The sequence below is a fragment of the Georgenia daeguensis genome, assembly GCF_039537705.1.
Taxonomy (GTDB): Bacteria; Actinomycetota; Actinomycetes; order Actinomycetales; family Actinomycetaceae; genus Georgenia; species Georgenia daeguensis.
In genome coordinates this window covers 1-57,671 of sequence record NZ_BAABBA010000005.1, presented here as the reverse complement: position 1 = coordinate 57,671, position 57,671 = coordinate 1, and the positions used below count along the sequence as shown (strand labels likewise).

The window sequence follows — 57,671 nt, the reverse complement described above, 5'->3', positions numbered from 1 at the left end:
AGGCCAGCGCGTGACCCGGGCTGCTCGCGTACAAGACGCGTGGGCCGGGCTGCTCGCGTACAAGACGCGTGGGCCGGCGCACACACGCGCGCCGGCCCACCACCACGAGCACTCAGCCGATGAACAGCGACAGCAGCATGACCATCGCCAGGCCCACCAGGGAGTTGCACAGCTGCAGCAGGCCCCAGGTCTTGAGCGTGTCCTTCACCGACAGGTCGAAGTAGCCCTTGAACAGCCAGAACGAGGCGTCGTTGACGTGGGTCAGGGTGTTCGACCCGGCGGCGGTCGCCATCACGAGCAGCGCGGGGTTCACGCCCGCGAGCTCGCCGGTGGCCGGGTCCATGAGCGCGGCGGCGATGATGCCCGCGGCGGTCATGGCGGAGACCACACCCTGGCCGGTCGCGAGGCGGATGAGCACCGTGATGAGCCACGCCATGATGTACGGCGAGATCGAGCTCGCGGTCATGAGCGAGCCGATGTAGTCGCCGATGCCGGTGTCGATGATGATCTGCTTCAGCGCACCGCCGGCGCCGATGATCATGACGACCATCGCGATGTCCTTCACGGCGCTGGCGAACCCGTTCATGGTCCACTCGACGCCACGCTTGGGGCGGATGCCGAAGAAGTAGAACGCGGCCAGCATCGCGATGGTCACGGCCACGGGGGAGGACCCGAGGAAGTTGACCCACTGGTAGGCGGTGCTGCCCTCGGTGAGCCAGACGTTCGCGATCGTCGCGCCGATCATGATGAACGCGGGGATCAGCGGCACGAACAGGGACACCGCGAAGGACGGCATCTCGTCCTCGCGCACGGGGTTCTCGGCCTGCATGAGCTTGGGGATGGGCCGGTCGAGGTTCCCGAGGAACTTGGGCAGCACCCAGCCGGTGATCGCCACGGTCGGGATCGCCACGATCAGGCCGAGGATGTAGACCATGCCGGTGTCGGCGCCGTAGGCGTCAACCAGCGCCACGGGGCCGGGCTGGGGCGGGAAGAGGGAGTGCGCCGTCGTCGTCGCGGCAACGGCCGGGATGGCGATCTTGAGGAACGGCATCTTCGCCTCGACGGCCACCGAGATGATCAGCGGTGCCAGGATGATGAACGCGACCTCGTAGAACATCGCCAGGCCGAAGACGGTGCCGGCGATGACCATCGCGATCTTGACGAACCGGATGCCGAACTTGTCGAGCAGCGTCTTTGCGATCTGGTGCGCCGCTCCCGACTCCACCATGAGTTTCCCGATGACCGCGCCGAAGACGACGATGATCGCCAGCGACCCGAGCGTCGAGCCGAACCCGCTCTGGATGGTGGCGAGCACGTCGAGCGGCGGGAAGCCCTCGAGGAAGCCGATGAACAGCGCTGCGAGCAGCAGTGCGAGCATCGCGTTGACGTTCCACCTGATGTTGAGCAGGAGCATCAGTCCGATGCCCAGCACAACCCACAGGATGTGCAACCACTCCATGCTTCGACCTCCCGACGGCGTAGGAACGCCCCCGGGCATGTGCCGCCGCGGGGGCTTCCTCCATCGTGCTACCGGGGCGTTCCGGGCCCTGGGACGAATAGGACGGTTGCCGCAAGTTGTTCGGAGGCGCGCGTCACACCCCTGCGGGCCGTGCCGGGACCCGGCGCAGCGCGCGGACCAGCAGCGCGAGAGCGACGGCGACCGCGACGAAGTAGCCCGCGATCATGGGGCCGATGTACATGCCGAGGTCGCAGAACAGCTGGCGGCAGTCCTGGCGGGACAGCTCGAGCCCTCCCAGAAACATCCAGAGGCCGTACCCGACCCCGACGACGGCGATCGCCAGGGCTGGTACGGCCAGTTTCCAGGACTGGCGGAACCAGGCGATCAGCGGCAGGGCGGCGAGCACCAGCCAGAGCAGACCCGCGGCGATCGGCGCCATGTCGAGGCCGGGCGCGGTGCTTATCCCCATCACGGACACCAGCAGGGGCAGAAGCACGAGCACCGGCAGGGCCAGCAGAACGGTGCACGTGACGGCCGCGGCGGTGCCTCGGCGTGCGGCTGTCTGCATCGGTGCTCCGTCGGTCGGTGGCGTCGGCCGTTTCTGGTGACGCTAGCCGTGCGTGACCAGCTCCTGGAGGCGTCCCGACGATCCTGGCCGATCCGCGGCGACGGCGGAGCGCTTTCGTCCGGAAAGTACTGGAAGTCCGGCGCGGACTCGTGCAGAGCGTGCCGACGGCGGAGGGCATGCGCGGCGCGCCGAGCGTGCTCAGCGGCGGGGCGAGATCGGCGGCGGGGCGGCGCTCTTACGAGATCGGCGCGCAGCACGGGTGCACGCGTGCGCCGTCGGACATAAAGCCGTCGGACATAAAAAGGCCCCCGGAGACAGACGACGCGTCTGGGGGAAAGCCGCGCCGGTGCCCCCGGGGGTACCTAGTAAAACACCTCGGGCCCCGGTCTAGTTCCCTCTCGAACGACGAAGTTTTGCTGGCTGCCTCACACCACCGCCGAGGCGGTGCCATTCAGCCCAGGCGCGCGAGCTGGCTCTCGACCGAGGTGCCCACGGCTCCCGTCCCGCCGAGGACGACGACGCGCCCCGGGTCGAGCCGGCGCAGCTCGGCGAGCACTGACGTGGGCAGCGCACCCGGCTGGGTGAGGAGCACCGGAGCGCCGTTCATCCCCGCCACCGGCGCGGCGGACAGCGCGTCCACCGAGGTGAGGCCGTTCGCCACGTAGACCACCGGCGCACCGGCCGAGAAGGTGCCCTTCGACACCGCCGCGGAGACGGCGTACCGGTCGGCGCCGGACCAGCGGCTCACCGACCCCGCGTAGGACGCGAGCTGACGCTCCACCCCCGAGCTGACCGCCCCAATCCCACCCAGCACGACGATCCGGCGCGGCGCGAGCCGCTTCAGCTCCTGGGCGACGGCGCCGGGTAGCGTGCCCGCCTGGGTGAGCAGCACCGGGGCGCCCTGCATGCCGGCCACCGGCGCGGCGGAGAGGGCGTCCACCGACGTCTGCCCGTTGGCCACGTACACCACCGGCTCGCCCGCGGAGAAGTTCGCCCGCGAGACGGCGGCCGACACCTCGTAGCGGTCCGCGCCGGACCAGCGGTCGACCGTGCCCGAGTAGGAGCGCAGCTGGCTCTGCACGCCGGAGCTCACCGCACCGGTCCCGCCCAGGATCACGATCCGCTGCGGCCGGAGGCGCTTCAGCTCGGCCGCGACCTCGGCCGGCAGCGAGCCCGGCCGCGTAAGCAGCACCGGCGCGTCGTTCATGCCCGCCACCGGCGCCGCGGAGAGGGCGTCCACGGAGGTCAGGCCGTTGGCGACGTACGCCACCCGCACGCCGGGGTCGAAGTTCGCCGCCGAGACCTTCGCCGAGACCGCGTACCGGTCGGCGCCGGACCAGCGCTCCACGGGCGTTGTCGGCGCCGAGGTCAGGGTCGGCTGCGTCGGGGTGAGCGTCACCGACGTGGGGTACTGCGCGAAGTTCTGAGTCGCGTACGTGCGGTCGCCCTTGGTGGCGACGCCCACCCCGACGTGGGTGAAGTTGGGGTTGAGGATGTTCGCGCGGTGCCCGGGGGAGTTCATCCAGAGCTCGTGGAACCTGTCGCCCGAGGGGGTCGTCCCGCCCGTGTAGGCGACGTTCTCCGCCGCGTACCGCCAGCCGCTCGGGTACTGCTCGGAGTAGTACGGGTTGTGGTACATCCTCGACTCGGCGGCCTGCTGCTGGCTCCACGCCTGCGCGACCGAGTCCAGCTCGACGACCCGCTTCAGCGGCGGGAGCCCGTTGTCGGCGCGGGCCTTGTTCAGCAGCGTGAAGATCCGGTCGGCCACGGTGGCGTCCGAGGCGCTCGCCGTCGGGACGAGCCCGAACGAGACCGTCATGGCGACGACGGCGGCGAGCAGCACCGTGACCAGCCGACGGCCGGCCGGGCGGGCCGGAGAGGCGGTGGGCGCGGGCGTGAGCGCAGGTGCAGACATGGCGTTGTTCCCCCCGGTTGATGCCACTGCCGGCCGCTACCTCAACCGCGCGTGGCGCGGCCGAGCGTTAACGGTCTGAGAAAAAGGTTAACCGGCGACGGTTTCGGCGCGCGGTGATCTCGGCCGCACCGCCAGTCGTCACATCACCCGGCCGCCGAAGGGCAGGAGGCGGTTGTTGTAGACAGCGACTTCCTCGACGAACTTGCCCGTCGACGGCGCGTGCAGGCGCATGCCGTTCCCGGTGTAGATCGCCACGTGGTAGATGCCGTCCGGCTGCCCGTTGCTGGACCAGAACAGGAGGTCCCCGGGGCGCAGGTCGTCGAGGGACACCCGGGTGGTGGCCTTCCACTGGTCGCGAGTGACACGCGGGAGCTGCCGGCCCGCCTGCTCGAACGCCCGCATCGTCAGGCCGGAGCAGTCGTAGGCCTCGGGACCCTCCTCGCCCCAGCCGTACGGCTTGCCGAGCTGGGTGCGCGCCCACGTGATCGCCTTCGTGCCGGTCGTGCTGGCGGCCGGGGTCCGGTAGGACGCGGCGATCTTGGCGATCTCGTCCGTCGCCGCCGGCGCGGTGGTCACCGGCTTGTCGGCCAGGATCGGGTCCTCCACCTTGCCCGCCGCCAGGTTCAGGACAGCGTCGCTGACCACGCCGGGCCCGCCCAGGGCGACCACGCGGCTCGCGCCGAGACGTGCCAGCTCCAGGGCCACCGTCGGATCGATGCTGCCCGGCCGGACCAGCAGCACCGGGCCGCGCTCGCGGCCGGCCAGCGGGGCGCCGGAGAGCGCGTCGGGGAAGTCGTAGCCGTTGGCCAGGTACACCACGTCCGCGCCGTCGGGGTAGGCGTCCGCCGAGATCGCGGCGGCGGTGGAGAACCGGTCGCTCCCGCCGATCCGGGTCACCGAGCCGGCCGTGTACCCGCGCAGCTCGGCGGCGATGCCCTCGCTCACGGCCCCGGCGCCGCCGAGGATGACGATCCACTGGGGTCGCAGCTGTCGGAGCGTCGCGGCCACCGGGGAGTCGAGGCGGTCGCCGCGCACGAGGAGCACCGGGTCCTTGCCGGAGCCGGCCACCGGCGCGCCCGCCAGCGCGTCGGGGTAGGTCAGCCCGGAGGCGACGTAGGCGACGTCGACGTCGGAGCCGAAGGTGGAGGCGATTGCTGCCGCCGTCGCGTAGCGGTTGGCGCCCGAGATCCGGGAGACCGCCCCGCTCGTGTAGGCGTCGAGCTCGGCGGCGACGGCGTCGCTCACCACGCCCGAGCCGCCGAGGATGACGATGCGGCCGGGCCTGAGCCGGCCGAGCTCCGTCTTCACGACGGCGGGGACCGCACCCTGCTGCACCAGCAGGATGGGGGCGCCGTCCGCCCCGGCGCGCGGCGCGCCGGCGAGCGCGTCCGGGTAGTCCAGCCCGTTGGCCACGTACACGGTGCCGACGCCGGGGGCGTAGTTGGCCCGCGAGACCGCGGCGGCGGTGGAGTACCGGTCGTCGCCCGCCAGCCGCTCGGTAGTGGCCGGGGCGGCCAGCGCGGGCGGCGCCACGAGCGCGAGGAGCGCGGTCAGGGCGGCGGCCAGCAGGAGGCCGAGGGTTCGGGCGGCGGCGGGGTGCGTCATGGTGCTCATTTCCAGCGGCGGACAGGCCTGGCCCACCCGCCGGATGAGACGTGCGACACGCCGGAGCGAATACGGACGGGGAGCCGTTACCGATGGTAACGGAGTGAAAGGTGTGTCCGGTGTGACTTCAGCGTCACAATGAGATCCGGGCGCCCGTATTCGTCAACCGTGCCGACCTCAGCGGCGGCATGCCGACCTCAGCGGTGCTGACGTCAGCGGTGCCGACGTCAGCGGTGCCGACGTCAGCGGTGCCGACATAACCAGCGGCGGAAGGGAACCCGCCGCTACCGCCGCTCCCGCCGCGCCGCCCGGTACTCGTGCACGTAGCCCCAGCACACGGCGAGGACGCCCATCCCCAGGCCCGCGAAGCAGACGTCGAGGTACTTGTCCGGGACGCGTCCCATGAAGGTGAGCGCCCCGATGATCACCGTGGCGAGGATCCAGAGCGTCGTGAACGTGACGGTCAGCGTGATGGCGTTGACCTTCGCGGGTGGGGGATCCGCGCGACGTTCGAAGAAGTGCAGCTCCGGCATGGACGCAAGGCTATCGGCCCGTCCGGAGCCGGGTGTTTCCTTGGCGAGGGACTGATCTGCTGATGACGCCGATCACAGTCCAGAACCGAGGACGCGGGCAGTCGGTTGACGCCACAATTCGTCCGTAGCACACAGCTGCGGATCCCCGCAGCCACCGGGACACGGCCGTCCACCGCCTCCCGACCCGAGGGCCTGACTCCGTCCGGCCGTAGCTAGGAAGGAGTCGGGCGGCGGACCGGCCCACACCTGCACATGAAGAGAAGCCCTCTCGTGGCCGTGGCGGTCCTCGCCGCCGTCGCCACCGGTACCCTGGCCGCGCCGGCGTCCGCGGCGGATCAGATCGACCCGGGTGTCGAGACCAGGGCTCTGCTGGACGCCCGCGACGACGCCGGCAGGCTCAACGTCAACGTCTACGGCCCGAACCAGTGCGTCAAGCTCGGCCAGGTCACCTCCCCGCTCGGTGCGGCGGGCATCCTCGCCGACCCGGCGCTGAGTGGCCTCCTCCTGCAGGCGGCGGCAGGGACGGTTACCGCGGGACGTGTCGAGACCGTCGGCGGCGCGTCGGCCTACGTCGCCGACGTCCTATCCTGCGACCTCGTGGCGCGCCCGCCGATCCGTGTCATCGGCGGGGTCGACCTGGAGGTGGCCCCCGGGGTCTCCTGGTCGATCGACGGCGAGCCTCTCGAAAGCTTCGAGGGCTGGGCGAGCGCCGACATGCAGGTGTCGGGCACCTACGTCGTCCGCGCGCACCCGACGACGGATGTCCCGCTCGGCGGTCAGACCGAGTGGACGTACGTGCACGACGACCGCGCCATCCGAACGTACGTCGAGGTCGTCGACCCCGTTCCGGTGGACGGCCCCGGGACCGCGGACACGATCACGATCCCCAACGACGTCTGGGGAGTCACGTTCGAGATCAACGGGCAGACCGCCGCGGCCGGCGTGCACGAGGTCACCGCCGCGCGCGACGCCGCCGGCAGGGCGACGGTGCGGGTGACCACTCGCGTGCAGCCCGGCTACTACCCGGTCGACATCGACAAGTTCGGCCCGTGGGACCTGCGGTTCACCACCGGCACCGTCCAGGCGGGCGGGACGGCCCCCGCCGCGGTCAGACCCACGCAGATCTCCGGCGACGGGCCGGAGGACTACTTCACCCTGGCCGACCTCGAGGGCATCGACTACGTCATCGACGGTGCTGTCCGTCTGCCCGGCACCTACAGAATGATTGACCTGCGAAAGCGGGACGGCCGACCGCAGGTCGACATCGAGGTCCACGCCGAGGACGGCTACCACCTCGGCCAGCTCCCGCAGAGCCTCACACTCTCGTCCGATCCGCGGTACCTCGCTGACAGCCTCCGCGTGCCCACGCACGTGGACGCGGACGGTCGGGTGGACGACACCTTTACCCTCCCTGAGGTCCGCGGCGTGAGGTACCTGGTGGATCTGGCCGGCATCCTCACCCCTATCGAGCCCGGCACGCACCATGCCTGGGAGTACAACAGCGACCCCAACGACCCCTACGTGTACATCTTCCCGAGGGCGGAGGACGGCTTCTACCTGCGCTACGAGCAGTCCGCCATGTCCTTCAACATGGGGTTCACCGGTGAGGGGATCCCGACGGAGGATCCCGGCTACGCCGTCTACAACGACGAGCTCGGGTTCGAGAACGACACCTTCACCTTCACGGTGGTCGAAGGCCTGCGCTACCTCTACCGCGACGGCGACGACTGGGTGCAGTTCGACCCCGGCTCGGGCACCGTGAGCGTCCTGGACCTGGGCGCGAGCCTGGAGAACCCCCAGGTGGAGTACAAGATCAGGCCTGAGCTGGGCTACGAGTGGCCACGCAACGAACAGGGCTGGCTCTACGAGCCCGCCGCCCTGCACCAGCTCAACGTCTCCGAGACCACGGAGCCGGACAACCGCGAGCCGGGCAGGCCGGAGCCACCGGTCTACACGGACGAGCCGGGACTGGACGGGGACACCGTCATTATCCCGGACGTCGAGGGCATCGGCTACTACTTCTTCTCACTCGTGCCCGAGGCGCACTGGGAGTACCTCTGGCCCGGCATCTACAGCGTGACCGACATCGTCCTCGACGACGCGAACCTCGAGATCGTCATCGGGGCGGCCCCGCAGCCGGGGTACTTGTGGCCCTCGGACACCGAGGGCCTCCCGGAGGACCTGACCTGGGTGCTGGAGGTCAATGCCGAGGGGACGCCCGAACCGGAGGAGCCGGACACCCCCACGACGCCGACCGAGCCGACCGCACCCACCGCGCCGGCCCCGGAGCCCGAGTTCGGGTTCTTCCTCAACGACGCCTGGTCGGCCAAGGCCAACCACGTGTTCAGCTACGGGCGCCACACGGACCGGGTCCTCGTCGGCGACTGGGACGGCGACGGCGTCGACACGATCATGGTGCGCCGCGGAAACCTCTACTACGTCAACAACGTGCTCGGCGGCGGGCAGGCCGAGCACGTCTTCGCCTACGGCCGCGCCGACGACACCGTGCTCGTCGGCGACTGGGACGGCGACGGCATCGACACCCTGGCGGTTCGCCGTGGGAGCGTCTATCACCTCAAGAACGACACGAGCACCGGCGTCGCGGATGCCGTCGTCGTCTACGGCCGCATCGACGACACCGTCCTCGTGGGCGACTGGGACGCCGACCGGGTGGACACCCTGGCGGTGCGCCGGGGGAGCGTCTACCACGTCAAGAACACCCTCTCCTCGGGTGTGGCCGACCAGGTCGTCATGTACGGCCGTGCCGAGGACCAGGTGATCGTCGGGGACTGGGACGGCGACCACGAGGACACGCTGACCGTGCGGCGCGGGAACGTCTACCACGTGAAGAACTCGCTCTCGGGCGGCCCTGCGGACCTGGTGCTCGCCTACGGGCGTGCGACCGATGTCGTCCTGGTCGGCGACTGGAACGACGACGGGACCGACACCCTGGGCGTCCGCCGCCTGCCCTGACCGGCGCCGGGTCCGCGGCCCCGAGCCGCGGACCCGACCTCGAATTCCTCAGTCGGCGACTCGCACCACGTCGTCCGCGACAGCCGGCACGGCGGCCGGGACCGCCGGCGTCAGCACCGAGGCGTAGTCGTGCTCGCTGGAGTAGCGCAGGAAGGACAGGTGCGCCTCGTACCGGTCGAGGACGTCGTTGATGACCTGCTGCTGGGTCAGGCCCATCAGGTCGTAGCCCTCGGTGCCGGTCTGGGTGAAGACCTCCACCTTGTAGTAGATGTCGTCGCCCTTGGACATGGGCCGGCCGCCGATGCGGGGCACCGGGGCCTCGACCGCGGCCACCTGGTAGTGGAAGTCGCGGTGGTCGTCCATGTTGACCACCAGCGTGTGCTCGTCGACGCCGGTCTCGGCGTTCGGGGCGGTGGACAGCGTCGCCTCGTAGCCGAGCTCGCGGAACTCCGCGGCGACGGCGGTCAGCGCCGGCTGCACCGTCCGCGCCATGAACTGGGCGACGGACTTCTTCGACGGGTAGGACCGCAGCTGCGCGAGGCGCTGCTTCCACGTCTTCTCCGGCACCTGCCCGCCGTGGGCGGCCGCCGAGCGGCGGCGGATGATCTGGCCCTCGCGCTCGGCCCGCTCCATGCGGAGCACCTTCCAGAACGAGGCCATGACCAGGTAGGCGATGATCGTCACCGGGAAGGCGAAGATCAGCGTGGCGTACTCCATGGTGGTGACCCCGCCGGCGATCAGCATGGCGATCGTGAGCAGCGCGGTGACCACGGCCCAGAAGATGCGCAGCCACTTGGCGCCGTCCTCGGCGGGGTCGGGGATCGTGGAGGAGAAGTTCGCCATCACCATGGCGCCGGAGTTGGCGCTGGTGAGGTAGAAAAGCATGCCGGACAGGGTCGCCAGGCCGATGAGGAACGCCGCGCCGGGGAACATCTCGAGGAGGGCGTACCAGCCCTGCTCGGGCTGGTCGATGGCCAGCTGGGCGAACTCGAAGTTGCCGTCCATGACGACCGACAGGGCGGAGTTGCCGAAGATCGAGACGATGACGAAGTCGCACAGCACCGGGGCGGTGATCGCGGCGATGACGAACTCGCGCAGCGTGCGGCCGCGGGAGATGCGGGCGAGGAACAGCCCGACGAACGGGCCCCACGCCAGCCAGAACGCCCAGAAGAACAGCGTCCAGCTGCCCATCCAGTCGGCGCCGCCGGACTCGTAGGCGAAGGTCTCCAGCGTGCGCTCGGGCAGCGTGCCGATGAACCGGCCGATGTTGGTGACGAGGGCGTTGAGCAGGAACGCCGTCTGGCCGGTGACCAGGATGTAGAGCATCATCGCGGCCGCGATCCAGATGTTCAGCTCGGAGACCAGGCGGATGCCCTTGTCGACGCCCGAGAGGCAGCCGGCGACCGTCATGACGACGGCGACCAGCACCAGCGCGATCTGCAGGCCCAGGCCCTGGGGCAGGCCGAACAGGTAGGAGAAGCCGACGTTGAGCAGGACCACGCCGATGCCCATGGAGGTGGCGACGCCGAAGACGGTGCCGATGAGGGCGAAGATGTCGATGGCGTCGCCGGCGGCGCCGCGCACGCGCTTGCCGAGCAGCGGGTACAGGGCCGCGCGGATCGACAGCGGCATGCCCCACCGGTAGGCGAAGTAGCCCATCGCCATGCCCAACAGGGAGTACATCGCCCAGCCGGAGATGCCGTAGTGGAACATCGTCCAGACGACGGCGTCCTGGGCGGCCTGGGCCGACTGAGGGTCGCCGGTCGGCGGCATCATGTACTGCGCGATCGGGCCGGTCACCGAGTAGAAGAGCATGTCGATGCCGACGCCGGCGCCGAACAGCATGGCGACCCAGGTGAAGAGCTTGTACTGGGGGCGGGAGTGGTCGGGGCCGAGGCGGACCGTGCCCTCTTTCGAGAACGCGACCCAGAGCACGAAGAGGATCACGGCCACGACGGTGACGACATAGAACCAGCCGAGGTTCGTCGCGATGTCCAGGACGAACTCGCGCATGACGTTCGCGGCGCTGGTCGGGGCGAGCATCGCCCACAGCGAGAAGGCGACGATCACGACGGCGGAGACGATGAAGACCCGCCAGTTGACCCGGGCGCCGCGGTCCTCTGCGAGCTCGGTGGGGCCCTTGCTGAGCTCGGCGCTGGAGATCGGCGCGCGGTACTCGTCGTCGATCCGGGGCTTCCGCCGCTCCGTCACGCCGAACCGACCGCGGTCGATCGTTGACTCGGACGCTTCCTTGGGTGTCACTTCGTGGTCGCGCGCCACTCGTTCTCCTTCGCCTCGGACCTGATCCGCGGGCGGCCAGGCGCGCGCCCGCAGCCATCTCAGATCCACAGGGGAGAGAACGAGTCGGCGGTGCCGTCACCTAGCCGTGCAACCGCCGTGGGAACACTAGCTCGACATCCACCATACGTTTGGAGAGCCGTTGGTCAAGGCTTTGTCGGGTATGTCATAAGTGCCCCGATTCACACCGCTCTTGGCAAAGCGGCCCCCTCCCGCACCAGGGAGCGGGCCGGTCCGCCTCCGTCGGGCGTGCCGGCGGGCCGGGGCTCAGTGCTCCTCGCCGGTCGAGGCGATCACGTGGTTCCGCATCGCGATCCAGTGGAAGAGGGCGCCGAGGATGGCGCCGATGACCCACGCGAAACCGCCGAGCTGGGTCAGGGCAGGCACCCACACCGCGGCCATGGAGAAGACCGCGGCCAGCGCACCGGCGGCCAGGGCCCGCGTGTTCCATCCGTTGGTGAAGTAGTAGATGCCCTCGGGAGAGGTCGAGTACATGTGCTGGAGGTCGAGGCGTCGCCTGCGCAGGACGTAGTAGTCGCACACGAGGATGCCGTACAGCGGCGCCAGGATGGCGCCGAGCGTGTCGACGAACTTCGGCAGGCCCATCTCACCGATGGCGGCCACCCACAGGGCGCCGATGACGAAGCCGATCGCCGCGGTGATCAGGCCGCCGGTGCGGAACGAGATCCGCGAGGGCAGCAGGTTCGCGAGGTCGTAGGCGGGCGGGATGAAGTTGGCGACGAGGTTGATGCCGACGGTGGCGAGGAAGAACGTGATCGCCGCGATGATCGTCAGCCAGGGGTTGCCGACCTGCCCGACGATGTCCGCGGGGTTGACCAGCGGGTCGCCCTGCCCGTCCTGGTACACGATGTACGCCCCCGCCGTGATGAACAGCGAGAGGAAGGTGAAGAGCGTCAGGCTGACCGGCAGGCCCAGGAGGTTGCCGCGGCGCATCTGCCGCGTGGACCGCGTGAAGCGGGCGAAGTCGCCGAAGTTGACGACGACGGCGGCGAAGTAGGCGATCATCGTCCCGGCCACGCCGAAGAAGGCGAGGACCGCCGCACCGCCGGTCTTCTCACCCTGGAAGAGCGTGCCGACCGCCCCGAGGAGCTCGCCGCCCGCCTGGGCCCAGATCGCGATCAGCAGCAGGATCATCACCACGTAGACGGCCGGCCCGGCGAAGTTGAGGAACCGCGCGATCCAGTCCATGCCTCGCATGAACAGGGCCACCTGGAAGATCGTGACGACGATGTAGGAGATCCAGCCGACGCCGTTCATCCCGAGGAAGGTGGCGCTGGGCGGGTCGGTCAGGACGGCGTTGATCGCGAGCGCGACGGCGGTCGAGGCGAAGTAGGTCTGCGCGCCGTACCAGAACATGCCGACGATGCCGCGCAGCAGCGCGGGGAACCTCGCGCCGAACACCCCCATGCTGGTGCGGGCGATGACGGCGTAGGGGACGCCGTAGTGCACGCTCGGCCGGCCGGAGAGGTTGACCAGCAGCATGATGAAGAAGCCGGCGAGGATGATCGCCGCGAACACCCACCAGCCGCTGATGCCGGCGGTGATGAAGAGACTGGCGGCGAGCGTGTAGCCGGCGAGGGACTGCACGTCGTTGGTCCAGACGTTGAAGATCTCGAACCACCCCCAGCGGCGCCGGCCGGCGGGGACGGGGGCGAGGTCGTCGTTGTAGAGCTCGCCCTCCTTGGTGCGGATCGTGTACGCGTAGTCGTGGAGGAGCTGGTGCGCGGGGAGCTCCTCGCGGGTGCTGCCTGCGGTCTCGGGGTGGTCCATGGCTCGAATCTCCGGTGAGTGGCGGAAGGTGCGTGCCGGGTGAGGGCACGGCGTCTGTGGGTGCGACGGCGGTGTCGCCTGGTGACGCGATTCGGCTGAGCTACAGGTCCGGTCAAGTTAGCAGGTGCCCGACCCCGGAGCGGCTGAAGTCGGGGCACGAGCGTGAGGCACGCACGGCAGAGGTCGCCGTGCTCGGCGATTCGAGCACGGCGACCTCTGACCTACCGGGTGGGGCGTCGGGCGACGCGCCCGGCTACTCCTCGTAGCTCAGGCCGAAGCCGAACTCGTAGGTGTCACCCGCGGCGTTGGTGTACGCGTAGTCGAACGTCTCGGCGTAGCCGGGGACGTCGGACGCGTTCGCCTCGACCGCGGCCTGGTCCGCCGGCAGCGTGACCGGCAGCTGGCCCGTGGGGTTGAACTCCCCGCGGACGGCGCCCCAGAGCGCCTCGGTCTTGACGTCGAAGGTGGCGATGACCGACGCCGCGCCGGGCTCGATCTCCTCGATGACCCAGGGCAGGACGGCGTTGACGGCGAGGATGGTCGGGACCGTGGCCTCGATCTTTTTGATCCGGTCCACGTTCACGCCGGTGTTGGCGTCGAGCTCGACCGACTTCGCCGAGCCGTCCGGCAGCTCGTAGCTGTTCGGGCGGACGAGGACCAGCGCGTCGGTGGCCTCCTCGGGGGTGTCGACGATCTGCACCGAGGGGTCGGCCGCACGGATGACGTTCTTCAGTGCCGCCGTCTGGTTCGCCGCGTTCGTCCGGGTGAAGACCTCGACGTACAGCCGCGTCCCCGCCAGGGCGTCGTCGTCCAGCGGCAGCTGGCCGGCGTCGTTGCGCAGGAGCGTCACGGACTTGCGGTGCGCCTCGTCGGCCACCGCCTGGGACTCCGCCGAGTCGGCGATCTCCTGGGCGCGGGCCGGGTCGACGTACGGGTCCTCGAACAGGCCGAGGGTGAAGATCTCCTCGAGGAGGGACTGCACGTGCGGGTCCAGGTCGGACTCGGCGAGCAGCCCCTGGTTGACGGCGTTGATCAGGCCGGTCGGGTCGTTGTAGTCGGAGAACAGGGCGATGCCCGCGTCCACCGCCTTGGCGTACCGCTGCTCGAGGGTCATGGCCTGGATGGCCTCGCCCCAGGCCGTGGTGGTGAGGATGCCGCTGTCGCTGTTGACGTAGCCGGTGAAGCCCAGCTCGCCCTTGAGCAGGCCGTCGATGATGGCCTTGTTGTACGCGCCCGCGACCTCCTCGAACTGCTGGTCCTCGGAGTACCAGAGGTGCTTGGGCAGCTGGTCGGCGCTGAGCTCGTTGTTGGGGACGTTGTAGTAGGACATCACCGAGCTCGCGCCGGCGTCGATCGCGGCCTGGAACGGGGGCAGCTGGTAGTCGTACAGGCTGCCCTCGGTCGGGTAGATCGCCCACTGGCCCTGCTCGTTGTGCGGGTCGAGCCCGCGCAGCACGGCGCCGTCGCCGGGGAAGTGCTTGATGGTCTGGGCCACGGAGTCGCGGCCCAGCTCCTCGCCCTGGAAACCGAGCACGAGCTCGCGGGCGATGTCGGCGTTGAGCTCGGGGCTCTCCCCGAACGTGCCGGAGACCCGGTTCCAGCGGGGCTCGGTCGCCGTCTCGATCTGGTAGCCGTAGATCTTGTGGATGCCGGCGGCGCGCCACTCCTCCCGGGCGATCTCGGCGAAGCCGCGCACGACCTCGGGGTCGTGGCTCGCGGCCAGCCCGAGGCTGCCGGGCCAGAGCGAGAACTGCCCGGTGGCCTCGCTGATCCCGAACTGCTGGTCGGGGTTGACGTGGTTGCGCGGGTTGGAGGTGAAGACCACCGGGATGCCGAGCCGGGAGGCCTCGGCGAGCTCCTGGTAGTCGTTCGCCCGGTCGGCGAGCTGGGCGGCGGTGGGGTTGTCGCGGATGACGAGGTACCGGATGTTCCGGTCCTCGACGTAGCCGACCGTGGGTGCGTACGGGTCGTCCACCACCGTGCCGGCCGGCGCCCCCCGCCGCTCGGAGGTGATGTGCATGAGGCCGGCCTTCTCCTCGAGCGTCATCCGGGACACGAGGTCCGCGGCGCGCTCCGACGGCGACTCGCGCCAGTCCTCGTAGGTGTCGACCTGGCCGTTGGCGTTGAGGTCGCGGAACTCGCGCTGGCCCTTCTTGAGGACGGGCTTGACGCGGGCCTCGACCTCCGGCGCGTTCTTCCCGCCGGCGTTGGAGTGGGCGGGCGGGTTGCCGCCGGCACCGGAGTGGTCCGGTGTCGCGGCGAGTGCCCCGCCCGCGAGCGCGAGCGAGAGCGGGATGGCGACGGCGGCAGCTGCTGCTGCGCGTCCGTTCGCCCGGGTGCGGTGCTTACCCATGTGATGGTTCCCCCTTGAAACATCGACGAGCCGGCCGAGCGTCGATGCTCCACCGGTTGCCCCGGACTCTGGCGGTCGGATACCGCCGTGGCAACGAGTTGCCATCTCTTGCATTTCCCGGTTTCTCACCGTGCCACCACGACGACGCCGGAGGGGTGCGCCCGCCAGGCGGGCGCACCCCAACTCACGCCACCGCGGCGTTCCCGGCGTGCACCAGGGCGTCGATGCGCCGCTCGATCGCGTTGAACTCCGGCGAGGTCGGGTCGCGGTCGCCCTCGAGGTCGACGTCGACGATCTCGCGCACGTGGCCGGCGTTCCCGTGCGCGGAGCCGCCGGCCATGACGACCACTCGGTCGGCGAGGTAGACGGCCTCCTCGATGCTGTGCGTCACGAACACGACCGTGACCCCGGCGTCGCGGTGGATCCGGCGCAGCTCGTGCTGCATGTCGCTGCGGGTCAGGGCGTCCAGCGCCCCGAACGGCTCGTCCATCAGGAGCACCGCGGGCTTGTTGGCCAGCACGCGGGCGATCGCCACCCGCTGCTGCATGCCGCCGGAGAGCTGGTGCGGGAACGAGCCCGCCACCCGGGTCAGCCCCACGGCCTCCACCGCCTCCGCGGTGCGGGCGGCCACGAACGAGCGCGGGAGCCGGGCCTGGCGCGGCCCGTAGGCGACGTTCTCCCGCACCGTCAGCCACGGGAAGAGGCCGTAGTCCTGGAACACGACGCCGCGGTCCGGCCCGGGCCCGGTGACCGGCTCGCCGTCGACCAGCACGTCTCCCGCGGTGGCGCTCTCGAAGCCGGCGACCATGCGCAGCACGGTGGACTTGCCGCACCCGCTGGCGCCGACGACGCAGACGAACTCTCCCTCCCGGATGTCGATGGTGACCCCGGCGACGGCGGGCAGCGGGGCGCCGGGGAAGTGCTTGCCGAGGTCGCGCAGGACGATGCCGGCGGGACGGTTCTCGCGGACGGGTCCGATCTTCATGGGGTTCTCCTGCTACTTCACGAGGGGCCGACGGCCGGCGAGGACACGGACGAGGAGGGTGAGGAGGCGGTCGGCGACGAAGCCGGCCAGGCCGATGACGACCATGCCGACGATGATCAGGTCGGTGCGGGACTGCTCCCGGGCCTGCGTGATCATGGCGCCGAGACCGACGTTGATGCCCACGGTCTCGCCGACCACGAGGATCACCCACGCCAGCCCGAGCGCGATCCGCATCCCGCCCACCACGCTCGGCGCCGCGGCGGGGAGGACGATCTTGTACAGCGCCTGGCCCGGCGGCGTGCCGAGCATCGCGGCGGCCTCGAGCAGCCGCTCGGGCACCTGCCGCACCCCGGCGATGGTGTTGAGCAGGATCGGGAAGAACGCGGCGACGAACACCAGGAACACCGTCGAGCGGTCGCCGAACCCGATGATGAGCAGGGTCAGCGGCGCCCAGGCGGTCACCGGGATCGGCCGGATCAGGTTGATCGTCGGCTCGAGCATGCGGAACACGAGCCGGGACCGCCCCATGACCACGCCCAGCGGCACGGCGACGACGGCCGCGAGGGCGAAGCCCTGCAGCACGCGCGCCGTCGAGGCCCACAGGTGCACCCAGAGCGTGCCGCTGAAGGCGTCGTCCATGATCCCGCCGACGGCGACGTCCACCAGCCGCGCGCCCACCTCCGCCGGCGTGGGCAGGAACTCCATCTTGATGTCGAACGGCAGGGTCCACGCCCCGTGCACGCCGCGGTCCCACAGCAGCAGGAGCAGCAGCGGCACGGGCAGCGCGAGCGCCCAGCCGAAGCGGCTGCGGCGCTGGCCGGCGGCGGGGCCGCCCGTCTCGCGGGGGCGCCTGGCCTTCCCGGGCCGCCCGGTACCGGCGGGGACGACGACGGAGCGTGCCGCCGTCGCCGGGCCGGCCTGGGCGGGGGTCCTGTCCCCGAGGCGGCGTGCGGCCCGGGCGGCGGTCTCCTCGTCGGCGGGGCGTCCCGCGTCGGCGGGTGTCTCGGTCACGGCGGGTGACCCGGGGGAGCGGGTCTGGTCGGTGGTGGTCATGGTTCCTCCAGCTCAGGTCGGGGAACGGGTCGGGAACGGTCAGTCCGCGTAGGTGCTGGCCTCGACGAAGGTCGTGTCGAAGATCTGGGAGGTGTCCGGCGCGCCGTCGAGCTGGTCGAAGGCGACCATCTCGTCGGCGAGGGCGAAGACCTGCGCCTGGTAGGCGTCGTCGAGCGCCCACCGCGGCCACACGTTGGTGATGGCCCGCTCGACCACGGCCGGGTCCAGGCCGAACTCCTCCACCAGGCCGGTGGCCCACTCCTCCGGGCTGGCGGCCAGGTGCTCGCTGGCCTGGACGTGCGCGTCGACCACCTGCTGCACGAGCTCGGGATCGGACTCGATGAGCTCCTCGCTGGTGGCGAGGACGATGTTGACCCTGCCCACCGGGGTCTCGTACGGGGAGACGATCTCGACGGCGCCGGCCTCCATGGCGATGGAGGGCCCCATCTCCGCCGAGGACATCGCGTCGATCTGGCCGGACTCGTAGGCGCCGGCCATCTCCGCGAAGGGCAGGTTGACCAGCTCGACGTCGGCCGGGTCGATGCCCTGGGCGGCGAGGGTCAGCTTGAGCAGGATCTCCTGCGAGGAGCCCATCGGGTAGCCGATGGACCGGCCCACGAGGTCCTGGGGGCCCGCGATGTCCGGGGACCCGACGATCCGGGTCCCGCCGTCGGCCGAGGAGGCGACGATGCGCACCCCCTGGTCCGCGGCCACGCCGGCGAGGACCGACGGCGCCCCGGTGACCCCGAAGTCCACGGAGCCGGAGACCACGGCGTTCTTGATGTCGGTGGAGGTGTCGAACAGGACGATCTCGAACTCGGTGCCCTCGGGGGCGAAGTCGTCGTAGAAGAACGGCGTGAACAGGTGCGGCTGGGCGCGCAGGGTGCCGACCGTGACGGTGTCGCCGGAGGCCGCGGAGTCGGCCGGGGTGCAGGCGGCGAGGGAAGCCGCGAGCAGCCCGGCGACGGTGAGGGCGGCGGCGGGGCGGAGGGGACGGCGGTTCATGAGGGCTCCTCGTGGGTGGGACGGGCGGGGAAAGCGGAAGAGGTGGTCAGCCGGCGACGGCGAAGGCCGTGGCGCGGTAGGCGCGCCAGCCGCCGGGGGCGGTGATGTCGGTCTCGGTGCCGTCGAGGCGGCCGGTGAACCCGGTGACGGTGCGGCCGTCGGCGAGCCGGACCGGGCCCAGCGCCATGGGGGCGGGAAGGCTGGTCAGGAGCGTGGCGACGGCGGCGGCCGGCAGCCGCCACAGCTCGCCCGGGATCTCGATGCCGAAGGTGGCCTCGGCGACCACGGGCCGCGGGACGTCGCCGGGCACGAGGTACATCCGGTGCCCGGGCGCGGTGGCGATCTCGCCGGCGAAGCGGGCGCCGAGCGCCTCGAGGTCGCCGTTGAGGGGCTCGCCGCGCAGGTGGGCGCCGAAGACCGCGACGTCCACGCCGCCGGAGGGGACCGGCGGGGTCGGCTCGCCGAGGAGACGCGCGGCGAGGTCGAGCCCGACCTGGTCCGCGAACGCCCGCGTGACCACGGTGACGCCGAAGGCGCCCTCGCCGGGCACGCGCCCGGCCGGCACGGCGACGGCGGCGAGGTCCATGAGGTTGACGAAGTTCGTGTACGTGCCCAGCCGGCTGTTGATGGCGCCGGCGCGGTCGCCGAGCACGTCGGCGGTGCGGGGGTGCTCCGGCGCCGTGGGCAGCAGCAGCGCGTGGGCGCCGTCGAGCAGGGCCAGGCCGCGGGCGGTGAGCCGGGCGAGGAGCTGCTGGTCGCGGACCACCTGGGTGCCGCGCACGCGCGCCGCACGGTCGGCGACCGCCGCGACGGCCGGGTCCGCGCCGTCCGGGTGGGCGGCGAGGAACTCCCCGAAGGAGGCGGCCCGCTCGGCCACGAGTCCGCCGTCGTAGAGCAGGCGCGCGGCCTCGAGGAAGGGCGTGAGGTCGATCTCGCGGACGGCGGCGCCGGTGGCCTCGAGCCGGGCGACGGCGTCGGCGAACAGCCCCCGCATGGCCGGGGAGAGCGGCGCCAGGTCCGTCTCCCGCGGGACCGCCACGACGGGCCGGGCCGGCGCGGCGAGCGGGGCGTCGGCCGGCCGCGGCCTGCTGTGCGGGTAGGCGGCGGCGGGGCCGGCGAGCACGTCGAGCACCCGGGCGGCCAGCGCGACGTCGGGGGCGAAGACGGAGACGCAGTCGTAGGACGGGCAGGCGGGGACCACGCCGTCGGCCGGGACGAGCCCGTGCGTGGGCTTGAGGCCGACGACGCCGTTGAAGGCCGCCGGCACGCGGCCGGACCCGGCGGTGTCGGTCCCCAGGGCGAAGTCCACCAGGCCGAGGCCGACGGCGACGCCGGAGCCGGAGCTGGAGCCGCCGGAGACCCGGTCCGGGTCGAGGGCGCTGGCCACCCGCCCGTACGGGCTGCGGGTGCCGACCAGGCCGGTGGCGAACTGGTCGAGGTTCGTCTTGCCCACCAGCACGGCGCCGGCCGCGCGCAGGCGCTCGACCGCCGTCGCGGTGCTCGCCGGGACCCGCCGGAAGGCGGGGTGGGCCGCCGTCGTCGGCAGCCCCGCGACGTCGATGTTGTCCTTGACGGCGAAGGTGAGCCCGGCCAGGGGCAGGTCCGCCCCGGCCGCGAGCCGCGCCTCGACGTCGACGGCCTCGTCCAGGGCTGCGGCGCGGTCCTGGAGCCGGATCCAGATGTCCTGCCGGTGCGCGGCATCGATGCGGTCGAACGCGGCGGCGACGGCGGCGGTGGGGGCGGTCATCGGGGTACCTCCGTGGGGTGGGGGAGCGAGCTGAGGTGCAGGGCCCGGGCGGCGCGGGCCTCGACGACCGCGTGGGAGCGGCCCACGTGGGTCTCGAGCGCCTCCAGCGCCTCGGGGAGGTGGCCGCCGAGGACGAGCTCGCCGATCGCGACGTGCTCCGCGACGGTGGCATCCACGCGGTCCTGGGTGAGGTAGTCGTGCATGCGCACGGCGCGGATGCGGCGGTTGACGGCGATCAGGGCGGCGGCGAGCTCGGCGTTGCCGGCCGCGCGGAGCAGGGTGACGTGGAACTGCTCGTCGGCGGTGACGAACCCGGCGTCGGGGGCGACGCCGTCGCGCCGACGGCGGCGCCAGAGGTCCACCTCGGCCTCGAGGGCGGCCCGGTCGTGCCCGGCGCCGGGAACCTGGGCGGCGCGCTCGATGCCGCGCCGCTCCAGCGTCAGGCGCAGCTCGTATTGCTCGGTGAGCTCGTGGAGGCTCGGCAGGTAGCGGTAGAGGACGCCGTCGCGCCGGACCAGCAGCCCGTCGCTGAGCAGCCGGCCGAGGGCGGCCCGCACGGGCGTGCGCGAGACGCCGAAGCGGTCGGCGACCCGCTCCTCGGTGACCCGGTCGAAGGGGGAGACAGCACCGCTGAGGAGCTCGTCGCGGAGCGCCTCGTACACGCGCTCCTGCGCCGGCCGGCGCGGTGCGAGGGCGCCCCGCGGTGCGCGTGGGGTCCGGGGGAGGAGCGATGTGTCCATGGACGGACACTGTTATGGACCCATGTTTCCGCCCCGTCACCTCCGGTAAAGCCGGTGTAACGGTTCTGGGTCGGGCGTGTTAGCGCCGGCGGAGCGTCAGCTCAGGTCGACCTCCACCCCGGTCCCACACTGATCTCACCCCTGCCGTTTCGGCCCCGGCTTCGTCTCCGTATCCGTCCATGCAGGCCGGGCGGCTGGTTCGCTGTCTCCTCCCGGTGCATGTGCCAGAGACCTTCGACGGAGAGGGTGCCGATGTCTGACAGCCGCCAGCCCGCGTCAGCTCCGGCGTCCGTCGCTGCGCTCCACCTCCCCGTCGCGCCCGTCCGTGTGCCCGCCCGCAGGGTGGTGCGGCTGACGCTCTGGGCGTGGCGGGACGTCCTGCGGACACGGTCCGTCACGGGCGCCCACCACACCGAGCTCACGCTCCGCCTGCACGGCGAGGCGCAGGCGCAGGAGCTGGCCGTGCGAACCGTGGAGGCCAGGCTCAAGGCGGACCTCGATGCCCGGATGGCCGCCTGCCGGAGGTTGCTCGACGCGGTCGACGACCCGCCGTCGGACGCCCCGGCTCGTAGCCCGGATCCGTCTCTGACGGCGGTGAAGAGGGTGCAGTGGGCCGAGGACCGGCGGATGGCCGAGCGGCGTGCCGCCCGCCGGGCCGAGGCACGGGCCGCCCGTGCGATGGCCGAGCGGGAGCTGACGGTGCTGGAGGTGCGGCGCCAGGAGGTGACCGAGGCGGCGGATTGGGCAGCATGCTCCTGGGCCAGGTACGCGGACCTGCAGTGCGCCGTCTACACCCGCACGCGATCCGGTCTCCTCGGGCTGCGGCGGGGAGGGGACGAGCACGCGACGGTCCCGCCGTACGAGGCGGTGCCGGTCCCGGCCGGCCTGCGGGCGTCGTCCGACGGTGAGCGACATCTCCACGCGCACGACGGGCAGCCTTCCGACGCCGGCCGCCGGTCGGCAGCAGCCGCCGCCCGGAACGGCAGGCCCTGATGGCGGGCCCGCGCGGCACGCGCGCCCACTCCAGCGAGAGCGCCCGAACGGTCGCGGGCGAGGGCGACGGCGAAGCCGGCGGCTCGCGGGAGCCCGATCCCGCAAGGGTGCTGCTCGAGGCCGACCAGGAGGCTGCCCGGGACGCCGCCGTCTACGACGTGCCAAGCCTCCTCGCCGACGATCGGCCCCTCCTGTTCACCCGCGCCACCGCGGCGTGGCGCGACCATCAGCAGGCTGAGTCGTGGGCTCGCACCGAGCACGCCCTCCAGGCCGTGGACGGTGCAGCCCTGCGCCTCCGCACGGGCGACGGGAAGCAGGACGGGGAGGCCGCCCTGCGCGAGCGTGCAGCGACGGCCCACGCCGAGGAGGCGAGGACCGAGGCGGTCCTCGCTGAGGCGAAGGACCGGCTCGACGCCGCCGCGGCGCTGCCGCCGAGCGGGCGCAGCTGGCGTACGCGGCTGTCGCTCTGGGCCCGGATGTGGGTGCTGAGCGTCCTCGCGCCACCTCTGGAGTTCTACGTCGTGGCCGGTGCGGTCTCCATGGCCACCCGCTCGGAGAACCCGTGGGAGAAGTGGTTCCTCGCGGCGATCATCCTCTTCGGCCTCAGCGTCCTGCCCAAGCTGGCGGGGTCGAGCCTCCATGCGGTGCGGGTGGGCAAGGACCCCGCCCACCACCTCGGAGCGGTGTTCCTGGCCTCCGTGGTATGGCTCGGGGCCGTGTACACGGTGGCACGCATGCGTGCCGACGCCAGCGCCGCCGACCGCGCACTCGGCGCGAGCGCCGGCGGCTTCCAGTTCCCGGGCGTCACGCCCGGCGCCGAGCCGGTGGAGACGGGCAGCGCGTGGCTCTTCGTGTTCTACCTCGTGGTCATCACCGCGTTCTCGCTCGCCATCTTCCTCAACGCCTGGCTCTCGCCGGCGCCCGAGCAGCTCGCCTGGTTCCGCGCCCGCGCCGAGCTCGAGGAGGCCCGGGCGCAGCGCATCCGGGCCGAGCAGGACGTCGCCGCGCTCAACGAGCGCCTGGCGTTCCTGGAGATGGAGCGCGCCGCGATCCAGCGGGCGGGCGAGCAGCACGCGGCGGAGGTGGTGCCGGCGCTGGCCGGGCTGCGCGTCGACGAGTACCACCTCCAGCTCGCCCGCCACGTCGGCGACCCGGCCTTCACGGATGCGCTCCGGCTCGTGGACCGGTCCCTCGAGCCGACGGCGCAGCAGCCGCCGGCCGCGGCCGAGGGCCCGCCTGCACGGCACGAGAGGCAGGACTGATCCGTGAGGACGAGAAGCATGGGTGCGAGGCCCGTCCGCGCACTGGCGGCCGCCGCCGCGGTCGCCGCACTCCTCCTCACGGCCGCCTGCGGCGGGGAGGGGGCCAGCGCGGGGGCGGCGGGGAAGCGCAGCACCCTGGCCGTCGTCGCGGCCGGGCGCGCGAACATGCCGCGGATCGCACCGGCGGCCTACGCGGAGCAGATCGAGCCCCTGCTCGTCGAGGGCGTCAGTGTCAGCGTGGTCTCCGAGGAGGGCACGCCGCAGATCGTCGGGGCCATGCCGCTGACGGACCTGGCCAACAACCCCGCCACGCGCGAGGAGCAGATCCTCACGTTCCGCGACGGGGTGCTCGCCGCCATCGCGGGTACGACCGCGCGCAGCGCCGAGGCGGATCCGCTGCTCGCGGTCGGGGAGGCGCTCCGTGCCGCCGGCCGCGCGGAAGGCCCCTGCACCGTGGTCGTCGGGTCGTCGCTGCTGCAGACCACCGGCGCGATGCCGGTCCAGGAGCTGCTCGGGGCCGAGGTGGGCGACGTCGTCGAGGCGCTCCGCGACGGAGGTCAGCTGCCCGACCTCGGCGGCTGCGCCGTCGTCTCGCTCGGCGCCGGTCTGACCCAGGAGCCGCAGGCACCGCTCGCCGAGGCGGACCAGGGCCGGCTGGAGCGGCTGTGGACCGAGGTGTTCACCGCCGCCGGGGCCGCCTCCGTCACCTTCGTCCCGCGGCCGGTCAGCGAGCCGGTCACCGGAGACCTGCCGCCGGTCACGCCCGTGAGCTTCACCCGGCAGCCCGTGACGGTGGAGACCACCGAGCCCGCGGAGCCCGCCGAGCCGGCCACCTGCCGGGTCGACCTGCCCGACGCCGTCCTGAACTTCGCGCCCGACACCGCAGACTTCCTCGACCCGGCGGCGAGCACCGCGGTCGTCTCCGACGTCGCGGCGCAGCTGGCCGCGTGCCCCGGGACCGTGCGCGTCGTAGGGATCACGAGCTCCGCGGGCACGGAGGAGGGGCGGACGCGCGTCTCGACGGCACGGGCTCAGGCGGTGCGCGACCTGCTCGCCGACGCCCTCGGCGTGCCCGCCGACAGCATCTCCGCCAAGGGGCTCGGCCACGACACCTCGCCGGAGGGCGGCGCCGTCGTCGACCGGGTGGACGGCCGGCTCGACCCGGTCCTCGCGGCGAAGAACCGCAGGACGGTCATCTTCGTGGAGCCGGCAGCCTGATCCCGCTCAGCTCAGGTGGGTGTGGATCCAGCGCCGGACCTCGGGCTCCAGGCCGGTCCAGGACGCGTCGTCGGGCGTGAGGGCCGTGACGATGAGGCCGTCGCCCGGGTGGAGGTGGGGGGTCAGGGCGTTGCGCACCTCGTCCGCCGTGCCGTCGGCGGCGACGAAGCAGCCCGCGTCGAGGCCGTGGCACGTGGAGTGGAAGTCCTCGAGCCGTGCCAGGAAGTCGTCGTACTGACAACCCGGCCGGCGCAGGTCGTATGCGACGAGAAATGCAGCCATGGGTCCCAAGATATGGGGAGGCGCTGTACCCCTGGGGGTTTTTGGAGGGGGATGTTCGACGGCGGCCGTATCGGCGTGCGCCCGCCTCGGCCGCGGGCCCGTCAGGGCTGGGCGAGGGAGGCCCAGAAGTCGCAGTGCGACTCGGCCGGGACGTCCACCGCGCCCACACCGCCGGAGCCCTCGACGTCGAGGCCCTGCACGTCCTCGTCGTCACGGTAGCGGTGCCAGGCGGGGGCATCGTGGAGGTTCGGCCGGCCGGTCGCGGCGAAGGCGGTCCAGTAGCGGACCATCGTCGCCGACAGCTCCTGCTGCTCCGGCGTCAGCGGTGCGCCCAGCTCGAACAGGTACGGCAGGACGGAGCCGTGCTGTGCGCCCTCCGGGTAGCCCGGGAACGGGAAGTCGGCCAGCGGGAACGCCGTCCGGTCACGGAACTGGTAGGCGTACACCCGCGCCCGCCGCGGCGCGGACAGGGCCTCGTAGGCATCGACGTGCGCACAGGTGGACACCATGGCCGGCGGGCCCGCGTCGCTGAAGACCGCCGCCAGCGCCCGCAGCGGCGAGGGGTAGGCGTCGGCCGGGTAGCGGGCGAGGACCTCCTCCGCCCGGTCGCCGTAGCGCGCGGTCAGCTCGGCCGCGTACTCCTCCGCAGTGAGCGTCGGCGACGGCGGGGCGCCGGTCGACACCAGCGTCTCGGTGGGGGTGAAGTAGGTGTTCTCGTCGCGGTTGTTGCCGTGCATGACCGGGACCCGCGCGCGCTCGCCCGCGGCGATGGCGTCCGCCGGCTGGACCGGCAGGGCCGATCCGCCGACGACGAACGCGCCGCCCAGCGACAGCGCGCCCAGCCACGCGCGCACCAGCTCCTCGACACCGGCCTGGCGCAGGCAGGCCGCCACGTCGGTCCCGGCGGCGCAGCCGACCGCCGCGGCGACCTGGTCGCCCCTCGCCTCGGCGGTGGGCAGGTCGTCGTAGCGCTGGGTGCAGCTGAAGCTCATCGCGATCGCGCGGTCGAACAGCCCGCGCGCCGTCGGCGAGGCCAGCTGGGCGCAGACGGAGGCGACGTCGCCGTTCTGGGCGGAGAGGTCGCGCTGCGCCAGGAACCCGAGCGGCCCGAGCCGGTAGTTGATCGTCACCACCACCACGTCGCCGTCGACGGCGAGCTTGCGCGCGTCGTACTGCGAGCCGGTGCCGACGAGGAAGAAGCCGCCGTGGATCCACACCATGACGGGCACGTCACCGCGCCGGCCGTCCAGGCCGGCCGGCGTCGTCACGTTGAGGGACAGGCAGTCCTCGTCCACCCACGGGACGGTGGCGAAGTCGGGCGGCTGCGGCTGGGGGCAGGGGCTGCCCAGCTCGGTCGCGTCGCGCACGCCCTCCCACGGCTCGACCGGCGCCGGCGGCCGGAACCGCAGGTTGCCGACCGGGGGCGCGGCGAACGGGATGCCCTGAAAGAGGCGGTGGCCCTCCTCCATGGTGCCCCGCACCGCGCCGTCCTCGGTGTGCACGACGAGCGGCGGCTCCGCGCCGCCGTCGTCGTCGGCCCCGGCGGAGGCCGGTCCGCCCGCCGCCAGGAGGGCGGCACCGAGGCCGAGGCCGAGAAGTGCCCGGCCGAAGAGGCGGGGGAGCGAGCGTCGCATGGGAGCTCCAAGGACTGGTCCGGTCCACCGTGCGACCGTGAGCCCGCGTCGTTGCGGGCTGACCCCAGCGTAGGCGCCGGGCTGCCGGTGCGGAACGGCAGGGGAGTGCCGGCCGGAAACCGACGACCAAGGGGCGGGGTCCGTCAGACCCCGCCCCCTCCGCCGTCGCGAGACCTCAGCCCGGCAGGACCACGACGCCGTCGTCGTCGCTCACCAGCTGCGCACCGGGGGCGAACGTCGCGCCGCCGAACGAGACGACGACGTCGCGCTCGCCGGCCCCGGTCTTCGCGCTCTTGCGCGGGTTCGACCCCAGCGCCTTGACGCCCAGGTCCAGCTCGGCGAGCGCGGCGACGTCGCGCACCGCCCCGTGGATGACCACGCCCGCCCAGCCGTTCGCCACGGCCGAGCCGGCGATGAGGTCGCCCATCAGCGCCGTGTGCAGGGACCCGCCGCCGTCGACCACGAGCACCCGTCCCTCGCCGGGCGTCCCGAGAACCGCCTTCACCAGCGCGTTGTCCTCGTGGCAGCGCACCGTGGCGATCGGCCCGGCGAAGGTCCGCCGCCCGCCGTACTGGCGGAGCTGGAGGTCGCAGGACTGCAGCCGCTCCTCGTACTGGTCGTAGAGGTCGGCGGTGCCGACCACCGCCGTCACGCCGCACCGCCCGGGTGCGCCGCGCCGTCGGGCTTGACCGCGAGCACGGGGCAGGTGGCCTCCAGCAGGATCCGCTGCGAGTTCGACCCCAGCAGGAGCTTGCCCACCGGCGACCGGCGCCGCAGCCCGATGACGATCAGCTCCGCCCGGTGCTCGTCCGCGGCGGTGAGCACCTCGTCCGCGGCGGACCGCCCGCGCGAGGGCTGGACGAGCAGGTGCTCGACGCCCGCCTCGCCCAGCTGCTCCTCGGCGGTGCCGATCTGGTCCTCGGAGAGCACCCGCGGGTCGGCCGCGGCCTCCCCGCGGGAGGAGTTCACGACGACGAGCAGCGACTCCTCCTTCCGGGCCACCGTGATGGCGTGCTGGAGGGCGGCGTACCCCTCCGGGGTCGGGATGTAGCCGACGACGATGGTCATCTGTGCTCCGTGGGTGTGGTCGGGGTGGAGGTGTCGGCCGCGTGGTCGGCCCGGACGGGCGGGACGACGTCGGACTCGGGCCGCTGCCCGGGGTCCGGGGATCCGGCCGCCGGTTCGGTGACGTCCCGGCGAGCAGGCGACGTCTCACCGGAGGGGGTGGTGCCTCGGGCCCTCCGCACACCGGCCGCGAGGAACGGCCACAGCAGGATGATCGCGATGATCACGTAGACCGCGACGGCGAGCGGCTCGTCGAACAGCCCGGACGGGCTGCCGGCGGAGAGCTGCAGCGCCTGGCGGAGCTGCCGCTCGGCGAGCGGGCCGATGATGACGCCGATGATCAGCGGCAGCACGGGCAGCCCGTAGCGGCGCATCAGCAGCCCCAGCAGCCCGAGGACGAGGAGCAGCACGAGGTCGAACCACTGCAGGTTCACCGAGTACGCGCCCAGCGTGGCGAAGAAGATGATCCCGGCGTACAGGTAGGGCCGCGGGATCTGCAGCAGCTTCGCCCACGCCGGCGCCAGCGGCAGGTTGATCACCAGCAGCAGCGCGTTGCCGATGAACAGCGAGGCGATCAGGCCCCACACCAGCTCCGGCTCCCGCTCGAGCAGCAGCGGGCCGGGCTGGATGCCGAACTGGATGAACGCGGCGAGCATGACGGCCGCGGTGGCGTTGGTGGGCAGGCCGAGGGAGAGCATCGGCACGAGCGTCCCGGCCGCGGAGGCGTTGTTCGCCGCCTCCGGCCCGGCCACGCCCTCGATCGCGCCGTGCCCGAACTCCTCGGGGTGCTTGGTCAGCCGCTTCTCGGTGACGTAGGAGAGGAACGTGGGGATCTCCGCCCCGCCCGCGGGCAGCGCCCCGAACGGGAACCCGAACGCGGTGCCGCGCAGCCACGGCTTCCACGAGCGCCGCCAGTCCGAGCGGGACATCCACGGCCGCCCCACGGGGATGACCGAGGAGGAGGAGCGGCGCAGGTGGGCGGCCACCCACAGCGCCTCGCCGACGGCGAAGATCGCCACGGCGATGACCACGATGTCGATCCCGTCGGCCAGCTGCGCCTCGCCGTAGGTCAGGCGCCGCTGCCCGGTCACCGGGTCGAGCCCGATGAGCCCGATCGCGAGCCCGAGCGCCAGGGCGGAGAACCCGCGCACCCGCGACTTCCCGAGCACCGCGGTGACGGCCACCAGGGACAGCAGCATGATCGCCAGGTAGCTCGGCGCGCCGAGCTCGATGGCGAAGCGCACCACCACCGGCGCGAAGAACGCCAGCAGCGCGGTGCCGATGGTGCCGGCCACGAAGGAGCCGATGGCCGCCGTCGCCAGCGCCTGCGCGGCGCGGCCGGCCTTGGCCATCTTGTGGCCCTCGATCGCGGTGACCACGGTGGAGGACTCGCCGGGGGTGTTGAGCAGGATCGACGTGGTGGACCCGCCGTACATGCCGCCGTAGTAGATGCCGGCGAACATGATGAAGGCGCTCGTGGGCTCCAGGGCGAAGGTGACGGGCAGCAGCAGGGCCACCGTCATGGCCGGGCCCAGCCCCGGCAGGACGCCGACCGCGGTGCCCAGCAGCACGCCGATGACGGCGTAGAGGAGGTTGACCGGTGTCGCCGCGGTGACGAACCCGTCGGCGAGGGCGTTGACCACGTCCATCAGAGCACCCCCTCCAGGAGCCCGGCGGGCAGGGGGATGCCCAGGCCGAGGTAGAACCCGTAGAAGCTGCCCAGCGCGAGCAGCACGGAGACGACCAGGTCGCGCACGTAGTGCCGGCTGCCGAGGGCCACCACGGAGCCGAAGAAGAGCAGCGTGCCGGAGAGCACCCACCCGAGGGTGTCCACCAGCGCGATGTTCGCGGCGAAGACGGCCACCAGCGGCACCACGGTGCGCCAGTCGGTCGGGTGGGTCAGGTCCACGTCCTCCCCGCCCTCGGCCTCGCCGCGCCCGCCACGCACCACGTCGATCGCGAGGACGACCGCGCACACGAGGAGGAGGCCGGCGACGATGTACGGCAGCGCCTTGGGCCCGACCGGGTCGGACTGGGAGTACGGGGCCTCCAGGCCGATCGTGTCCAGGAGGATGACCACGCCGAGCACGGCGAGGAGGGCGGCGACGCCCAGCTCGGACCGGCCGGCGAGCCGCCCCCGCCCCGCCGCCACGGGGGCGCCGCCGGCCCCGGCCGCGTCGCCGCGACCGGGACCGCTCATGGCTGCGGAGCTCATGCCAGCCCGAGCTCCTGCAGGACGTTCGCCACGCGCTCGTCCTGCTCGGTGAGGAAGTCGGCGTACTCGTCGCCGGTGATGAAGGCGTCGGTCCAGCCGTTCTTCTCCAGCGCCGCCTCCCACTCCGGCGTCCCATGCATCTCCTCCAGGGCGGCGATCCAGGCGTCGCGGTCGGCGTCGTCGATCTCCGGCGGGGCGACGATGCCGCGCCAGTTGGTGAACACCAGGTCGATGCCCGACTCGGTGAGCGTGGGGGCGTCGATGCCCTCGACGGGCTCCTCGGAGGAGACGGCCAGCACGCGGATCTCGCCCGTCTCGATCTGGTCCTTGAACTCGCCCGCCCCGGAGGTGGCGAAGCCGATCTTGGAGCCGAGGATCGCGGGGAGGAGGTCGCCGCCGCCGTCGTAGGAGACGAAGTTGACCTCCGCCGGCTCGATGCCGACGGCCTGGGCCAGCTGCATGGGCAGGAGGTGGTCGGGGCCGCCGGGGTTGGAGCCGCCGCCCACGGCCAGGCCGCCCGGGTCGGCCTTCCAGGCCTCGACGAGGTCGTCGATGGTCTGGAACTCGGAGTCGGCGGGGACCATGATCGCGCCGGGCTCCTCGATGAGCTTGGCCAGCGGGGTGGTCTCGGTGAGGGTGGCCTCGGACTCGTTGGTGTAGCTGGCGCCGACCACGCCGAGGCCCATGAGCATGGCGAGGTCGCCGTTGCCGGACTCGGAGACGGTGCGGGCCAGGCCCACGGTGCCGCCGGCGCCCTCGAGGTTGAAGACCTCCAGGCCGGAGGAGATGCCGGTCTCCTCCATGACCTGCGCGGCGGTGCGGGCGGTCTGGTCGTACCCGCCGCCGGCGGAGTTGGGGACCATGATGCGCTTGTCGGTGAGCGGCTCGGCCTCGCCGGTGCCGGTGGTGGCGCCGCCGGCGGCGGGCTCGGCCTCGGTGCCGGTGACGCCGCAGGCGGCCAGGGCGAGGGCGGCGCCGGCGACCAGCGCGGGAATCTTGAACGTGGAGCGAAGCATCGTCGGCCTCTTCGTCGAGGGGGCAGGAACGTGGACGATCATGGACGACGGCGCAGCCGCCATCACCGTTGCGGTCGCAGCGGTCGTTGAGTTCTTTGTGGTCACGGGCCGCGGGGCGTCCCCGGCCCCGGCGGCGTCCCGCGGGGTGGCACGATGTGCTCGCCCCCTCGGCCCGGTGGACGTGCCGACGACGGCGCGACGGCGTTCCGCGCGGGCGGGCAGGCCGTGCGGGAGCGCCCCGCGGGCCCGGGCGGCACGGCCGACGGCCGGACGGAGGTGGAGATGCGCAGGAACCGGATGACCCTGGCCGGGCAGTTCCTCGTGCTCCAGCTCGTCATCGTCGCGCTGGTGGTCCTCACGGTCGGCGTGCTCTCCTTCGCCCAGACCGGCGAGCAGCTCCAGCGGGTGGAGAACCGCCGGGCGCTCTCCGCCGCGGAGAACCTGGCCGGCAACCCCACCGTGCGCACGCTCGTCCCGACGGCGCTGCCCGGCGGGAGCGCCCCGCTGGCCGCGGTGGGGGAGACGGTGCGGACGGTCTCGGGCTCCGACGTCGTCGTCCTGCTGCGCCCCGACCGCACCGTGCTGGAGTCCGCCCGCCCGGACGAGGTGGGGCAGGTGCTGAGGGACGACCGGCCCGACGTCCCGACCTCGCGGTCCTGGGTCGGCCCGGTGGCCGGCGGCTCCGCCGTCGCCGCGGAGGTGCCGGTGCTCGACGACGACGGCGCGCTGGTCGGGGTCGCCCGGGTGGAGCGGGAGCTGCCCGCGGTCACCGAGCGCCTGGCCCTGGCCGGTCCGAGCCTGCTGGTGTACGTGGGGCTGGCCACGACGATCGGCGTCATCGGCTCCACCATGCTCGCCCGGAGGGTCAAGCGGCAGACCCTCGGGCTGGAGCCCACGGAGATCGCCGGGCTGGTCGAGCACCGCGAGGCGCTGCTGCACGGGATCCGCGAGGGCGTCGTCGCCCTGGACACCGCCGGCCGGGTGACGCTGCTGAACGACGCCGGGCGGCGCCTGCTCGCCCTGCCGCCGGACGCCGTCGGGCGCCCGCTGGCCGAGCTGACCGCGGACGCGGAGCTGCGCGAGGCGCTGACGGAGGACGCCACCCGGGACCGGCTGGTGGTGGTGGGATCGCGGCTGCTGGTGCTCAACCGGATGCCGGTGCGCTCCCACGGCGCGGTGATCGGGTCGGTGACCACCATGCGCGACCGCACGGAGCTGAAGGCGCTGGAGCGGGCGCTGGACACCTCGCGACGCACCACCGGGACGCTGCGGGCGCAGACGCACGAGTTCTCCAACCAGCTGCACACGATCTCCGGGCTGCTCCAGCTCGAGGAGTACGAGGAGGCGGTGCGCTTCGTCGAGGGCGTGAGCCGCCACCGCGACAGCCTGTACACGCAGATCACCGCGCGGATCTCGGACCCGCCGATCGCGGCCCTGCTCATCGCCAAGGACTCCCTGGCCGCCGAGCGCGGGGCGCGGCTGGTGCTGGCGGAGGACTCGGCGGTGGCGCGGGTGGACGAGGAGCTCTCCCGGGACCTGGTCTCCGTGGTGGGCAACCTGGTGGACAACGCGCTCGACGCCGTCGCCGGGGCCGCGGAGAAGCTGGTGGAGGTGGCGCTGACCGAGGACGAGGAGGCGGTGACCGTGCGGGTGCACGACTCCGGGCCCGGGATCGACGACGCCGCGGCGGAGCGGCTGTTCCGTTCCGGGTACACCACCAAGGGCTCGGACCAGGTGGGCGGGCGCGGGTTCGGCCTGGCGCTGGTGCGGCTGGTGTGCCGCCGGCGCGGCGGGGACGTGAGCGTGCACAACGACGACGGCGCGGTGTTTGTCGCGCGGTTGCGCAAGAAGGAGGTGGCGGCGTGATCGGCGTGCTGATCGTCGACGACGACTACATGGTGGCCCGGATCCACGAGGGGTTCGTGCGCCGGTGCGAGGGCTTCGAGGTGGTCGGGGTGGTGCACGACCCGGCGGCGGCACTCGAGGCCGCCTCCCGCCTGCAGCCGGACCTGGTGCTGCTCGACGTCTTCCTGCCCGGCCCCTCCGGGCTGGACATCCTGGCGGGCATGCGGGAGGCGGCGCCGGACATGGACGTCATCGTGGTCACCGCCGCCCGGGAGGCGGACACGGTCAAGCGGGCGGTGCGCAGCGGGGCCGTGCAGTACCTGATGAAGCCGTTCACCTTTTCTGACCTGCGCGAGCGGCTCCAGCACTACCGGCAGACCCACCGGGCCCTGGCGCCGGGCGCGACGCCGGAGCAGACCGACGTGGACCGGCTCTTCGCCACCCCGAAGCAGACGGCGGCCGCGCTGCCGAAGGGGCTCAGCGTCGAGACGCTCCAGCTGGTCGGGCAGGTGCTCGCCGACGCCGGGGGCGACCTCTCCGCCGCCGAGGCCGCGGAGGCGGCCGGGATCTCCCGGGTCAGCGCCCGGCGCTACCTCGAGCACCTCGCCGAGACGGGTCGCGCCGAGGTGCGGCTGCGGTACGGCGAGGTTGGCCGGCCCGAGCGGCGGTACGCGCCGCGGTGATCTGACCGGCGGCACCGTGGCCACGACGGTCCGCCGAGAACGCCGTGACTGCCCGTCCGGTGACGGATTCGGGCAGTCAGGGCATTCTCGCGGGTGGTCGCGGTCGTGGTCGCAGCCGCGGCCTTCGGCTCAGCGGCTGGCCGCTGTCACCTTTCCGGCCGGCCCGGCCGCGGCGTCCTCGGCAGACTCGGTGGTGTCGCCGTCGGCGGGAGGGGCGGGCGCTTCCTCGGCCGCGTCCTCGGAAGGCTCGGCCGGAGCCTCCTCGGCAGAGTTGCCCCCGGCCTCGGCGGGGTCGGTCGCCCCCTCGACGGCGACGGGCTCGGCCGCGTCGCTGTCGGCCTCCGCCGCCCGGTCGCCGTCGGTCACGGCTGGCTCGCTCGGCACCGGCTGCGCGCCGGTGACGGGCGCGCCGGTCAGGGCGTCCACCGGCACGCTGGTGCCGGTGAGGGTGGCGAGCATCTGCCGGACGTTGGAGAGCTGGGCGTTGATGCTGTCGCGGCGCTGCGTGGCCGCCACCAGCTCGCGCTCGGACTCGTTGCGGATCCGCTCGGCGCGGGCCTTGGCCTCGCCGAGGAGCTGCTGCGCCTGCCGCTCGGCCTCCTCCACGGTGCGCCGGGCCTTCTGCTCGGCGTCGGCCAGCTGCTGCTCGCTCTCGTAGCGGATCGCCTCCGCCTGGTTCTGCTGGGCCACCAGCTGCTGCTCGGCGGCGATGGAGCGGGCCGCGAAGTCCTCCTCCGCCTGCTGGCGGCGCTGCGCCAGGGTGGTCTCGAAGTCGGCGGCGGCCTGCGCCGCGCGGGCGCGCTGCTGCTCGTAGACGGCCTCGGCCTCCTCGCGGCGGGCGGTGGCGTCGCGGTCGGCCTGGTCGAGGATGTCGTCGGCCTCGCGGCGCGCGTGCTCCAGGGTGCGGGCCGCCTCGGTCTCCGCGGCGCTGCGGGTCTGGGCGGCGTAGCGGTCGGCGTCGGCCCGGACGCGCTCGGCGGTCTCCGCGAGCTCGCGGCGCTGCTCCTCGATCTCCCGGCGGGCGGCGTCGCGCAGCTCCGCGGCCTCCTCCTCCGCCAGCTCGAGGATGGCGCCGATCCGCTTGCCGAAGTCGGCCCACGTCGGCTCCGGCGCGGGCTCCTCGGCCCGGCGGCGGGCCTCGTCCGCCTCACGCCGGGCCTCGGCGACGGCGGCGGCCGCGGCGGACTCGGCGGCCTCGAGCGCCTGCACGCGGCGGCCGAGCTCGTCGGTGTGCTCGCGGGCGCTCTGCAGCTCCCCGGCCAGCTGGCGCAGGTGCTCGTCGACCTCGGCGGGGTCGTAGCCGCGCAGGACGGTGCGGAAGGATGTCTGGCTCATCGGGCGTCGGGTTCCTTGTCGTGGTGGGTGGTGAGGTCGCTCAGGGTCGTGCCGGGGGAGGGGTCGGGGACGGCGAGGGCGTCGATGACACCGGAGAGCTGACCGAGCTCGGCGGCGATCCGGTCCCGGCGCAGGCTCAGGGTGCGGACCTCGGCGCGGGCGCCGTCGAGCAGCTCGTGGGCGCGGGTGCGCAGCTCGTCGGCCTCGGCGCGCGCCTCGGCCACGATGCTCGCCGCCTCGGTGCGGGCGTCGCGACGGCGGTCCTGCGCCTCGCGCTGGGCGGCGCCGGCCTGCTGGGCCGCCTGCTCGCGCAGGACGCGGGCGCCCTGCTCGGCGCCGGCCAGGCGGCGCTCCGCCCGCTCGACCATCGCGATGGCCCGGGCCTCCGCCTCCGCCAGCACCCGGCCGGCCTCCTCGTGGGCGCGGCGGCGCTCGGCCTCGGCCGCCGCCCGCGCGGACTCCAGGTGCTGGTCGGCCTCGGCGCGCACGGCCGCCGCGGCGTCGTCCGCGGCCTCCAGGCGCGCCCGGACCTTGGCCGCGGCGGCGGCGATCACCGGCTGCAGCCGACGGCGGACCGCACGGACCTTCTCGGCACCGGCCGCGTGCCCCTGACGGTGCAGCCGCTCCGCCTCCAGCTCGGCGGCGGCCACCAGCTGCTCGACCGTGCGCTGCGTCCACGCCATCTGCTCCGCAGCGACGGCGATGTCCGCCTCCGCGGTGGCCCTCGCCTCGTCCCGGATGCGCCCGGCCTGCTCGGCCGCCGTGGCGAGCTCGGCCGCGGCTTGGCTGCGGGCCCGCTCCAGCTCGGAAGTTGCCGCGTGTCGCATCGCGTCGGCGGCCTCGGCGGCGCCCGTGCGGAGCTGCTCGGCCTCCGCGAGGGCCGTCTCGACCGCGCGGGCCGCCTCCTCCGTGGCCGCCTGCCGGACGCGCTCCGCCTCGGCGACGAGGGCGGCCGTGCGCCGCTCGACCTCGGCCTCCGCCTCCGCGAGGAGCTGCCGGCTGCGCTGGCGCGCCTCTTCGACCAGGCCGGCCGACCGCGTCTCGGCGTCGACGGCGGAACGCTCGGCGCGCGAGCGCAGCACCACGGCGGTCGACTCCGCCTGGGCGAGCACCTCGTCGCGGGCCCGGTCCGCCTCCGCCAGCACGAGCGCCGCCTGCTCGGCGGCGTCCTGCACCAGCTGGGTGGACTCCTCCTGCGCCTGGTCCAGCTGTGCGCGGGCGGCGCGACGGGCCTGCTCGGCTTGCTCGTGCAGCCGTTCCGCCTCGGCCCGCAGCCGTTCCGCCTCGGCCCGGGTCGCGTCGGCGTAGCGCTGCGCCATGGCCAGCATGTGCACGGCCTCGTCGGTCTCCGTCGGCGGGGCCGGCGGGGGAGGGGCCACGTCCGGCACAGCCGGGTCCAGGATCATCGCCTCACCCGCGTCCGGTGGCTGCAAGGCGGGCATTCGACTCAGCTGGTCCTGTCGGTCGGTGTCGGCGCTCGGTCCTCGGTACGTTCCCGCCCACTGTGGCGGTGGAGGAGCTGCACGGGACAGGTACCGACGAGAGTTGGAGGAGTCCTCGCCCGATATTACCCCGTTAGCATGTGACGGATCGGTCCGCGCTGTCCAGGGGGGCAGATTCTTTTCCCGCCTGCCACGGCCGACACCCTTGTCGCCTTTGCCCAGCGGCTCGTAGATGACCGACCGGCCAGGTTCCCCGGTGCCTGTCCCTTTCCAGTCGCCGTCACCGCCCCAGACCGCAATGCGACCCGGAAGGCCGCGAGCACTGGATCAAGAAGATGACGCTCCGCGACTATGCCATGCCAAGGGTGCAGTCGGCCCTGCCCTCGACGTCCCCGGCCCTCATGGTGCCCACACCGAGATTTGGGCGGCCTGCGACGCCGGGGCGGAGAAGTTGCAGTCGTATCGACGTTCCAGGCGTTCGCACCCGCGCCGACGGCGCTCGCCTCCTAAGCAGGACGTAATTAACCCCGCCTGGAACCCGTGTCGTCCAGGGCGACGTAGCTATAGGCGTGGACTCGCTCTGCGGTCGGAGCGCCTCACCGTTTAGCCGCAATCCGGTTGATGGCCACGCGGAGCGCCCATACCACGCGGTGCGGCTTACGGATCACTCGCAGGCCGAGGCCAGCCGCCGAGCGCACCTGATCCGCCACGAGGTGCAACCGATCGACCGGCACCGCCTCACGGTGCACGTCGAACCACTCCGCCAGCAGGGCGGGGTTGGCGCGTATCCCCCGAATCTGGTTCCCGATGTTGCGACCGTGAACCATCTGCAACCACATCGGCGCCGCGACGATCTGGCGGACGGGGCCATGCTCAGCGATCCGGTCGTGCCAGTCCACGAAGACGGTCACCAGCTCTTCGCGGGGCTCCACGAGCGAGACGAAGGCATTCGACGGGTCGGATCGGTAAAACAGGCGTCCGTCCTCGGAGAGCTGCAGCCCGGCCTGGAAGTTGAGGAACTCGCGCTCGTGGCGGAACTGCGACTGGATCGCTTCGATGAAGTCCCGTGCGAGGGCGTCGTCGTTGTCCATGCGCGTCGTGATTACCCACGGCGCCGAAGACCTGGCGAGCGTCTCCCGGGCGGCAATCTCGGGCAAGAACGGCCCGTCCACCCAAACGGGCTCAAAGGTGTCGCCAGCGAGGCGGGTGATCCGGTCCTCGAACCAGGCATCCCGCTCGGCGTCGAGGAACACAAGCCAACGGTCAACCTTCGTCGTCTGTGCCTTGACGGAGGGCAGGCACACGGATTCGAAGTACTGCAGCCGATGCCGCAACCAGTCGTCTGACGCGCGGACCTCGTGGCGGACGTTGAACCGCGTAAGCAGGAAGTGTTCGAACTCGGGCACGTCCGAATCATCCCACGCGCAAGACATGCTCGTAGAGCTTTAGCTCGTGGCGATCCCCGACACAAGAATTGAACGTCCCGGATGTGCAGTCTCAGAGCACGCACATGGTTGGGATCGGTGCCTGAGTGGCATTCCGTCTCTCGTGGCAAATATCCGGCTCTTCTTACTTCGGGTGGGTTCACGGGGTTAGGCCGCCGGCGATGAGGAGCATGCGGAGGCGGTAGTTGTCGTAGTTGCGGAAGCCGCGGGCGATGCGGCGGTGGAGCTCGATGAGGCCGTTGACGGCCTCGGTGCCGCCGTTCGTGGCCCGGTCGGTGGTGAAGTAGGCCAGGAAGGCCTCGCGCCACCGGCGCAGGGTGCGTCCGAGGCGGGCGATCTCGGGGATGGGGCAGGTGTGGAAGGTGTTGAGGATCTTCTCCGCCTGCCGGCGCCCGGCGGCCGGGTCGGTGGCCTTGTAGGCCGCGCGCAGGGCTTGGGCGCACTGGAAGGCGAGGAAGACTTCCTCGTGGCGCTCGTCGGCGGTGACGGCGCGGGTGAGGCGGTGCCACTGGCGGTCGGTGAGGTTCTCGATGCCGGCGCGCAGGATATTGCGGATGCCGTAGAGCGGGTCGCCCTTGCGGCCGCGGTGGCCGAGGGTCTGTTGCTGGACGCGGCGGCGGACCTCGTCGACGGCGGCGGTGCCCAGGCGGATGACGTGAAAGGCGTCCAGGACCGCGGTGGCGTCCTCGAGCTCGTCGTCGATCGCCCGCTTGTAGCCCGAGAACGGGTCCAGCGTGGCGATCTGGACGCGGTCGCGGAAGTCCTTGCCGCGGGCCTTGAGCCAGTCCGCGTAGGTTTTCGTCGAGCGGCCGGGGACCAGGTCGAGCAGCCGGGCGCGGACCTTGCCGGTGTGGTCGCGGGTCAGGTCCACCATGCCGGTCAGTTCCTTCGGGCCGCGGTCCTTGACCGAGACGTGGTGCCAGATGTGCTCGTCGACCCCCAGGGTGGAGACACCGGTGAAGCGGGACTCATCGGCCGCCGCCCGGGCCAGGACGGGCTTGATCGCGCGCCAGGCGGTCCGCCAGGAGACGCCGAGCTGGCGGGCGAGGCCCTGGACGGAGGCGTTCTCCCGGCGCAGCTGTCCCACCGCCCAGTCCACCGCGCGGGTGGTCAGCAGGGCCCTCGGGGCGGCGACGGCCGGGTTCTGCTCGGTGAACGCCCCCGTCGGGCAGGCCCGGTCCGGGCAGCGCCACGAGCGCTTGCGCCACCGGATCCGTACCGGCCGGCCCGCCATCGGGGCGTCGATCAGCTCCACCACGGACCGGCCCCGGCTCACCGCGACCACCCCGCACCGCGGGCACCCCTCCAGCCGGGGCGCGGACTCCACCGTCACCGTCAGGACGCCGCTGCCGTCGTCGCGCTCGACGGCGGTGACATGCACGCCGTCGAGCCCGACCAGCAGATCGCAGCGGTCGCAGTAGGGCGAGTCACCAGCGCCGCGCGCTGGGCAGCACGAGACAGGGAACGTATCGTCAGACACGGGTCGAGGTCTTCTTCGAGGTCCGGTTGCTTGGTCGCTACCGATCCTGAAGACCTCGACCCCCTCACACGCTCAACCGCCGCACCGGCGTGTCACCCAACCCCCACCCGAAGTAAGAAGAGCCAAATATCCCCCTCGTAGGCAAGGGCCGACCCTGCTGGTAGGGCTTGGCTCCCGCTGCACAGCTAACAGAGCATTCTGCGTTTTCCCGCGTTGTCAGCGATGGTGAGCCGGACGGTGGAGAGGCGGGGTCTGCAGACCTCGCCTCTCCCTCGGTGTGTGAGCGACTCGGTGACCCCGAAGGTGAGGGTCTCGGTCAACGTGCGGCCGTGGACGTCGGTCCTGCGCACTTCTGCGGTCTGGCGGCTGACGGCGAGGTCGGTCGGCAGTTCGAGGCGCCGCTGGAGCACCGTGCGGCCGGCGCGGCTTGCCGCCGTGGATTACGACGTCGACACCGGAGCCGGTGCTGCCCATCCAGTTCTCGAGCGCCGGTGTGGACCCGCGGTTGACAGGGTTCGCGGCGTACCACTTGTAGGAACTCGTACGTGTACTCGTACCCGTCCCGACTTACGCGGAGGTCCGATCCCTTCGGCGTCGAGGACCTGCCCTTCCCCACATCAGCTCCGGAGAAGTCTCGGTCGACTGGAGGCTGGTCCCTTCGGGCGAACCATCACGGGGCCGGTGGAGGTGGTGTGGGTTGTTCGTTGTGAGCCGCGGCCTGCTGCTGATGTGGCTGGCGGCCGGCGGCGCGATAGAACCGGCGTGCCGGCGGCGCGATAGGCGTAAGCGTGCACAACCGGACGGTCGAGCAGCACAGAGCACCGGGTAGCAGGAGCAGGAACGTAGCGTCAGACACGGGTCAGACTTCTCTACCTGTCGCACCTCTACGACACGAATGCGGAGCCCCCACGGCGCCCGGTGCCGTTTCGGCGCCGCTTCCGCTGGTCACGTCCGCGTGGCAGGTCGTGGAGGAGGAGGACCTGGATCCACCGACCGCTCGAGGACGGCACATCACCGCTCTTTACGCTGTAAACCGTAGTCGCTGGAACCGCCGATCAGCAAGTAATGTATACCGCCTCGCTCAACGAGATCGTCGACTACGTCGCCAGTACGCGCATTGAAGTTAGGCCCGTAGGCGATGTGCGGCAGGCGCTTGCCTTATTGGGGCTGATGTTGTCGGGGTGACTTGATCGTGGCTGAACAGGATTACCGCAAGAGACGTCCAGACGGCGAAGCCCAGGGTGCTGAGGTTCTGGAAGTCTGTCGCCACCTCCAGGAATGCCAGCGCGAGAAACCCCAGCACGAAGGCAGCAGGAAAAATATGGCCCCGGCTGAGGTACCTCTGTGATGCCTTCACCGCCGCAAGAACGACGATGACTAGCGCGCCGGCTCCGACGATCCCTGAAGTAGTGAGGAAATGGATGAACAGATTGTGGCCGTGGAATGCGAAGCTACCGAAGGCGGTGACGTAGCGGCCCGTGTCGGGGTAGAACGTCACGCCTCCGCCGAAGAGTGGGCTGCCAGCCCACGAGTCCCGGCTCGTCATCCAGATGCGGCCACGCTCGCTGTAAGCGTTTGGGTCCGTGGTGGTCAACGGGATCAGCACCAGGGTGGAAATTAGTAAGACGGCCGCCAATAGAAAGAATCCTCGCCTGGCCCGGCCTGTGCGCGGCAGGACGTACATTGCTACGAGAATCAGCGCTACCGAGAACTGAGCTGTGCGCGAGCCGGTGAGCCACGTAGCAGCGACCACTACGACGGTGGCGATGAACCTCCACCGACGGTTGGCAAACAACGCCACGGCGGGCAACCCAACCACCAATGCCATACCCAGCGTATTTGGGTGGTTGTACGGGCCAGCTAGGAGCTGATCAAGAGCGGCCTTCGCCCCCGTTGAAGGGGCAGATACGGCGCCAACCTCAGGTGCGAACTTCCACAGCACTAGGCTTCCCGCAGCCGTAACCGCCGTTAGTATGCCGACGATCCTCAGGTCCCGCAGAGGTGGACCGATTTTCCAGGCCACGAGGGCGAGGACCGGGAGCAGGACCAGCGTCATCGGCCCTATCGACTTACCGGCCGCCAGTGTGGCGAGTTGGCCCATAGCCCAGGGCGCAAGGAATAGGCACATGCGCCCCGCGCCAACCGCCGGGGGCCGTTCCTTCTCATGCAGGAGGGCAGCGGCACAGAAGAGGACGAACAGCATGGGCAGAAAACGCGCGGCCATGGCGGCTGGCGGGGCCAGCGTAGTAGAGGCCGAAATGTCTACCGGTGGTCTGCCGGCGATGACCAGATTCAGGAAACTCGGCACTACACCGTTTGCCCAGGCGATGACAACGAGGATCGGCATCCAAGGAACGTCGGGCCGGCGCTGCCCCCCTGCTTCCTTGCGTCGCTTGAGCGCTATCCCCACTAAGACCCCCACCCAGATCAGAGCACTGGCCACGCCAAGCGTTGCGAGGAAGAGGCGGTCCATGCCGTGCATCTTCCCACGCGACCGGATCCTGGCCGCCCCTCTGGTTCCGGCCCATGGCGCCAAGCCGCGTGACTCTCGCCATGTGAGCCGCCACGTCGCCCGGCGGAGCAGGACTGTGGCCATAGGCCGAGTGCCATGTGCCAGCCCTGCGAGTGTGCCCCCAGGAAGAGCCTCAACGGATAGTTTCGACGGTGACCTATAGCGACGCGGGGAGTCCGTGCTCAGATGCGGGGGATGCCAGGCTCAGCCCCGACCGTCATCAAGCGCAAATCAGCCGCGCGGGGCGAGATATGTCGGATTTCTTCGAATGACGAGATGTGCCCAGCTCGACGGCTCAGCACGCGAACCCTGACGGTCCGAGGACGGCGAAGGGGCGGAGTCGGCAGACCCCGCCCCTCCGATGTGCTGTGAGCTACTCGGTGACCTCGAAGGTGAGGGTCTCGGTGAAGGTGCGGCCGTGGACGTCGGTCGCGGTCACCTCGGCGGTGTGCTGGCCGACGGCGAGGTCGGCCGGCAGCTCGAGGCGCCACAGGTGCATCGAGCGGTCGGCGAGGCTGCCGCCGTGGACGAGCTGCTCCTGGACGGCGGCCGGGTCGGACCATTCGGCGCCGACGAGCTGGCCCTCGCCCTGCATCTGCTGGGTGCGGACCGCCTCGACCGGCTCGCCGCCGTCGATTGTGACGTCGACAGTGGAGCCGGTGGAGCCCATCCAGAAGTTGGTGGTCAGCCAGGTGGCGCCGGCGAGGTCGGCCTGGGAGACGGCGAGCGGGTTCTCGAACGCGGGCGCGGACCCGCGGCTGGTGCGGTACTGGGCGTACCAGTCGCGGTAGCGCGGGGTGTTCAGGCCCAGGGCCATCTGGTGGTCGCCGTCCTCACCGCGCACGGTGAAGCGCTCCTGGAAGGTGTTGTTCTTGATGTCGAGGGTGAGCACTCCAGGCCGGCCGCCGTCGCGCTGGATGGCGGTGGGGTAGCCCTCCTCCAGGAGGCGGCCGGAGTACCAGTCGCCGGAGATGGCGCCGGAGGTGATGTGGGTGAAGGGCAGGCCCTCGACGCCGAAGAGCTCGTTCCAGCCGGTGAGGCTGTCGCCCTCGCGGAGGTTCTCGATGCTGTGGGTGTGGCCGCCGACGGCGACGACCTCGCGGCCCTCGAGGATCTCGTAGATCTCCTGCACCTGGGCCACCTGGTGGCGGGCGGCGCCCTGGTCGGCGTAGTCGAGCAGCGGGATGTGGGAGGCGAGGACGATGAGCCGGTTCTCCGGCACCTGGGCGATGTCGTTGCGGAGCCACTCGAGCTGCTGGGCGTCCAGCGCGCCGGTGTATGAGGTGCCGGCCTTATACTCGACGGTGTTCAGGGCGACGACGTGGGCCTTGCCTGAGTCGTAGGAGTAGTACTCCGGGCCGAGCTTGGCGCGGAAGGTGTCGAACGTGTGCTCGCTCGTGGTGGCGTCGAAGTCGAGGTCGTGGTTGCCGGGCAGGAACCGTGCCGGGCCGTTGAGCATGCCGGCCAGCTCGCGGGTCTGCGGGTAGAGGGAGAGGTCGTCGCCGACGACGTCACCGATGAAGGTGACGCCGCAGCCGGCGTAGTCGGTGCGCTCGGCGAGGTCGGCGAACGCGCCGGCCCGGGCGAACTCGACCTCCTCGAGGTCGTAGGTCTGGATGTCGCCGCCGATGACACAGCTCTGGTCCGGGGACTGGGTGAGCGCGGACTGGGCGAGCGGGAAGTTCACCGCGTCCGGCAGCGGGCCGGTCGGGGCGATGCCGCCGTAGCGCAGCGCAGGGGAGCCCTCGGGCAGGTGGTGGTAGAAGAACTGGGCGACGTTGTCCTCGTCCACCGGCACCTGGTAGCCGCGGGGCTGGGTGACCGAGACGGTCATGTTGTCGAACGCCGGGAGCTCGTAGCGGCCCTGGCCGTCGGTCGTGGTGACGTCGCGGCCGTTCGTGACGGTCACCCCGGGCAGGCCCGGATCGCCCGAGTCCTGCACCGAGTTCTTGTTCTTGTCCTCGAAGACGACGCCGTCGATGCTCTCCGGGGTCTCGTCGGTGCCGGCGACGACCTCGACGCCGCCCCGGTAGGCCGTCTCGGCCCAGTTGGCAGGGTCAGCCGTGTCGACGGGCGCGGCGGTGGCGACGGCGGTGGAGAGCACCGCGCCGCACGCCGCGAGGGCGAGGGCGGTGGTGGTGAGGCGCAGCGGTCGGTGAAGTCGGGCGCTGGACGAGCGTTCGGGCACGTTCACGTATCGGGCTCCTGTCGGGATGCGACCGGTCCCCCTGACCGGCCGAACCTGACGATTCCAGCCGAGCGTGAACGGAATTAGGCACCAGGCCGACGCGGAGGTGGCTCCAAGGCGACGACTCGCCGAGGTGGAGATGAACCGGCGAAAACCCCGCCCGTCCGTACGTCTACTGCCTGCGGCTCTGCGCGGCGAGCGGCTTGCCCGGCCAGGTCGCACCCCGAGAACCCGACTCCATGCGCCGGCCGTTGCGGCGCCCGCCGCTGTCCCCGACCGTTTCGCCGGACGTGTACGACTCGTACGTGTACTCGTACCCGTCCCGGCCCTTCTGCTCGACCTTGTTGAGCACCAGACCGAGCATGCGAGCGCCGACGTTCTCCAGGTTGTCCAGCGACTCGCGCAGCTGTGCCTTGTGGATCCTGTCCGCGCCGGCCACCACGACGGCGCCGCCCGCGAGCTTGGTCAGCACCGCGGCGTCGGTGACGGGCAGCAGCGGGGGGCTGTCGATGAGCACCATGTCGTAGGACTGCGTCAGCGTGCCGAGCAGGGTGGCCATCGCCCGGGAGCCGAGCAGCTCGCTCGGGTTGGGCGGGATCTGCCCGGACGGTAGGACGTCGAGCGAGGTGTCGCGCCATGGCTGGACGACGTCACCAATCTCCGCGCGGCCGATGAGCACGGTCGTCAGGCCGACGCGGCCCTCGAGACCCATGTAGTCGGCGATGGACGGACGCCGGAGGTCCGCGTCCACGAGGACGACGCGTGCCCCCGAGTCGGCCAGGGCGACCGCCAGGTTGATCGCCGTCGTCGACTTCCCCTCACCCGGCACGGACGAGGTCACCACGATCGAGCCGGGCCGGTCCGCCAGGTCGACGAACTGCAGGTTGGTGCGCAGCCGGCGCACCGCCTCGGCCCGCTGGCCGGCCGGGTCGTCGTACATGAAGACGGGGTGCTCGACGCCCGCCGAGTCATAACCGATCGTTCCGATGACGGAGCTGTCGGTGACGGCGCTGATATCCTTCTCGTCGCGGACCTTGGTGTCGAGCATCTCGCGCAGAAGGGCGACGCCGACGCCGAGCATGAGTCCCAGCACCAGCCCCAGTACGAGGTTGCGGGTGATGTTTGGGGAGGACGGGTCGGCCGGGGCGGTGGCCGGAGTGGTGACCGTGGCACGGACCGCCTCGGCGCCGTCCTGACGTTCGGGAGAGAGCTCTCCGACGGCGACGGCCAGCTGCTTGGCGACCGCATTGGCGATCTGAGCCGCCTGCTCGGGCCGCTCGTCGGTAGCCGTGATGTCGAGGATCACCGTATCTGCAGGCACGGTGACGGTGAGGGCGTTGGCCAGTCCCTTCGGGGTGGTGTCGAGGCCGAGGTCGTCGATGACGGGCTCGAGGACCAGCGGAGCAGTCGCGACCTCGGCGTACGAGGTCATCTGCCGTTCCGTAAAAGTTGAGCCCTGGGCCAGATCAGAGACCGAGTCACCGCCTTCAACCGCGAAGAACATCCGGTTCGAGGCGCTGAACATTGGCGTCAGCATCAGCGTGACGGCGGCCGTCGCAGCAAGAGTGGCCAGCGCGATGGTCGCCACGCTGACCCAACGCTTGCGCAGGATGCTGATGTACTCGTTCAGTTCCACGGAGGGCCCCCAGGTTTGCAGACAACCAGGGGCCAGTCTCGCATAAGGGCCGTCATCCTCCGGAAGGCAACCGTCCGGTGGTCGTCGGCATTCCCGAACCGGTCGTCCCGCAAGTTGTCGGCGCGAAATGCGCCAAATGCGGACAGTCGTGGCGGGGATGTTCCTGCGTCTGCGAGGATGCCTGTATGGCCCGCAAGAAGATGTCCTACAGCGAACGCCAGCGCTACTGGCGCCGGGTGGAGTACGTCGCGTTCGGTGTCATGGTCGTCGCGACCGTCCTCCTGGTCGCCGCGCTGTTCATGTGACGCCCGGGCCCGTGAGCACCGACACCCTTGACGCCCCCGCCGGGCGGGCCGAACGGCGAAAGGGCACCCGGCGTCGTCGGCCGACTCTCGGTGCCCGCATCGCCGGGGTGGTCGGTGAACTTCTGCTCACCGCGGGTCTGCTGCTCGGCCTGTTCGTCGTGTGGCAGGTCTACTGGACCGACGTCGAGGTCGCCGGCGACCAGACCGCCGCGATCGACGAGATGCGGCAGCAGTTCGAGGCGCCGGCGGTGGAGGAGCCGGTCGAGCCCCGGACCGACGCGCCGCCGGTGATGGAGCCCGTGGGCGAGGGCGAAAGCCTCGCCATCCTGCACGTGCCGCGCTGGGGCGCGGACTACGAGGTGCCGATCCGCGAGGGCGTCGGCATGTGGGACGTCCTCAACACCGGCGCCGCAGGTCACTACCCGGGGACGGCGCTGCCCGGAGACGTGGGCAACTTCGCGCTGGCCGGGCACCGGCAGTCCTACGGCGCCGCCTTCGCGCACGTGGACAAGCTCCAGAACGGTGACCGAATCATCGTCGAGACCGCGCAGGCTTGGCTCGTGTACGAGGTCACCGACAACTATGTGGTCACGCCCGACGAGGTGGACGTGGTCGCGCCCGTGCCCGGCGACCCGGCGGCCGCACCCACCGAGCGGATGATCACCTTCACCACCTGCCACCCGCTGTGGAGCACGCGGGAACGGTGGATCACCCACGGGCAGTTCGTCGAGTGGATCCCACGCGGCGAGGGCGTGCCCGCCGACCTCGTGGAGGAGAGCTGATGTACGCGACGATCTGGCGGCTCCTGCCCGGGCCGCGGTGGCTCAAGGCGATCGAGGCGCTGGTGCTGGCGCTCGCCGTCGTGGCCGCGCTGTTCACATGGGTGTTCCCGTGGATAGCCCAGAACTACGGGATGTTCGAGACCACGGTCGGCTGACCAACCAGGAGGCGATTTCCCGGCGCGTGACTTTCCTCAACGCCACCGGCGAGATATTGGTTCCCACCACAGGGACGTTCTGCGACAATCCGCCCTTGTGAGCACTCCTGCGCAGAGCGCGCCCCCCAGGACTACTGACAGCTGGCTCGACCGGACCTTCCGGATCACCGAGCGCGGCTCGACCGTGGGCCGCGAGATCCGCGGCGGCCTCGTGACGTTCTTCGCAATGTCGTACATCCTCGTGGTCAACCCGCTGATCCTGTCCACGCCGGACTCCACCGGCGCGTTCCTCGGCGGCGGCTCCGAGCCGAACCTGCCCGCCGTGGCCGCGGGCACCGCGCTGGTGGCCGGCCTGATGTCGATCCTCATGGGCGCGGTGGCGAACTACCCGCTCGCCCTTGCGGCCGGCATGGGCATCAACGCCCTGCTCGCCTTCACCCTGGTGAACCTGCCCGGGATGACCTGGGCCGACGCCATGGGCCTGGTGGTCCTCGAGGGCCTCATCATCCTGATCCTGGTGCTCACCGGTCTGCGCGAGGCCGTGTTCAAGGCCGTCCCGCACTCGCTCAAGGTGGCCATCTCGGTGGGCATCGGCCTGTTCATCGCGCTCGTCGGCCTGGTGAACGCGGGCATCGTGCGCCCCGGTGGCACCCCGCTGCAGCTGGGCGTCAACGGCTCCCTCGTCGGCTGGCCGGCGGTCGTCTTCGTCGTCGGCCTGCTGCTCATCGCCTTCCTCATGGTCAAGGGCGTGCGCGGCGCGATCCTCATCGGCATCGTCGTGGCCGCCGTGCTGGCCGCGGTCATCGAGGCCGTCGCCAACGTCGGCGCGGCGAACCCGGAGACGAACGTCGGCGGCTGGGCGCTGACCGTCCCGACCCTGACCGGGTCCCCGGTCCAGGCCCCCGACTTCGGCACCCTGGGGGAGTTCTCGCTCTTCGGCGCCTTCGAGAAGCTCGGCCCGATCGCCGCGATCCTGCTGGTGTTCTCGATCATGCTGGCCGACTTCTTCGACACCATGGGCACGATGGTCGCCATCGGCGCCGAGGGAAACCTGCTCGACGAGGAGGGCAACCCGCCGCGGACCCGCTCCATCCTCGTGGTCGACTCGATCGCCGCGGCCGCCGGCGGCGCCGCCGGCGTCTCCTCCAACACCAGCTACATCGAGTCGGCCACGGGTGTCGGCGACGGCGCCCGCACCGGCCTGGCCTCGATCGTCACCGGCATCGCGTTCCTGCTGGCGACGTTCCTCTCCCCTCTCACCGCGTTCGTGCCCTACGAGGCGGCGACCCCGGCGCTGGTGATCGTCGGCTTCCTCATGATGATGCAGGTCGTCGAGATCCCGTGGCGCGACGCCGCCATCGCGATCCCCGCGTTCCTCACCATCGTCCTGATGCCCTTCGCCTACTCCATCACCGTCGGCATCGGCGCGGGCTTCATCGCCTACGTCGTCCTCTCCGCGGCACGGAAGGGCGGGGCGCGGACGGTCCACCCGCTCATGTGGATCGTGGCGCTGCTGTTCGTCGTCTACTTCGCCATCGGCCCGATCGAGGAGGCGCTCGGCCTGCGCTGACGCGCCTCGAACGAGCAGCCCCCGGCTATGCGGCCGGGGGCTGCTGTGTTTCTCCGGTGCCGTGCATCGAAGCCACGGCGGCTTCCGTCGTCGGGACTGAGGGATCAGAGCCGAAGCGCGATCTGAGCGATGGTGCGCACGGCGGGGAGGAGCTGGTCGAAGGACTTCTGGTACACGGACTGCTCGCGCCGGTAGGGGTCGACGACGTCGTCCAACTCCGGGGCCACAGCGGAGCGGCGCGCGGCGGCCAGCGGGATGAGCGCGTCGAGCCGGGAGGCGGACGTCGCGGCGGCCCCACCCGCCCGGGCCTCGAGCTCGTCCCGGTCGACCTCGGACGCAAGGCGGGCGAACTCGCGCAGCGTGAACGTGCGTCGCACCACCGCAGGCGCGAGGTCCACCACCTGCGCGCGGTGGTCGCGCGTCAGCGGGAGCACGAGGTCGGCGCCGCGGAGCATCTGCTCCGTGACCCGGCGCGCGGCGAAGCCGTCCGGGTCGACGTCCACCCCGCGCAGCAGGTCAGCCATCGGGCCGTGCACCGGCTGACCGATGAGCGCCCCGGTGCCCGCGCTGGCGACATCGACTCCGCTGTTCCTCCCGAAGGCCGCGCGAAAGAGGTGCTCGACTGCGGGGGAGCGGCAAATGTTGCCCGTGCACACCGTTAGAACGGTGAAGTTGTCGCCTGATCGGTATGCCATGCGCGTCCCCGCCTTCATCTGAACGTTCAGCTGTCCACGGTATTGCTGGCTGTGGGTGCTCACGCGGACCTCACCTAGTATCGGGGCCTATGCGCCCTGGAACCTCATTCGATCCAGCACGCCCGGACATGGGCTCGCATTCCGCAGAGCGGGGGCCGTGGCGGCGGCACGGTGAGGGACGCGTGACTGGCCCGCAAAGATCGCGCCATGCGTCAAGGCCAAGACGTCGGAGGCTGAACCCAGTCATTGGAGCGTTGGGCGGCGTACTGGGCGGCGTGACGGTGGTCGTCGTCATTGTCGGGGCTGCTCTGGTGCTAGATGTGCGTACTGCGCACGCCGAGCTGCGGATGGCAGCGGACCAGGTACGCACACTGCAGGCGCAGGTGGAAGCTGGGGACCGAGAGGGCGCTGCGGCAACCGCAATGGAATTACCGGAGCACACGGCGAAGGCGCGACAGGCGACTTATGGTCCGCATTGGACGCTCTTGGGCAAGGTGCCCGGGCTCGGCGTGAACGTCCATGCTGTTCAGACGGTGAGCGCAGTAGTGGACGACATCGCCGCTGGCGCACTGAGCGATCTCATCGAGGCCGTTCAGGTTGTTGATCCGTCCCGGATGGCGCCCGTGGAAGGCCGCATCGCCCTTGCCCCGATCGTAGACGTTGCCCCGCAGGTCGTCAGGGCGGACGAGACCGTCCAGTCGGCACGGTCCACCCTGGAGGGCGTCGATTCCAATGCGCTCGCGGAGCAACTGCGCGGGCCGGTGGCCGAACTCACCGGCCAGGTCGACGCCATCGCCTCGATCACCGCCACCGCATCCCGCGCGGTTCGCCTGATCCCTCCGATGCTGGGCTCCGAAGGCCCTCGCGAGTACTTGTTGCTGGTGCAGAACAACGCGGAACCCCGTGCGACGGGTGGCATCCCTGGAGCAGTGGTATTGCTGCGCGCTGACCAGGGTGCCATCGAGCTGGTTGAGCAGCGGCCGGCATCCTCGTTCGGTCCGTTCGACGAACCCGTAGTCGAGGTCACCAACGTCGAGCGTGCCATGTTCGGCACCCAGCTCGGCCGGTACATGCAGGACGTGACCTTCACGCCAGACTTCCCCCGAAGTGCCGAAATTGCGGGAGAGATGTGGCGTCGAGAAGTCGGCACTGACGTGGACGGCGTGCTGTCCATCGACCCGGTCGCGCTGCAGACGCTGCTACAGGCGACGGGTCCGGTCGTGCTCGTCAACGGCCAGGAACTAACGTCGGAAAATGCAGCCGAGATACTGCTGAATCAGGTCTATCTCGAACTCGAGACTCCGTCGGCACAGGACAAATTCTTCGCGATGGCGGCCGGAACTATCTTCAGTTCGGTGATGAGCGGCGCTGCCGATCCCGCGTCGATGGTGGGCCTCCTCGATCAGGTCGCCGAGGAAGGGCGTCTCATGATGTGGTCCGCGCACGCACGTGAGCAGGCCTTGCTCGCTGGGACGACGCTGAGCGGAGAACTCCGTGGAAGCACCCGTGGCGCACCGGTGGTGGGTGTGTACGTCAACGACCGCAGCGCGGCCAAGATCGGCTACTACCAAGATGTGAGAGCTGAGATCGAAGCCAACACATGCCGCGGGGACGGATCACGAGTGTTTACACTCGTTGTCACGGTGTCGTCCTCTGTGCCGGAGAACTACATCGAACTTCCGGCGTACCTGACCGGCGGTGGACAGACGGTGCCCGTGGGGAACATCCGGTCCGACGTGCTGGTCTACGCCCCTACGGGAGGGCGCATCCTCGGCGCCCGCTCCAGCGACGAAGCAACTAGCTACACCCCACGTCTGCACAACGGACTTTCCATGGGCACCCACAAACTGGAGCTCTTACCGCAGCAGTCTGTCACGTTCGAGTACGACATCGAGACGGGGCCCAACCAAGCGGGGACGCCGCTGGTGCGCATGACGCCAGGACCAAAAGATGGTCAGTTCTTGCCGCTGGCTTCCCCTTGCAGGAGTTGATTGGTACCGTTTCGGACGACAGCCAGTTCTTGTCGCACTCCACTGGGGGAACACATCATGATTCGACGCGCGCTCAGCACGACCGCGGCCACCGCGGCCATCATCCTCGCGCCAACTGCCGCTCTTGCTTACCCGGACGACCCCTACGAGGTGGACGTCCCCGGCTCCGTTGCGCAGGGCGTGCCCTTCGACATCAACCTTGAGGGTCCGAACGAGAACGCGCTCTTCGGTCTCACCATCGCTTCGGCGAACGTGCCCAACTCCGCAATTGAGATCGCCGGCTCACAGACGATGGAGAAGCCGACCGTAGGCGGTGCTGCCACTTTCAGCGTCACGCTGAACGAGGAAGCTGTCTACACCATCACCGCCGTTGACCAGAACGGCGACGTGGTTGAGGAGTCGACCGTCACGGTTGGCGACCCCGCCACGAGTGCGGGTGCGGGGAGTGACAACTCCGAGGATGCCGCTGCGCTACCCGACACCGGTGCCACGAGTACCCCGCTCGTCGTTGGCGCCGCAGCCCTACTCGCGGCCGGAGCCGGTGTTCTCGTCTTTGCCCGGCGACAGACGCAGGCCTGAAGACGTCCAAGCGAGTACACGGAAGGCCCCCACGCATCTCGTGGGGGCCTTGCCGTAATATGCGAACCCTGACGATTCGGCTATCGCTACTTCTTCTGGTGGCCTGCTGTGTGGTCGTGACAAGCAGTTGCGCGGCACCGGCTGAACCGGCTTTATCGCGGGGAGGCACATATGACCCGCGCCCGTACGCCGAGCAGCTATATGCGTTAACGAACGAAAAACGGGCCGCCGAGGGGATCGAGCGTCTTAAGTGGTCTCCGTGTGCAGCGGCCGCCGCAACCGCCAGGGCTTCCCAACTTGTCGGCTACGAGTTGAGCCATGCGCCGATGGGCCCGGTATTGAACGATTGCTCAGCTCAACGGGCCGGCGAAAATCTCGTTGATAGTGCTGCCGCCGCTGAGTTGGTCGTCGAAGCCTGGATGAATTCTCCCGGGCATCGAAACAATATCGTCGATACCGCCTTCTCGCACCTCGGTGTCGGATGCGCTCGGCACGGCGAGCAATTACTGTGTGCGCAGATATATCTTGAAATGAATAGGCCAGCCTAACAAGTTGTATTACGCCCGACCATGCGCCTGCCCTTCTTGTGAGCCTCTGTTCCCCTATGTGTCCTCCCGTACATACGCACAGCAACAAAGTTGCACACGTTCGCGCGGTAGCCGGGAACGGTGCTTTTGTGTTCACCACTAACCAACCGGTTCTGACGCGTAACGTCGAAGTTCCGTGTTGTGCCTGGGACCAAGGCCATAGCTACCGCAGCGACACGGTGCAATGCGCACGATCAAACTCTAGTAGACTTATAACGTGCGCCCTTATCTCCCCGCCTACCGCGGCATGCTCGGCGTTTACCGTTCTGGGTGTTCGTGGAAGTCCGCCAAAAAATGATGCCGGCTAGCACCGGTGTGACCCCGTACTTGCGGTAGTGAACAATAGGAGACGCAAGATGCGTTATGACGAAGACGCACCGGTACAGCCGCATCTTGGCCAGTCGCCAACTTTGAGTATCGTGACTGTCACCTTCGACAATGACGAAGGCCTCGCAAGAACCCTAAGTTCACTGCGTTTTCTCCGAGGGATCCCATTTGAAGTTGTGGTCATTGACGGCGCATCATTGCAAAGCACTGCCGAGCTAATCGCAGAAACCGGCGTCGAAGAGATCACCCTAATTCAGGAACCGGACGGTGGGCCCTACTTCGCGATGAACAAGGGTCTCGATGCCGCTTCAGGCGCATGGATCTGGTTCCTGAACGCCGGTGACGAAGTAGCGCCACAAATTTCCCCCGGAAGGCTCGTGGAACTTTTCAATGAGCATAAGTCGTCCGTGCTGCTCGGTATCGCATTGCGTCCCGACGCTACGACGGCTTGGCAATACAATCTGGGGGAGGTGCTTCGAGGATACTCGGCACCTTGCCATCAGGCGACCATAATAGATCGAGCGCTCTGCAATTCTCGTTCTTTCGATACGCGATACAAAGTGTCCGCCGATTACGATTTCCTGTTGTCCGTTGCCGAAGAAGCTCCTGTAGCACCAATCGACATGCCCCTTTGTCTATATGAGGCGGGGGGCATGTCAGAACGGCTGCGCGGCCGCCTCGAACTTGAGACGTTACTGATACGCCTGCGCCACGGCATCCAGCCTCTGAGGGCACTTCCCGCGGACATTCTCCGCGTTCCGTGGCGAGCACTGCGGAACTGGAGAAGGCGTCGATGACGTTGCGGTAAGAAGTCGGTCCATTTTAAAGGAGAACCCTTGTCTTCATATTCCCCGTTGGTAGCAACCACGACACGGGGCGATAGAGACCTCACCACTCTGGCTCGAGCCATGGAATCAGAGGGGTTACTGAACAGATGGCGCGTTTTCGTACCCGAGAAGCGTGTCGGAAAATTCATTGCACCGCCCCCCTGTGTAGTTCCTATAGTTTGCACAGGTTATGCAAGCAGTAGAAACGCGGCACTTACGTATGCGATTGAGAATAGTTACAGTCACATTATCTTCATAGATGACGACGAGTTGCCGGTTGCGGGGTGGTCCGCCGCGTTCCGTAGCTATTGGGAGTCTCATACAGATGTCCAGGTGTTGCTCGGTCCGGTCTATGAAGTTGCCTTGGGGAAGTCAGATGCTTCCGCGGAGGACATAAGGCCGCCGGAGGCGCTTCCGATCAACTCGGGGCCTTACCCAAAGCCCGCCTACTCGGGCAATACCTGCCTGAGCGTGCAATTCATAAAGAACCACGGTCTTAGGTTCGACCCGGCGCTAGATGACATCGGCGGTGAAGACACTCGGTTCTTCTCGCAGCTTAGCGCATTGGGTGCGGAGACTCACTTCGTTCGCGAAGCGTTCGCCTTCGAATTTGCCGACCATGACCGCCGGGCCATCTCTTCCCGATGGAACGCGGGGCGGTCCATGTCGAAGCGAAGGCGTGCCCTTGGGCCGCCCTATTTCACGCCGGGACTTACTCGAGGAAAAGCGTTCTTGATAGGAGTTGCTTATCTGCTAAGGGGCATTCTTTCAATGGACCGCAGGCTCTTAGCGAAGGCTGCCTTTCGGTTAGGACTGGCTGTTGGTTAAAGCCGAGGAATCCTTAACTCGTCGGCTAGTCTCGACCGGACTGAGCCGAATCGGCCTACTTCCCGTATCGGTCGGCGCTACGCTCCTAGCTCAAGGCCTGGCGATTGACGCGGTGGGTGTCACGCAGTTCGGAGTGATCTCCCTCGTGACAACCATGCCACAGTTGCTCACGTTCTTGGACTTCGGCATTGGCACGGCTCTGATTAATGGCTTTGCTCGAGGCGACAGGCCCTCGGCGCGGCGTCAAACTCGTGTTGCATTGGCGATTCTGGGGATTGTCGCCTTCCTCGTTCTTCTGACAGGTGTCGCGCTGCAACTGACCGTGGGCTGGAGGAAGCTACTTGGTTCCGACATATTTCTGTATGGCTATTGGCCCCCCCTCCTGTTCCTGTTGATGTTCGCCTGCTCCATTCCATTCGGATTGGGCGCAAGGATTCTAACCGGATTGGGTAGAGTCGCTCTAGCGACGATACTGCAGACGATTTTCCCGCTAATGAACCTGGCATGTGCGATCGCGGGATACTTCGGTTCTCAGCCTGGCCTCTTCATTATCGGTCCTGCATGCGCACAGCTGGCGGTCGCGATCCTCACATTCGTCGTCGCGACTCGAATCGCCGGATTCAAAGGCAATACCTCACTCTCGCCAACGTTCGGTACTGCCGCGGACAGATTGGGAATCTTCCAGACTGCTTGGCCGATGCTGATCACTATGATGGGCGTACCTGTCGCGCTTCAAAGCCACAGAATAGCTCTCTCACACATGGCCAGTGCTGAAGCATTGGGAGTGTATGCCGTGGCTATGGTGTTTTACGCCCCGGCCATGAGTCTGGTGAATCAAGTCCTCAGTAACCTTTGGCCTCACTTCGCGGGAATCGCTTCCAAACAAGGCGAATTCGTCGCAAACACACATTTCTGGAGCATATTCAGAAAGAGTGCCTTCATGCTTGTGCTCTATGCTGCAGTGTTTTTTGTGTTGGCGCCGGTTGGAGTTCAGGTACTAAGTGAAGTATCTGTTCCCCGCCACCTTTGGGCTGCGATGGCAGTGCTAATCCTAATCCAAGGCCTACAGGCCGTCCCTGGCATGTACCTCACTGATGCACGAGGGTTGCGCTTTCAGGCGGTAAGCGTGTCACTGATGTGCCTTACGGCGCTCGCTCTGATGCTAGTACTCACGCCTATGATGGGAGCGGTTGGGCCCGTTCTGTCGTCCGTGTTAGCTGTCATATTGGCCCAACTCATCCCAGAACTACTTCTCCTTGGTCCGTTTATGCGATGGAAGCGGGCACGTCAGTGAACTTCGGGATTAGACGCGATCCGTGACCCAGGTCGCTCCGCGCCGTGCGATTGTTGCGGGTATCCCGGGCAGTGCGCTTCGCGGAACGCCTTGGTAATTTTGTGTCCCCAACCCCACCACGCAATCGTTAGGTACCTGGCGTCCCTTCAACAATCTAACATCTCCACCGGATCCACACACGGTCACCGCACATTACGTCTGTCGCGGGGTTTATGCGTTCGTTCTGTGCGTTTATAATAGAGTGGCTGTTGCCGGTACGGATTTCGATGTTGTTCTCGAGGGGCACCCGCGTCCGACCTGAGTTGGCTCACGGGTCGGGGTTCGAGGGTCGGCACCTCCCGGGAGCTCCTGGCGAAACCCCGCCCAGGAGGTGTCGGATCTCGGCCTCGCCGCGGCGCCGCCGGTGACGCCGCTCGCCCCGCCTGCCCGTGCGCCCGGGCCGTTCGACCCGCCGCAGCCGGCGCCGGACCTTGGGCCGGGACGGACCCGGCCGGGTCGTCTCCACCGACAGTCGGGTCCTGTTCGAGGCCCTTCGTGCGGTGTTCGCCGCGTTGGGGTTCGACGGCGTCGGTGACGAGGTTGTTCCGGGACCTGGTCGTCGCCCGGGTCGTGGAGCCGACCTCGCTGCTCGATGCCGGGCGGGTGCTCCTGGACCTGGGCCGGACCCCCGCCAGCTACGCGACGATGAAACGCACCCTGGCCCGGGCCGCGGCCGGCAGCTACCGCGACCAGATCGCCACGGCCTGCTTCCGGCACGCCGTGACCAGCGGCGACGTCTCCCTGTGCCTCTACGACGTGACCACGTTGTACTTCGAGGCCGAGAAGGAGGACGACCTGGGCAAGGTCGGCTACTCCAAGGAACGCCGCGTCGACCCGCAGATCGTCGTCTGGCTGCTCGTCGACCGGCAAGGGTTCCCCCTCGATATCGGCTGCTGGAAGGGCAACACCGCCGAGCAGACCACGGTCATCCCGATCGTCCGGGCGTTCCAGGCCCGCCACGGCATCGAGGACATGGTCGTCGTCGCCGACGCCGGCATGCTCTCGGCCGAGAACCTGCGCCAGCTCGACGAGGCGAACCTGCGCTTCATCGTCGGCTCCCGGGTGAGCAAGGCCCGATGGACCTCGCCTCGCACTTCCGCTGGCACGGCGACGCCTTCACCGACGGCCAGGTCATCGACACCATCACCCCGCGGACCGGGCGCAGGAGCGAGAACGAGACCGCGGTGCGGGCCGAACCCGTCTGGGACCGTCAGCAGCATCCCGGCTCCTGGCGGGCGGTCTGGGCCTACTCGGGCAAGCGGGCCGCGCGGGACGCCAAGACGCTCACCCTGCAGGAGAACAAGGCCCGCGCGGTCATCGCCGGGGAGAAGGCCGCCCGCTCCCCACGCTTCGTCAAGACCAGCGGCGACTCACGCACTCTGGACGAGACCGCCCTGGCCAGGGCCCGGCACCTGGTCGGGCTGAAGGGCTACGTCAGCAACATCCCGGCCCACCTCATGCCGGCCGCAGAGGTCATCAGGCTCCTACCACGAGCACGTGGAGCAATCCTTCCGGATGAGCAAGACCGACCTGCGCGCCCGGCCCATGTTCCACCGCACCCGCGACGCGATCGAGACCCACCTGACCATCGTCTTCACCGCCCTGGCCGTCAGCCGCGAGGTCCAGACCCGCACCGGGCTCGCGATCCGCAAGGTGATCCGTCAGCTCCGGCCACTGCGCTCCGCGATCATCGCAATCAACGCCACCACCCACACCTTCGCCCCCGAGATCCCCGACGACAAACAAGCCATCCTCGACGCTATCCACGGGGCGTGACTCACGCACTAAGCGATTGAGCCAACTCAGGAGGGGACGACCCCGGGCACGGCTCGCGACCCCGACAATGCGTCACTCCATACCGTCTAGGGAAGCAGCGTGCCGCTGCATACCGAGGGGGATCGCTGCGCGGTACAAGGCCTGACAGACTGCCGTTAGCCGCCAATTCACCAACCTCGTTCGGTCGTACATCAGATGAGCAGGGCAATTACGGCGTCTTCCATACCGGCGGCCATTGCCTCGGCCGAGTACTTCCGGCGCGCCGATTCGGAAATGGCGAACCGTCTAGAAGCGTAATGTTTTCGAGCGGCCATCATTTGCGCCAGTGTATCTGCTAAGGAATCCGCTGAACCGCTCTTGAATCGACGACTGTTTTCTCCATTGAGAGCTTCCACTTCGGGCGCATGGGGTTCGTCGTCTGCCCAAACCATCGGGACGCCGAAGCCAATCGATTGTGTTGCGGAAAGCCCGACGTATCCCGGGGAAACTGAGCAAAGGCAGCCTTCGTAATGTGGCTCTTCGCAGTTGACGGTGTAGCGGTGGTGGGCGCGTCGGTCGCCGGATAGGGGTCGAGGTCTTCCGATGATGGGAGTTCTGACGCTGCCCATCTGGAAGACCTCGACGTGCCCGACGCTACCTT

The 57,671-nt window shown here is 70.2% G+C and carries 42 protein-coding genes and 3 pseudogenes; 16 read left to right on the top strand and 29 right to left on the bottom strand.

Annotated elements, in window-relative coordinates; genetic code table 11:
• Positions 1–112: 112 nt before the first annotated feature.
• From gntP to ABD774_RS06385, 4 genes are all read right to left on the bottom strand, one after another.
• Entirely contained in the window at positions 113–1,459 is a 1,347-nt protein-coding gene (gene gntP / locus ABD774_RS06400) for a gluconate permease GntP (protein WP_345038955.1), read from the bottom strand.
• A gap of 133 nt (positions 1,460–1,592) precedes the next feature.
• Positions 1,593–2,027, bottom strand: a complete 435-nt coding sequence (locus ABD774_RS06395) for a hypothetical protein (RefSeq protein WP_345038952.1) — start codon at positions 2,025–2,027, stop codon at positions 1,593–1,595.
• A gap of 451 nt (positions 2,028–2,478) precedes the next feature.
• The gene (locus ABD774_RS06390; RefSeq protein WP_345038950.1) at positions 2,479–3,942 is read right to left on the bottom strand and encodes a cell wall-binding repeat-containing protein; all 1,464 of its coding nucleotides are present in this window, start codon (positions 3,940–3,942) and stop codon (positions 2,479–2,481) included.
• A gap of 138 nt (positions 3,943–4,080) precedes the next feature.
• Complete coding sequence (locus ABD774_RS06385; RefSeq protein ID WP_345038948.1) at positions 4,081–5,547, bottom strand: cell wall-binding repeat-containing protein; 1,467 nt, start codon at positions 5,545–5,547, stop codon at positions 4,081–4,083.
• Positions 5,548–5,704: 157 nt separating this feature from the next.
• Between ABD774_RS06385 and ABD774_RS21670 the strand changes: the two are divergent.
• Positions 5,705–5,797: pseudogene (locus tag ABD774_RS21670) on the top strand (pentapeptide repeat-containing protein); the annotation flags it as partial.
• A 34-nt stretch (positions 5,798–5,831) separates the two neighbouring features.
• On the opposite strand, the gene ABD774_RS06380 reads toward ABD774_RS21670, so the two are convergent.
• Positions 5,832–6,080, bottom strand: coding sequence for a DUF2530 domain-containing protein (locus tag ABD774_RS06380; protein ID WP_345038946.1), 249 nt, complete (start codon positions 6,078–6,080; stop codon positions 5,832–5,834).
• Positions 6,081–6,332: 252 nt separating this feature from the next.
• Here ABD774_RS06380 and ABD774_RS06375 point away from each other — a divergent pair, with 252 nt between their 5' ends.
• Complete coding sequence (locus ABD774_RS06375) at positions 6,333–9,053, top strand: hypothetical protein (protein ID WP_345038943.1); 2,721 nt, start codon at positions 6,333–6,335, stop codon at positions 9,051–9,053.
• Positions 9,054–9,101: 48 nt separating this feature from the next.
• On the opposite strand, the gene betT is transcribed toward ABD774_RS06375, so the two are convergent.
• The 8 genes from betT to ABD774_RS06335 all read right to left on the bottom strand — a co-directional run bounded on the left by betT (position 9,102) and on the right by ABD774_RS06335 (position 21,025).
• Positions 9,102–11,333, bottom strand: a complete 2,232-nt coding sequence (gene betT / locus ABD774_RS06370; RefSeq protein ID WP_486327277.1) for a choline BCCT transporter BetT — start codon at positions 11,331–11,333, stop codon at positions 9,102–9,104.
• 285 nt (positions 11,334–11,618) lie between these two features.
• The gene (locus ABD774_RS06365) at positions 11,619–13,142 is read right to left on the bottom strand and encodes an NCS1 family nucleobase:cation symporter-1 (protein WP_345038939.1); all 1,524 of its coding nucleotides are present in this window, start codon (positions 13,140–13,142) and stop codon (positions 11,619–11,621) included.
• 253 nt (positions 13,143–13,395) lie between these two features.
• Positions 13,396–15,495: a glycoside hydrolase family 3 protein gene (locus ABD774_RS06360; RefSeq protein WP_345038937.1), complete on the bottom strand. Its 2,100-nt coding sequence runs from the start codon at positions 15,493–15,495 to the stop codon at positions 13,396–13,398.
• Between the two features lie 184 nt (positions 15,496–15,679).
• The gene (locus tag ABD774_RS06355; protein ID WP_345038935.1) at positions 15,680–16,480 is read right to left on the bottom strand and encodes an ABC transporter ATP-binding protein; all 801 of its coding nucleotides are present in this window, start codon (positions 16,478–16,480) and stop codon (positions 15,680–15,682) included.
• Between the two features lie 12 nt (positions 16,481–16,492).
• Positions 16,493–17,533: an ABC transporter permease gene (locus ABD774_RS06350; protein WP_345038933.1), complete on the bottom strand. Its 1,041-nt coding sequence runs from the start codon at positions 17,531–17,533 to the stop codon at positions 16,493–16,495.
• Between the two features lie 39 nt (positions 17,534–17,572).
• On the bottom strand, positions 17,573–18,538 hold the full coding sequence (locus tag ABD774_RS06345) for an ABC transporter substrate-binding protein (protein WP_345038931.1): 966 nt from the start codon (positions 18,536–18,538) through the stop codon (positions 17,573–17,575).
• 46 nt (positions 18,539–18,584) lie between these two features.
• Positions 18,585–20,285: an allophanate hydrolase gene (gene atzF / locus ABD774_RS06340; protein ID WP_345038929.1), complete on the bottom strand. Its 1,701-nt coding sequence runs from the start codon at positions 20,283–20,285 to the stop codon at positions 18,585–18,587.
• Positions 20,282–21,025 (bottom strand): GntR family transcriptional regulator, encoded by a 744-nt coding sequence (locus ABD774_RS06335; RefSeq protein ID WP_345038926.1) that lies wholly within the window; start codon positions 21,023–21,025, stop codon positions 20,282–20,284. Before ABD774_RS06335 ends, atzF begins: the two co-directional genes overlap by 4 nt.
• A gap of 252 nt (positions 21,026–21,277) precedes the next feature.
• Here ABD774_RS06335 and ABD774_RS06330 point away from each other — a divergent pair, with 252 nt between their 5' ends.
• Genes ABD774_RS06330 through ABD774_RS06320 form a run of 3 tightly spaced genes read left to right on the top strand, consistent with a single transcriptional unit; the run spans position 21,278 to position 24,498 of the window.
• On the top strand, positions 21,278–22,018 hold the full coding sequence (locus ABD774_RS06330; RefSeq protein ID WP_345038924.1) for a hypothetical protein: 741 nt from the start codon (positions 21,278–21,280) through the stop codon (positions 22,016–22,018).
• Complete coding sequence (locus ABD774_RS06325) at positions 22,018–23,280, top strand: hypothetical protein (protein WP_345038922.1); 1,263 nt, start codon at positions 22,018–22,020, stop codon at positions 23,278–23,280. The genes ABD774_RS06330 and ABD774_RS06325 overlap by 1 nt, the downstream gene beginning before the upstream one ends.
• Before the next feature lie 18 nt (positions 23,281–23,298).
• Entirely contained in the window at positions 23,299–24,498 is a 1,200-nt protein-coding gene (locus ABD774_RS06320) for an OmpA family protein (protein ID WP_345038919.1), read from the top strand.
• A gap of 6 nt (positions 24,499–24,504) precedes the next feature.
• Here ABD774_RS06320 and ABD774_RS06315 read toward each other — a convergent pair whose 3' ends face one another.
• From ABD774_RS06315 to ABD774_RS06285, 7 genes are all read right to left on the bottom strand, one after another.
• Positions 24,505–24,780, bottom strand: a complete 276-nt coding sequence (locus ABD774_RS06315) for a hypothetical protein (protein ID WP_345038916.1) — start codon at positions 24,778–24,780, stop codon at positions 24,505–24,507.
• A 101-nt stretch (positions 24,781–24,881) separates the two neighbouring features.
• A complete protein-coding gene (locus ABD774_RS06310) occupies positions 24,882–26,414 on the bottom strand; it encodes a carboxylesterase/lipase family protein (protein WP_345038914.1) in 1,533 nt (510 codons plus the stop codon).
• Between the two features lie 175 nt (positions 26,415–26,589).
• Entirely contained in the window at positions 26,590–27,057 is a 468-nt protein-coding gene (gene rraA, locus ABD774_RS06305) for a ribonuclease E activity regulator RraA (protein ID WP_345039310.1), read from the bottom strand.
• A gap of 5 nt (positions 27,058–27,062) precedes the next feature.
• Entirely contained in the window at positions 27,063–27,482 is a 420-nt protein-coding gene (locus ABD774_RS06300) for a universal stress protein (RefSeq protein ID WP_345038912.1), read from the bottom strand.
• Entirely contained in the window at positions 27,479–29,128 is a 1,650-nt protein-coding gene (locus ABD774_RS06295) for a tripartite tricarboxylate transporter permease (RefSeq protein WP_345038909.1), read from the bottom strand. Before ABD774_RS06295 ends, ABD774_RS06300 begins: the two co-directional genes overlap by 4 nt.
• Positions 29,128–29,694, bottom strand: a complete 567-nt coding sequence (locus ABD774_RS06290; protein ID WP_345038907.1) for a tripartite tricarboxylate transporter TctB family protein — start codon at positions 29,692–29,694, stop codon at positions 29,128–29,130. Before ABD774_RS06290 ends, ABD774_RS06295 begins: the two co-directional genes overlap by 1 nt.
• Positions 29,691–30,710, bottom strand: coding sequence for a Bug family tripartite tricarboxylate transporter substrate binding protein (locus ABD774_RS06285; RefSeq protein ID WP_345038905.1), 1,020 nt, complete (start codon positions 30,708–30,710; stop codon positions 29,691–29,693). Before ABD774_RS06285 ends, ABD774_RS06290 begins: the two co-directional genes overlap by 4 nt.
• A gap of 297 nt (positions 30,711–31,007) precedes the next feature.
• On the opposite strand from ABD774_RS06285, the gene ABD774_RS06280 reads away from it, so the two are divergent.
• Positions 31,008–32,576 carry a sensor histidine kinase gene (locus tag ABD774_RS06280; protein ID WP_425554498.1) on the top strand — a complete coding sequence of 523 codons (1,569 nt, stop codon included), beginning with the start codon at positions 31,008–31,010 and terminating at the stop codon, positions 32,574–32,576.
• A complete protein-coding gene (locus tag ABD774_RS06275) occupies positions 32,573–33,238 on the top strand; it encodes a response regulator (RefSeq protein ID WP_345038900.1) in 666 nt (221 codons plus the stop codon). The genes ABD774_RS06280 and ABD774_RS06275 overlap by 4 nt, the downstream gene beginning before the upstream one ends.
• A gap of 381 nt (positions 33,239–33,619) precedes the next feature.
• Here the strand turns inward: ABD774_RS06275 and ABD774_RS06270 are convergent.
• From ABD774_RS06270 to ABD774_RS06240, 7 genes and pseudogenes are all read right to left on the bottom strand, one after another.
• A pseudogene (locus ABD774_RS06270) lies at positions 33,620–34,573 on the bottom strand (DivIVA domain-containing protein); the annotation flags it as partial.
• Positions 34,570–36,006: a coiled-coil domain-containing protein gene (locus ABD774_RS06265; RefSeq protein WP_345038895.1), complete on the bottom strand. Its 1,437-nt coding sequence runs from the start codon at positions 36,004–36,006 to the stop codon at positions 34,570–34,572. The pseudogene ABD774_RS06270 and the gene ABD774_RS06265, both read right to left, overlap by 4 nt.
• A 605-nt stretch (positions 36,007–36,611) precedes the next feature.
• Positions 36,612–37,421 carry a glycosyltransferase gene (locus ABD774_RS06260; protein WP_345038893.1) on the bottom strand — a complete coding sequence of 270 codons (810 nt, stop codon included), beginning with the start codon at positions 37,419–37,421 and terminating at the stop codon, positions 36,612–36,614.
• 178 nt (positions 37,422–37,599) lie between these two features.
• Positions 37,600–38,862 (bottom strand): ISL3 family transposase, encoded by a 1,263-nt coding sequence (locus tag ABD774_RS06255; protein WP_425554496.1) that lies wholly within the window; start codon positions 38,860–38,862, stop codon positions 37,600–37,602.
• A 1,201-nt stretch (positions 38,863–40,063) separates the two neighbouring features.
• Complete coding sequence (locus ABD774_RS06250; protein ID WP_345038889.1) at positions 40,064–41,413, bottom strand: O-antigen ligase family protein; 1,350 nt, start codon at positions 41,411–41,413, stop codon at positions 40,064–40,066.
• 412 nt (positions 41,414–41,825) lie between these two features.
• Positions 41,826–43,640 carry a calcineurin-like phosphoesterase C-terminal domain-containing protein gene (locus ABD774_RS06245; RefSeq protein ID WP_345039307.1) on the bottom strand — a complete coding sequence of 605 codons (1,815 nt, stop codon included), beginning with the start codon at positions 43,638–43,640 and terminating at the stop codon, positions 41,826–41,828.
• Between the two features lie 172 nt (positions 43,641–43,812).
• Positions 43,813–45,276 carry a tyrosine-protein kinase domain-containing protein gene (locus ABD774_RS06240; RefSeq protein WP_345038886.1) on the bottom strand — a complete coding sequence of 488 codons (1,464 nt, stop codon included), beginning with the start codon at positions 45,274–45,276 and terminating at the stop codon, positions 43,813–43,815.
• A 316-nt stretch (positions 45,277–45,592) separates the two neighbouring features.
• Here ABD774_RS06240 and ABD774_RS06235 point away from each other — a divergent pair, with 316 nt between their 5' ends.
• The 3 genes from ABD774_RS06235 (at position 45,593) to ABD774_RS06225 (ending at position 48,088) form a co-directional block, all read left to right on the top strand.
• A complete protein-coding gene (locus ABD774_RS06235; RefSeq protein WP_345038884.1) occupies positions 45,593–46,363 on the top strand; it encodes a class E sortase in 771 nt (256 codons plus the stop codon).
• Positions 46,363–46,518 (top strand): hypothetical protein, encoded by a 156-nt coding sequence (locus ABD774_RS06230; RefSeq protein WP_345038882.1) that lies wholly within the window; start codon positions 46,363–46,365, stop codon positions 46,516–46,518. Before ABD774_RS06235 ends, ABD774_RS06230 begins: the two co-directional genes overlap by 1 nt.
• A 97-nt stretch (positions 46,519–46,615) precedes the next feature.
• Positions 46,616–48,088, top strand: coding sequence for an NCS2 family permease (locus ABD774_RS06225; protein WP_345038880.1), 1,473 nt, complete (start codon positions 46,616–46,618; stop codon positions 48,086–48,088).
• Positions 48,089–48,192: 104 nt separating this feature from the next.
• Here ABD774_RS06225 and ABD774_RS06220 read toward each other — a convergent pair whose 3' ends face one another.
• A complete protein-coding gene (locus ABD774_RS06220) occupies positions 48,193–48,783 on the bottom strand; it encodes an arsenate reductase/protein-tyrosine-phosphatase family protein (protein WP_345038878.1) in 591 nt (196 codons plus the stop codon).
• 275 nt (positions 48,784–49,058) lie between these two features.
• On the opposite strand from ABD774_RS06220, the gene ABD774_RS06215 reads away from it, so the two are divergent.
• From ABD774_RS06215 to ABD774_RS06195, 6 genes and pseudogenes are all read left to right on the top strand, one after another.
• On the top strand, positions 49,059–50,774 hold the full coding sequence (locus ABD774_RS06215; protein WP_345038876.1) for a DUF4012 domain-containing protein: 1,716 nt from the start codon (positions 49,059–49,061) through the stop codon (positions 50,772–50,774).
• Between the two features lie 57 nt (positions 50,775–50,831).
• Positions 50,832–51,353, top strand: a complete 522-nt coding sequence (locus ABD774_RS06210; RefSeq protein ID WP_345038874.1) for an LPXTG cell wall anchor domain-containing protein — start codon at positions 50,832–50,834, stop codon at positions 51,351–51,353.
• A 59-nt stretch (positions 51,354–51,412) separates the two neighbouring features.
• A complete protein-coding gene (locus ABD774_RS21665; protein WP_425554488.1) occupies positions 51,413–51,901 on the top strand; it encodes a CAP domain-containing protein in 489 nt (162 codons plus the stop codon).
• Between the two features lie 395 nt (positions 51,902–52,296).
• Entirely contained in the window at positions 52,297–53,064 is a 768-nt protein-coding gene (locus ABD774_RS06205; RefSeq protein WP_345038871.1) for a glycosyltransferase, read from the top strand.
• Between the two features lie 850 nt (positions 53,065–53,914).
• Positions 53,915–55,216, top strand: coding sequence for a lipopolysaccharide biosynthesis protein (locus ABD774_RS06200; protein ID WP_345038869.1), 1,302 nt, complete (start codon positions 53,915–53,917; stop codon positions 55,214–55,216).
• A gap of 485 nt (positions 55,217–55,701) precedes the next feature.
• Positions 55,702–57,031 (top strand): annotated as a pseudogene (locus ABD774_RS06195) (IS1634 family transposase); the annotation flags it as partial.
• A 191-nt stretch (positions 57,032–57,222) separates the two neighbouring features.
• Here ABD774_RS06195 and ABD774_RS06190 read toward each other — a convergent pair.
• The coding region (locus tag ABD774_RS06190; RefSeq protein WP_345038867.1) for a glycosyltransferase at positions 57,223–57,671 on the bottom strand (449 nt) is incomplete at its 5' end.

Excerpts from the sequence above, each read along its gene's own strand:
- gntP (WP_345038955.1), bottom strand. The coding sequence starts at position 1,459 with ATGGAGTGGTTGCACATCCTGTGGGTTGTGCTGGGCATCGGACTGATG.
- ABD774_RS06395 (WP_345038952.1), bottom strand. The coding sequence starts at position 2,027 with ATGCAGACAGCCGCACGCCGAGGCACCGCCGCGGCCGTCACGTGCACC.
- ABD774_RS06390 (WP_345038950.1), bottom strand. The coding sequence starts at position 3,942 with ATGTCTGCACCTGCGCTCACGCCCGCGCCCACCGCCTCTCCGGCCCGC.
- ABD774_RS06385 (WP_345038948.1), bottom strand. The coding sequence starts at position 5,547 with ATGACGCACCCCGCCGCCGCCCGAACCCTCGGCCTCCTGCTGGCCGCC.
- ABD774_RS06380 (WP_345038946.1), bottom strand. The coding sequence starts at position 6,080 with ATGCCGGAGCTGCACTTCTTCGAACGTCGCGCGGATCCCCCACCCGCG.
- ABD774_RS06375 (WP_345038943.1), top strand. The coding sequence starts at position 6,333 with ATGAAGAGAAGCCCTCTCGTGGCCGTGGCGGTCCTCGCCGCCGTCGCC.
- ABD774_RS06365 (WP_345038939.1), bottom strand. The coding sequence starts at position 13,142 with ATGGACCACCCCGAGACCGCAGGCAGCACCCGCGAGGAGCTCCCCGCG.
- ABD774_RS06360 (WP_345038937.1), bottom strand. The coding sequence starts at position 15,495 with ATGGGTAAGCACCGCACCCGGGCGAACGGACGCGCAGCAGCAGCTGCC.
- ABD774_RS06355 (WP_345038935.1), bottom strand. The coding sequence starts at position 16,480 with ATGAAGATCGGACCCGTCCGCGAGAACCGTCCCGCCGGCATCGTCCTG.
- ABD774_RS06350 (WP_345038933.1), bottom strand. The coding sequence starts at position 17,533 with ATGACCACCACCGACCAGACCCGCTCCCCCGGGTCACCCGCCGTGACC.
- ABD774_RS06345 (WP_345038931.1), bottom strand. The coding sequence starts at position 18,538 with ATGAACCGCCGTCCCCTCCGCCCCGCCGCCGCCCTCACCGTCGCCGGG.
- atzF (WP_345038929.1), bottom strand. The coding sequence starts at position 20,285 with ATGACCGCCCCCACCGCCGCCGTCGCCGCCGCGTTCGACCGCATCGAT.
- ABD774_RS06335 (WP_345038926.1), bottom strand. The coding sequence starts at position 21,025 with ATGGACACATCGCTCCTCCCCCGGACCCCACGCGCACCGCGGGGCGCC.
- ABD774_RS06330 (WP_345038924.1), top strand. The coding sequence starts at position 21,278 with ATGTCTGACAGCCGCCAGCCCGCGTCAGCTCCGGCGTCCGTCGCTGCG.
- ABD774_RS06325 (WP_345038922.1), top strand. The coding sequence starts at position 22,018 with ATGGCGGGCCCGCGCGGCACGCGCGCCCACTCCAGCGAGAGCGCCCGA.
- ABD774_RS06320 (WP_345038919.1), top strand. The coding sequence starts at position 23,299 with ATGGGTGCGAGGCCCGTCCGCGCACTGGCGGCCGCCGCCGCGGTCGCC.
- ABD774_RS06315 (WP_345038916.1), bottom strand. The coding sequence starts at position 24,780 with ATGGCTGCATTTCTCGTCGCATACGACCTGCGCCGGCCGGGTTGTCAG.
- ABD774_RS06310 (WP_345038914.1), bottom strand. The coding sequence starts at position 26,414 with ATGCGACGCTCGCTCCCCCGCCTCTTCGGCCGGGCACTTCTCGGCCTC.
- ABD774_RS06300 (WP_345038912.1), bottom strand. The coding sequence starts at position 27,482 with ATGACCATCGTCGTCGGCTACATCCCGACCCCGGAGGGGTACGCCGCC.
- ABD774_RS06295 (WP_345038909.1), bottom strand. The coding sequence starts at position 29,128 with ATGGACGTGGTCAACGCCCTCGCCGACGGGTTCGTCACCGCGGCGACA.
- ABD774_RS06290 (WP_345038907.1), bottom strand. The coding sequence starts at position 29,694 with ATGAGCTCCGCAGCCATGAGCGGTCCCGGTCGCGGCGACGCGGCCGGG.
- ABD774_RS06285 (WP_345038905.1), bottom strand. The coding sequence starts at position 30,710 with ATGCTTCGCTCCACGTTCAAGATTCCCGCGCTGGTCGCCGGCGCCGCC.
- ABD774_RS06280 (WP_425554498.1), top strand. The coding sequence starts at position 31,008 with ATGACCCTGGCCGGGCAGTTCCTCGTGCTCCAGCTCGTCATCGTCGCG.
- ABD774_RS06250 (WP_345038889.1), bottom strand. The coding sequence starts at position 41,413 with ATGGACCGCCTCTTCCTCGCAACGCTTGGCGTGGCCAGTGCTCTGATC.
- ABD774_RS06230 (WP_345038882.1), top strand. The coding sequence starts at position 46,363 with ATGTACGCGACGATCTGGCGGCTCCTGCCCGGGCCGCGGTGGCTCAAG.
- ABD774_RS06220 (WP_345038878.1), bottom strand. The coding sequence starts at position 48,783 with ATGGCATACCGATCAGGCGACAACTTCACCGTTCTAACGGTGTGCACG.
- ABD774_RS06210 (WP_345038874.1), top strand. The coding sequence starts at position 50,832 with ATGATTCGACGCGCGCTCAGCACGACCGCGGCCACCGCGGCCATCATC.
- ABD774_RS21665 (WP_425554488.1), top strand. The coding sequence starts at position 51,413 with ATGCGAACCCTGACGATTCGGCTATCGCTACTTCTTCTGGTGGCCTGC.
- ABD774_RS06205 (WP_345038871.1), top strand. The coding sequence starts at position 52,297 with ATGCGTTATGACGAAGACGCACCGGTACAGCCGCATCTTGGCCAGTCG.